Source organism: Pseudomonas sp. 22490 (assembly GCF_052044465.1).
Taxonomy (GTDB): Bacteria; Pseudomonadota; Gammaproteobacteria; order Pseudomonadales; family Pseudomonadaceae; genus Pseudomonas; species Pseudomonas aeruginosa.
The window spans coordinates 31608-73318 of record NZ_JBQENS010000034.1 but is presented as its reverse complement, the minus strand read 5'-3'; the positions used below and the strand labels follow the sequence as shown (position 1 = coordinate 73318).

39 protein-coding genes are annotated in these 41711 nt (G+C 68.6%); 10 read left to right on the top strand and 29 right to left on the bottom strand.

Annotated features, from left to right (window positions below; all coding sequences use genetic code 11):
• From oprB to ACTJJX_RS28650, 4 genes are all read left to right on the top strand, one after another.
• The coding region (gene oprB / locus ACTJJX_RS28665) for a carbohydrate porin OprB (RefSeq protein WP_019396298.1) at positions 1-1257 on the top strand (1257 nt) is incomplete at its 5' end.
• Between the two features lie 153 nt (positions 1258-1410).
• Entirely contained in the window at positions 1411-3822 is a 2412-nt protein-coding gene (locus ACTJJX_RS28660; protein ID WP_016852896.1) for a glucose/quinate/shikimate family membrane-bound PQQ-dependent dehydrogenase, read from the top strand.
• 131 nt (positions 3823-3953) lie between these two features.
• Entirely contained in the window at positions 3954-6086 is a 2133-nt protein-coding gene (locus ACTJJX_RS28655) for a TonB-dependent receptor family protein (protein WP_016852897.1), read from the top strand.
• Between the two features lie 120 nt (positions 6087-6206).
• Positions 6207-6494: a hypothetical protein gene (locus ACTJJX_RS28650; protein WP_003122735.1), complete on the top strand. Its 288-nt coding sequence runs from the start codon at positions 6207-6209 to the stop codon at positions 6492-6494.
• Positions 6495-6506: 12 nt separating this feature from the next.
• Here ACTJJX_RS28650 and ACTJJX_RS28645 read toward each other — a convergent pair whose 3' ends face one another.
• The 6 genes from ACTJJX_RS28645 to ACTJJX_RS28620 all read right to left on the bottom strand — a co-directional run bounded on the left by ACTJJX_RS28645 (position 6507) and on the right by ACTJJX_RS28620 (position 11895).
• A complete protein-coding gene (locus tag ACTJJX_RS28645) occupies positions 6507-7142 on the bottom strand; it encodes a hypothetical protein (protein ID WP_016852898.1) in 636 nt (211 codons plus the stop codon).
• Between the two features lie 48 nt (positions 7143-7190).
• On the bottom strand, positions 7191-8072 hold the full coding sequence (locus ACTJJX_RS28640; RefSeq protein ID WP_440782044.1) for a M48 family metallopeptidase: 882 nt from the start codon (positions 8070-8072) through the stop codon (positions 7191-7193).
• A 603-nt stretch (positions 8073-8675) separates the two neighbouring features.
• Positions 8676-9338 carry a hypothetical protein gene (locus ACTJJX_RS28635; RefSeq protein ID WP_003089328.1) on the bottom strand — a complete coding sequence of 221 codons (663 nt, stop codon included), beginning with the start codon at positions 9336-9338 and terminating at the stop codon, positions 8676-8678.
• A complete protein-coding gene (locus ACTJJX_RS28630) occupies positions 9335-10006 on the bottom strand; it encodes a hypothetical protein (RefSeq protein ID WP_003122739.1) in 672 nt (223 codons plus the stop codon). Before ACTJJX_RS28630 ends, ACTJJX_RS28635 begins: the two co-directional genes overlap by 4 nt.
• On the bottom strand, positions 10003-11460 hold the full coding sequence (locus tag ACTJJX_RS28625; RefSeq protein ID WP_016852900.1) for a M48 family metalloprotease: 1458 nt from the start codon (positions 11458-11460) through the stop codon (positions 10003-10005). Before ACTJJX_RS28625 ends, ACTJJX_RS28630 begins: the two co-directional genes overlap by 4 nt.
• 6 nt (positions 11461-11466) lie before the next feature.
• Positions 11467-11895, bottom strand: coding sequence for a hypothetical protein (locus ACTJJX_RS28620; protein ID WP_003089323.1), 429 nt, complete (start codon positions 11893-11895; stop codon positions 11467-11469).
• Positions 11896-12182: 287 nt separating this feature from the next.
• Here ACTJJX_RS28620 and ACTJJX_RS28615 point away from each other — a divergent pair, with 287 nt between their 5' ends.
• Positions 12183-13037, top strand: coding sequence for a helix-turn-helix transcriptional regulator (locus ACTJJX_RS28615; protein ID WP_003122741.1), 855 nt, complete (start codon positions 12183-12185; stop codon positions 13035-13037).
• A 12-nt stretch (positions 13038-13049) separates the two neighbouring features.
• On the opposite strand, the gene arsH is transcribed toward ACTJJX_RS28615, so the two are convergent.
• From arsH to ACTJJX_RS28590, 5 genes are all read right to left on the bottom strand, one after another.
• On the bottom strand, positions 13050-13742 hold the full coding sequence (arsH, locus tag ACTJJX_RS28610; RefSeq protein WP_003117819.1) for an arsenical resistance protein ArsH: 693 nt from the start codon (positions 13740-13742) through the stop codon (positions 13050-13052).
• An 11-nt stretch (positions 13743-13753) separates the two neighbouring features.
• Positions 13754-14224 (bottom strand): arsenate reductase ArsC, encoded by a 471-nt coding sequence (locus tag ACTJJX_RS28605; RefSeq protein ID WP_003112098.1) that lies wholly within the window; start codon positions 14222-14224, stop codon positions 13754-13756.
• Positions 14225-14255: 31 nt separating this feature from the next.
• Positions 14256-15539, bottom strand: coding sequence for an arsenic transporter (locus ACTJJX_RS28600; protein WP_003122742.1), 1284 nt, complete (start codon positions 15537-15539; stop codon positions 14256-14258).
• Positions 15540-15552: 13 nt separating this feature from the next.
• Positions 15553-15903, bottom strand: a complete 351-nt coding sequence (locus ACTJJX_RS28595; RefSeq protein WP_003089312.1) for a metalloregulator ArsR/SmtB family transcription factor — start codon at positions 15901-15903, stop codon at positions 15553-15555.
• Between the two features lie 78 nt (positions 15904-15981).
• Complete coding sequence (locus ACTJJX_RS28590) at positions 15982-16848, bottom strand: AraC family transcriptional regulator (protein WP_440782043.1); 867 nt, start codon at positions 16846-16848, stop codon at positions 15982-15984.
• 208 nt (positions 16849-17056) lie between these two features.
• On the opposite strand from ACTJJX_RS28590, the gene ACTJJX_RS28585 reads away from it, so the two are divergent.
• Complete coding sequence (locus tag ACTJJX_RS28585; RefSeq protein ID WP_016852901.1) at positions 17057-18118, top strand: NAD(P)-dependent alcohol dehydrogenase; 1062 nt, start codon at positions 17057-17059, stop codon at positions 18116-18118.
• Positions 18119-18142: 24 nt separating this feature from the next.
• On the opposite strand, the gene pumA is transcribed toward ACTJJX_RS28585, so the two are convergent.
• A complete protein-coding gene (pumA, locus tag ACTJJX_RS28580) occupies positions 18143-18520 on the bottom strand; it encodes a monooxygenase PumA (protein ID WP_003089304.1) in 378 nt (125 codons plus the stop codon).
• A gap of 77 nt (positions 18521-18597) precedes the next feature.
• On the opposite strand from pumA, the gene soxR reads away from it, so the two are divergent.
• On the top strand, positions 18598-19068 hold the full coding sequence (soxR, locus tag ACTJJX_RS28575; protein ID WP_003089301.1) for a redox-sensitive transcriptional activator SoxR: 471 nt from the start codon (positions 18598-18600) through the stop codon (positions 19066-19068).
• A gap of 7 nt (positions 19069-19075) precedes the next feature.
• Here soxR and ACTJJX_RS28570 read toward each other — a convergent pair whose 3' ends face one another.
• The 3 genes from ACTJJX_RS28570 to ACTJJX_RS28560 form a co-directional block, all read right to left on the bottom strand.
• Complete coding sequence (locus ACTJJX_RS28570; RefSeq protein WP_003113747.1) at positions 19076-20773, bottom strand: peptidoglycan D,D-transpeptidase FtsI family protein; 1698 nt, start codon at positions 20771-20773, stop codon at positions 19076-19078.
• Between the two features lie 121 nt (positions 20774-20894).
• A complete protein-coding gene (locus ACTJJX_RS28565; protein ID WP_003089295.1) occupies positions 20895-21410 on the bottom strand; it encodes a GNAT family N-acetyltransferase in 516 nt (171 codons plus the stop codon).
• 7 nt (positions 21411-21417) lie between these two features.
• The gene (locus ACTJJX_RS28560) at positions 21418-22008 is read right to left on the bottom strand and encodes a TetR/AcrR family transcriptional regulator (RefSeq protein WP_003113746.1); all 591 of its coding nucleotides are present in this window, start codon (positions 22006-22008) and stop codon (positions 21418-21420) included.
• Between the two features lie 146 nt (positions 22009-22154).
• On the opposite strand from ACTJJX_RS28560, the gene ACTJJX_RS28555 reads away from it, so the two are divergent.
• A complete protein-coding gene (locus ACTJJX_RS28555) occupies positions 22155-23360 on the top strand; it encodes an MFS transporter (RefSeq protein ID WP_003117816.1) in 1206 nt (401 codons plus the stop codon).
• Here ACTJJX_RS28555 and ACTJJX_RS28550 read toward each other — a convergent pair.
• Positions 23324-24394 carry a CTP synthase C-terminal region-related (seleno)protein gene (locus ACTJJX_RS28550; RefSeq protein WP_003089287.1) on the bottom strand — a complete coding sequence of 357 codons (1071 nt, stop codon included), beginning with the start codon at positions 24392-24394 and terminating at the stop codon, positions 23324-23326. The two genes, ACTJJX_RS28555 and ACTJJX_RS28550, sit on opposite strands and share 37 nt — an antisense overlap.
• Positions 24395-24480: 86 nt before the next feature.
• Here ACTJJX_RS28550 and ACTJJX_RS28545 point away from each other — a divergent pair, with 86 nt between their 5' ends.
• Complete coding sequence (locus ACTJJX_RS28545) at positions 24481-25377, top strand: LysR family transcriptional regulator (RefSeq protein ID WP_003089284.1); 897 nt, start codon at positions 24481-24483, stop codon at positions 25375-25377.
• A gap of 72 nt (positions 25378-25449) precedes the next feature.
• On the opposite strand, the gene ACTJJX_RS28540 is transcribed toward ACTJJX_RS28545, so the two are convergent.
• From ACTJJX_RS28540 to ptxS, 8 genes are all read right to left on the bottom strand, one after another.
• On the bottom strand, positions 25450-26769 hold the full coding sequence (locus ACTJJX_RS28540) for a cytochrome c (RefSeq protein ID WP_003113742.1): 1320 nt from the start codon (positions 26767-26769) through the stop codon (positions 25450-25452).
• A gap of 11 nt (positions 26770-26780) precedes the next feature.
• Positions 26781-28556, bottom strand: a complete 1776-nt coding sequence (locus ACTJJX_RS28535) for a GMC family oxidoreductase (RefSeq protein ID WP_003110747.1) — start codon at positions 28554-28556, stop codon at positions 26781-26783.
• A gap of 2 nt (positions 28557-28558) precedes the next feature.
• Complete coding sequence (locus tag ACTJJX_RS28530; protein WP_003122746.1) at positions 28559-29275, bottom strand: gluconate 2-dehydrogenase subunit 3 family protein; 717 nt, start codon at positions 29273-29275, stop codon at positions 28559-28561.
• A gap of 167 nt (positions 29276-29442) precedes the next feature.
• A complete protein-coding gene (locus ACTJJX_RS28525) occupies positions 29443-30429 on the bottom strand; it encodes a 2-hydroxyacid dehydrogenase (RefSeq protein ID WP_003122747.1) in 987 nt (328 codons plus the stop codon).
• A gap of 18 nt (positions 30430-30447) precedes the next feature.
• Positions 30448-31755, bottom strand: a complete 1308-nt coding sequence (locus ACTJJX_RS28520) for an MFS transporter (protein WP_003113740.1) — start codon at positions 31753-31755, stop codon at positions 30448-30450.
• A gap of 62 nt (positions 31756-31817) precedes the next feature.
• Positions 31818-32768 carry a sugar kinase gene (locus ACTJJX_RS28515; RefSeq protein ID WP_016852902.1) on the bottom strand — a complete coding sequence of 317 codons (951 nt, stop codon included), beginning with the start codon at positions 32766-32768 and terminating at the stop codon, positions 31818-31820.
• On the bottom strand, positions 32761-33543 hold the full coding sequence (locus tag ACTJJX_RS28510; protein WP_003113739.1) for a sugar phosphate isomerase/epimerase family protein: 783 nt from the start codon (positions 33541-33543) through the stop codon (positions 32761-32763). Before ACTJJX_RS28510 ends, ACTJJX_RS28515 begins: the two co-directional genes overlap by 8 nt.
• Positions 33544-33614: 71 nt before the next feature.
• Positions 33615-34637, bottom strand: a complete 1023-nt coding sequence (ptxS, locus tag ACTJJX_RS28505) for a transcriptional regulator PtxS (protein ID WP_003113738.1) — start codon at positions 34635-34637, stop codon at positions 33615-33617.
• Between the two features lie 562 nt (positions 34638-35199).
• Here ptxS and ptxR point away from each other — a divergent pair.
• Positions 35200-36138: an HTH-type transcriptional regulator PtxR gene (gene ptxR, locus ACTJJX_RS28500; RefSeq protein ID WP_003139449.1), complete on the top strand. Its 939-nt coding sequence runs from the start codon at positions 35200-35202 to the stop codon at positions 36136-36138.
• A gap of 236 nt (positions 36139-36374) precedes the next feature.
• Here the strand turns inward: ptxR and pvcD are convergent, their stop codons facing one another.
• The 5 genes from pvcD to ACTJJX_RS28475 form a co-directional block, all read right to left on the bottom strand.
• A complete protein-coding gene (pvcD, locus tag ACTJJX_RS28495; protein ID WP_003122751.1) occupies positions 36375-37022 on the bottom strand; it encodes a paerucumarin biosynthesis heme-binding protein PvcD in 648 nt (215 codons plus the stop codon).
• On the bottom strand, positions 37015-38517 hold the full coding sequence (gene pvcC, locus ACTJJX_RS28490) for a paerucumarin biosynthesis protein PvcC (RefSeq protein WP_016852903.1): 1503 nt from the start codon (positions 38515-38517) through the stop codon (positions 37015-37017). Before pvcC ends, pvcD begins: the two co-directional genes overlap by 8 nt.
• A 51-nt stretch (positions 38518-38568) precedes the next feature.
• Positions 38569-39444: a paerucumarin biosynthesis oxygenase PvcB gene (pvcB, locus tag ACTJJX_RS28485; protein ID WP_003122753.1), complete on the bottom strand. Its 876-nt coding sequence runs from the start codon at positions 39442-39444 to the stop codon at positions 38569-38571.
• A gap of 17 nt (positions 39445-39461) precedes the next feature.
• Positions 39462-40448, bottom strand: coding sequence for a paerucumarin biosynthesis protein PvcA (gene pvcA / locus ACTJJX_RS28480; protein ID WP_003089256.1), 987 nt, complete (start codon positions 40446-40448; stop codon positions 39462-39464).
• A gap of 214 nt (positions 40449-40662) precedes the next feature.
• A complete protein-coding gene (locus ACTJJX_RS28475; protein ID WP_003113732.1) occupies positions 40663-41649 on the bottom strand; it encodes an asparaginase in 987 nt (328 codons plus the stop codon).
• Between the last annotated feature and the right edge of the window lie 62 nt (positions 41650-41711).

Genomic DNA, 41711 nt, shown 5'->3' with positions numbered 1-41711 from the left:
CCGAACTCGAAATGGATGCTCGGCGACTGGGGCGGCAAGCGCACCGAGCTGCTGGAGAAGGGCTACGACTTCAAGCTGGAGTACGTCGGCGAGGCGGCGGCCAACCTCGACGGCGGCTATGACGACGACAAGACCGGACGCTACACCGACCAGTTCGCCCTGGGCGTGCACATGGACCTGGAGAAGATCCTCGGCTGGAAGGCTACCGAGTTCCAGTTCACCGTCACCGAGCGCAACGGCAAGAACCTTTCCAACGACCGCATCGGCGACCCGCGTGCCGGGCACATCAGCTCGGTGCAGGAGGTCTGGGGCCGCGGGCAGACCTGGCGGCTGACCCAGCTGTGGCTCAAGCAGCAGTACTTCGACGGCGCGCTGGACGTGAAATTCGGCCGTTTCGGCGAGGGCGAGGACTTCAACAGCTTCCCCTGCGATTTCCAGAACCTGGCCTTCTGCGGCTCGCAGGTGGGCAACTGGGCGGGGAGCATCTGGTACAACTGGCCGGTCAGCCAGTGGGCGTTGCGGGTGAAGTACAACTTCGCGCCGGACTGGTACGTGCAGGTCGGCGCCTACGAGCAGAACCCGTCGAACCTGGAGACCGGCAACGGCTTCAAGATGAGCGGCAGCGGGACCAAGGGCGCGTTGCTGCCGGTGGAGCTGATCTGGCAGCCGAAGGTCGGCGCCGAGCAACTGCCGGGCGAGTACCGGCTGGGTTACTACTACAGCACGGCGAAGGCCGATGACGTCTACGACGACGTCGACGGCCAGCCGCAGGGGCTGACCGGCAACGACTTCAAGTCGCGCGGCAGCAAGCATGGCTGGTGGGTGGTGGCGCAGCAGCAGGTCACTTCGCACAACGGCGATGCCTCGCGCGGGTTGAGCCTGTTCGCCAACCTGACGGTCCACGACAAGGCGACCAACGTGGTGGACAACTACCAGCAGCTCGGGGTGGTCTACAAGGGTCCGTTCGACGCGCGGCCGAAGGACGACATCGGCCTGGGCATCGCGCGCATCCATGTCAACGACGATGTGAAGAAGCGCCAGCGCCTGGTGAACCAGGTGAACGGCATCGACGACTACGACAACCCGCTGTACCAGCCGCTGCAGGACACCGAGTACAACGCCGAGCTGTACTACGGGGTGCATGTGACCGACTGGCTGACGGTGCGGCCGAACCTGCAGTACATCAAGCAGCCGGGCGGGGTCGACGAGGTCGACAACGCGCTGGTGGCGGGGATCAAGATCCAGACGGTGTTCTAGGCTGTTGCTTCGGACAACCGCGATTCGGTCATGGCCAGCGGCCATTTCTTCAGCGCCGCCCAACGCGGCGCGGCGGGCTGAACAGCCCGGCGTGCAGAACGTAATAGGAGAGTAAGCAATGCCTGTCATCAACCCCGAAGGGAGTACCGGACGATGAGCGAAGGTAACCGCAGTCGATCGCGCCTGCTGCCGAGCCTGCTCGGCCTGTTGATCCTGCTGTCCGGCCTGGCGCTGCTGGCCGGCGGCATCAAGCTGGCGAGCCTGGGCGGCTCGCTGTACTACCTGCTGGCCGGCATCGGCCTGGCCCTGAGCGGACTGTTGCTGCTGCTGGGCAAGCGTGCGGCGCTAGGCCTGTACGCTCTGGTGCTGTTCGCCAGCACCGTCTGGGCGCTGTGGGAAGTCGGCCTGGACTGGTGGCAACTGGTGCCGCGCCTGGCTCTGTGGTTCGTCTTCGGCCTGCTGCTCTGGCTACCCTGGTTCCGCCGCCCGCTGCTGGCCGACGGTCCGGCGCCGCTGGGCACCGCGGCGCTGGGCGTGGCGGTGGTCCTGGCCGGCGCCGCCGCGGTGGGCAGCCAGTTCACCAATCCGGGGCAGATCGTCGGTCGCATCGACCGCGACAGCGGCATGACCAGCACCGCCCCGGCGATGCCGGACGGCGACTGGCAGGCCTACGGGCGCACCGAGTTCGGCGACCGCTACTCGCCGTTGAAGCAGATCACCCCGGCCAACGTCGGCCAGCTCGAGGAAGCCTGGCGCATACGTACCGGCGACCTGCCGACCGCCGACGATCCGCTCGAACTGACCAACGAGAACACCCCGCTGAAGGTCAACGGCATGCTCTACGCCTGCACCGCGCACAGCAAGGTGCTGGCCCTCGACCCGGACACCGGCGCGGAAATCTGGCGCTTCGATCCGCAGATCCAGAGCCCGGTAGGCTTCAAGGGCTTCGCCCACATGACTTGCCGTGGCGTCTCCTACTACGACGAAGAGCAGTACGCCAGGAGCGACGTCGGCGCGCCGCCGGCCGCGCTCTCCGAGGCCGGCAAGGCGGTCGCCGCCAGTTGTCCGCGGCGCCTGTTCCTGCCCACCGCCGACGCCCGCCTGATCGCGATCAACGCCGACAACGGCAAGGTCTGCGAGGACTTCGGGGTCAAGGGCGCGGTCGACCTGACGGCCGGCATCGGTCCGTTCACCCCGGGCGGCTACTACTCCACCTCGCCGGCGGCGGTCACCCGCAATCTGGTGATCATCGGCGGCCACGTCACCGACAACGAGTCGACCAACGAGCCGTCCGGGGTGATCCGCGCCTTCGACGTGCACGACGGCAAGCTGGTGTGGAACTGGGACAGCGGCAACCCGGACGCGACCGAGCCCCTGGCTCCCGGCAAGTTCTATACCCGCAACTCGCCGAACATGTGGTCGCTGGCCAGCGTCGACGAGAAGCTCGGCCAGGTCTACCTGCCGCTGGGCAACCAGATGCCCGACCAGTGGGGCGGCAACCGCACCCCCGGTGCCGAGAAGTTCAGCGCCGGCCTGGTGGCCCTCGACCTGAACACCGGCAAGCTGCGCTGGAACTACCAGTTCACCCACCACGACCTGTGGGACATGGACGTCGGCAGCCAGCCGACCCTGCTCGACCTGAAGACCGCCGATGGCGTCAAGCCGGCGCTGATCGCGCCGACCAAGCAGGGCAGCCTGTACGTGCTGGACCGCCGCGACGGCACGCCGATCGTGCCGATCCGCGAAGTGCCGGCGCCGCAGGGCGCGGTGGAGGGCGACCATACCGCGCCGACCCAGGCGCGTTCCGACCTCAACCTGCTGCGCCCGCCGCTGACCGAGCGCGACATGTGGGGCAGCAGCCCGTTCGACCAGATGCTCTGCCGCATCCAGTTCCGCTCGCTGCGCTACGAGGGCCAGTACACCCCGCCGTCGGAGCAGGGCAGCCTGATCTATCCGGGCAACGTCGGAGTGTTCAACTGGGGCGGGGTGTCGGTCGACCCGGTGCGCCAGATCCTCTTCACCAGCCCCAACTACATGGCCTTCGTCTCGCAGATGGTGCCGCGCGACAAGGTGCCCAGCGGAAGCAAGCGCGAGGGCGAGACCAGCGGCGTGCAGCCGAACACCGGCGCGCCCTACGCGGTGATCATGCATCCGTTCATGTCGCCCATCGGCCTGCCGTGCCAGGCGCCGTCCTGGGGTGACGTGGCGGGTATCGACCTGACCACCGCCAAGGTCGTCTGGCAGCACAAGAACGGCACCAGCCGCGACAACACCCCGGTGCCGATCGGCCTCACCGTCGGCGTACCGAGCATGGGCGGCTCGATCACCACCGCCGGCGGCGTGGCCTTCCTCAGCGGCACGCTCGACCAGTACCTGCGCGCCTACGACGTGAAGGACGGCAAGCAGCTCTGGCAGGCGCGCCTGCCGGCCGGCGGCCAGGCCACGCCGATGAGCTACACCGGCAAGGACGGTCGCCAGTACGTGCTGATCGTCGCTGGCGGACACGGCTCCTTCGGTACCCGCATGGGCGACTACATCATCGCCTACGCCCTGCCCAGGCAATGACCCGCCCACCGGGAGCCCACAGCCGGCTCCCGGCCTTCCGGGCCTCGGCCCGGAAGGGGCTTTGCCAAGGGGAGGCGCGTTCCCGCCCTTGGCAAAGCCCCTTCGATACCTTGCGACCCGCGGAACCCTGCATGCCGTCCCGACCCCGACCCAGCTTCGTCTCCCACCTGTTGCCCGGCTCCCTGGCGCTCTGCGGCCTGGCCATCGCCTGCGCCGTCCAGGGCGAGGAGCGACGCAGCCTCGAACCCATGGTGGTGACCGGCAGCTACAACCCCAGCGACACCTTCGACCTGCCGTTCTCGGTGGATAGCATCGAGCGTCGGCAGATCGCCGACGGCCAGCTCGGCATCAACCTCTCCGAAGTCCTGCCGCGGGTACCTGGCCTGGTGGTGCAGAACCGCCAGAACTACGCTCAGGACCTGCAAATCTCCTCGCGCGGCTACGGCGCCCGCTCGGCCTTCGGTATCCGCGGGCTGAAGCTGCTCGCCGACGGCATCCCGGCCAGTACGCCGGATGGCCAGGGCCAGGCCGCGACCCTCAACCTCGACGTCGCCGAGCGCATCGAGGTACTGCGCGGGCCGGCCTCGACGATCTACGGCAGCAACGCCGGCGGGGTGATCCAGATGTTCTCCCGCGACGGCCAGGGCGCCCCGCGGGTCGGCGCGGAAACCTCCGTCGGCAGCGATGGCCTGAGCCGCAACCACCTGTACACGGAAGGCGAGGGCGACGGGGTCGGTTTCCTGGTGGATGCCTCGCGGATGGACACCGACGGCTACCGCGACCACAGCGCCGCGCGCCGCGACCAGACCTTCGCCAAGCTGAACTTCAGGCCCGACGCCGACAGCCGCGTGGCGCTGATCTACAGCAGCCTGGAACAGAACGACACTGAAGATCCGCTGGGGCAGACCTGGGACGCCTACAAGCACGACCCGCGCTCCGTCACCGCCAACGCCGAGCTGTACGACACGCGCAAGAGCATCGACCACCAGCAGGCCGGGATGAACTACGAGCGCTACTTCGGCGAGGCGACCTTGCAGGTCAACGCCTACGTGGGCAAGCGCAGTGTCGTGCAGTATCAGGCGATACCCAAGCAGATAGGATGCGAGAGTAATCCGCGTTGCCAGAGAAACGGCGCGGTGATCGACTTCGACCGCGACTTCCACGGTGGCACCGTGCGCTGGCTGCAACCGGTAAGCCAGGCGCCGGGCGAGCTGAACCTGACCGTCGGCCTCGACTACGACCAGAGCCGCGACGACCGTCGCGGCTACCAGAACTTCAACGGCGACCAGCTCGGCGTGAAGGGCGAGTTGCGCCGCGACGAGGTGGACACCGCCACCAGCCTCGATCCCTACCTGCAGGCGAGCTGGGCCATCGACGCCTGGACCCTGCAGGCCGGGGTGCGCCACAGCACCATGAAGATGGAGGTCGACGACCGCTACCTGAGCAACGGCGATGCCAGCGGCTCGCGGCGCTACCGGAAGAACACCCCGTCGTTCTCGGTGATGTACGCCTTCACCCCCGACCTGCACGGCTACCTCAGCGCCGGCAAGGGCTTCGAGACTCCGACCCAGGCGGAGATGGCCTATGCGCCGGTGGCGGCGAACGCGCCGGACGTCTTCAACTTCGGCCTCAAGCCAGCCACCAGCAGCCAGTACGAAGCCGGGCTGAAGGCGCGCCTGTGGGGCAATACGCGGGTCAACGCGGCGATCTTCCAGATCCGCACCGAGGACGAGATCGTCGTCGCCAGCTCCCTCGGCGGTCGCACCAGCTACCAGAACGCCGGCAAGACCCTGCGTCGCGGCTTCGAACTGGGCCTGGAGAGCGAACTGAGCGAGCACTGGAACGCCAACCTGGCCTATACCCGGCTATCCGCCACCTACGATTCGGATTTCAAGGCCGGCGGCAAGACCATCGGCAAGGGCAAGCACCTGCCGGGCGTGCCGGAAAGCAGCCTGTTCGGCGAACTGGTGTGGAAGCCCGCGGAGGGCATCAGCATGGGCTGGGAAGGCATGTACCGCAGCCAGGTCTACGTCGAGGACAGCAACAGCGAAAAGGCCGCGCCGAGCTATGCGGTATTCAACTGGCGCACCCGCTTCGAGCAGCGCCTGGGAGCCTGGGCCTTCCACCAGCTGGTGCGCCTGGACAACCTGTTCGACCGCCAGTACGTCGGCTCGGTCATCGTCGGCGACGGCAACCGGCGTTACTACGAAGCGGCCCCCGGGCTGTCCTGGTACGCGGGAGCCGGGGTCGAATACCAGTTCTGAAGTGCCGGATGCGCTTGTTCGCGCTACCCGGCCAGCCCTTGTCAGCGTCGTCAATTCCGATTACTGTATGAATGTACAGTAATCGGAAATCGCCTGCCTGCGCGACAAGGAGCACCGATCATGAGCCACAACCTTGCCGAACTGCCGCTGTCCCGACGCCGCGCCCTGGAGCGCGAGAAACAGGCCTGCCTGCGCCTCCACCTGTCCCGCAATCGTGCCAGCGAACGCCTGGAGCGCGCCGTGCGCGACGAAGTCGAGCGCCTGCTGGGGGCTCGCGAGCGCCAGGGAACCGGCTGGCCGGAGTGGGTCAGCGCGGAGCTCTGCGTGGCGGACGACCCGCTCTTCGTGCGCAAGGTGGTGGCGCGCCTGAAAGCCGCGGTGGACTGGCAACGCCAGCGCGCAGCCTGAGCGTTGCTCGCTTCAGGCCCCGCTGCCGTCGCTCCCGGGCGCGCGATGATGTTGCAGGGCGCGCTGGCGATGGCCGGCGAGGATGTACCGGTAGATCAGTCGTGCGAGCGGCTCCAGCTCCATTTTCTGGCCGTTCAGCGCGGCGCCGCACAGCGCCAGCTTGACCCGCTTGCCGCCGGCCACCGCGCGGGCTTCGGGGCGGGCGAAAGCCCGCGGGTCGAAACGGGCATGGCTGTCGAAGCGCGGTGCCGTGCAATCGAAGGTGGTCGCGAAGGTGAGTTCCAGCCAGCGCCCGCGCTCGATCTCCAGCGACTGGAAGGTGTACATCGGCACCTGCGGCGCGTTGGCGAAGGCGATGCTCTCCGGCGTCAGGGTGAGCGCGACCTGGCCGTGGCGCCGGTAGAGGAACACGCCCGTCAGGCAGGCGTACAGGCCGCCGCCCAGCAGCAGCGCGGCTGGCAGCCAGAACAGCCATTGGCCACTGGCCAGGCGCCAGGCGTTGGGCAGCGAAGCGAGCCAGAGACCGGTGGCGCCAGCCACCAGGCCAGCGAGCAGGGCAACGCAGGCGGTGCCCCGCGAGACCTCGCGGATCTCGTAGCGGGCTTCCAGCGGCGGCAGTTCGTCGAGGGTTTCGTCAGTTTCTTGCATGGGGATTCTCACAGGTCTTGCCGAGCAGGTCGGCGCTGAGCGCTCGGCTCAACGCCAGGGGGGCGCCGAACCAGACGCCCAGCGCCTGGCTCGGCGGTCGTGTCGGAACGGCCCGGCCGGCGGTCCCGGCCCAGGTGCGTTCGAAGCTCTCTCCCAGCGCCGTGCAGCGCAGGCCCAGCGGAGGGTGGGTATCCTGCGGATGGACCTGGAGTCCCTCCGCCCCGGGGGCCGGTGCTTCCAGGCCGGACTGGCCCAGGTAGACGTGGATGGCGTCCACCAGGTTGTCCGGCGCGCGCGCCGGAGCGAGNGCAGGCAGTGTTCGAGGAACGCCCGTATCGGCGCGCCGGCCGCCGCGCTGCGCAGCAGGGCCGAGGCCATCGCCGGCGCACCGGCCAGTTGTGCGGCGCGGCGGTCGGCGGCGAATTCGCGCAGGCGGCTCCAGTGGTTCACGGCGAGGCCGAAACGTTCGAGGAAGTACCCGGCCAACAGTCGCGCCGGTTCCAGTGCCGCACGTTCGAAGACGTTGGCTTCCTGCTCCTCGATGGCGGCCAGTTGGCTCGCGGCGCCCTGGTAGATCGGCAGGAAGCGCAGGCTGTAATGGGCGTCGCGGCCGGCGAAGTGGGCCAGTTCGTGAGCGATCACTGCACTCAGTTCGGCGCGGTCCAGCAGGCCCAGCAACGGTAGCGAGAGGTATAGGCTGCGTCCTTCCAGATGCTCGCCGGAAGGTTGCAGGCAGACGCGGTTGGCGGTCACGTAGAAGCCGTCGCAGAGACCTACCAACAGGTGCTGCGGGGCTGGCGTGTCGAGGCGCGCCGCCAGCTCGCGCAGTAGCGTCCAGAGTTCCGGTGCATCCTCTTCGCCCAGCCGGCGGCCGATGACATCCAGGGCCGGCGCCGGGCGCAGGCGCAAGCGGCTGATCTTCGCCAGCATTTGCCACGCCGACGCCAGCAGGCCGAGAAGGATCAGCGCCACGCTCAGTTGGGTGCGTCCTTCGCTGACCGGAACCTGGCCGACCCGCCACAGCCCGAGGATCTCGAACGTTCCGGCACAGGCCAGGGCCAGGGCGAGCAGGCCGATCTGGGCGAGGAGCAGGCAGGGCAGCAGGCGTCGGCCCAGCTCGAACCACAGGAGCAGGCAGCGACGCGAGCGCAGTGCGCTGCGTGCGGCGCCGGCGATGCCGGCCAGGGAGACGGCTCCCAATACGGCGACCAGCGCCGCCAGGCAGGCTCCGCTATCGGCGAGGACGGCGGCGAAGCGATTCAGGCGCTGTGCGCTTCGTGTGTCGGCGAGTCGCTCGTCGAGCCGCGCCAGGGCCAGGTCGCGCACATAGGCCCGGCCGTCCACCCGGACGCTGGCCCTCGGCGGCAGCGCCCGCGCTTCGGCGAGCGCGCGCTCGACCCGCTGCTGCGCGGCGCCCAGTCGCTCGGCCTGCTGCTCGGCGCGCCAGGACTGCCAGGCGCCGAGCCCCGCCAGCAGCGCTGGAACCAGCACCAGGCAAAGCAGCAGCCTTCGCGGATGGACCGTGCCCTTCACTCAGCCCTGGCTGCGCAGTTGTTGCAGGTAGCGCTGGGCGTGGGCGGCCTGGATGTAGGCGTCGAGGATCGCCGCCATGTCGTCGCAGTCCAGCTTCTTGCCATCGCTCTGCAGGCCGGCCGACATGATGGTGATGCGCGGGTCCTTGCCTTTGAAGGCCATGGCCTGGGAGGCGAACACCTGGCGTACGGCGCGATGGGTCGGCAGCGGCGTTTCGGGCCGCAGGTGGAGGGTCTGGGTGGTTTGCAGCATGTCGGCCTTGACGCTGAAATCGATGACGTCGGCCAGCTCGACCGGAGCCGACAGGCTGTCGGCCCAGAGCTGGGTACGGGTCAGGCGCATGAAGGGGGTCTTGCCGGAGTTGCGATGCTGGTAGCCGAGGAACAGCCCGAACAGGCCGAGCAGCAAGCCGACGACGCCGACCCCCGGCTTGCCCTGGGAGAACCACATGCCGGTCATGATGAAGGGCACGATGCTCAGCAGCGGACCCAGCACCACGTACTTGCGGGTATTGGTGAACTCGGTGGCCGGCGGTACGTTGGCGATCACCCGCTCCAGGTGGGCGATGACCTCGGCGGTCTTCGCCTGGTTCAGCTCTTCGTGTTCGGCACCGAGGGTTTCGGCGAGGTTGGAGACGAGGTCCCGGGGTTCCTGGTTGCTCATGGAAATATCCTTGGAGTTGGGAGTGAAGAGGAAGCACTGGGCGGGATCTCGCCCAGTTGGCGGAGCCGGGCCTGGGCGCGGGCGATGTCCAGGTAGAGGTCGATGACCTCCGCGGCTTCCAGTAGCGACAGGTTGCGACCGTTGAGGCGCCAGCCGGGGGACAGCAGGCGAACCCGTGGGCCGTCCCGGCATTCGCTGACGGCACGCGCGGCGAACGGATCGAGCGGGCGCGTGGATGGTGCCGGTAGCGCCTTGCCGTGCAGTTCGAGGACTATCGCGGAGAACCAGACCCCGTCCTCCAGGCGCAGGTCGGCGACCTCCAGCAGGTCCAGCGGCGCCGACAGGCTGCGGGCGCGCAGGCGCCCCTGGCCGAGGACGAGGAACGGCGCGCTCCTGGCGTTGCGCTGCAGGCAGGCCAGGCACATGAGGAGGGCGGCCGCCGCCAGCAGGCACAGCGCCGCCGCCTCATGGCCGGGACCGGGGTGGTCGCGCAAGGTCCAGGCGCCGCCGAGCAGCAGCAGGCCGAGCAGGGCGGACAGCGGCGCCGCGCCACGGGCGGCGCCGATGCTTATCCGGTTGGGGACGCTGGCGACGAAGCGCCGCAACTGCGTGGCTTCGTCGCCCCTTGTCCCGGCGGGGCAGGGCGTTTGCGCGCCCGGCGGGATCACCGGCTTTCCCCGTGGCCTGCATCGAGCAGGCGGTTGAGCCACTGCGTGTCGTCGGCGCTGACGATGCGCCTTGCCTGTCGCAGCAGATCGTCGTCGAGCGCCAGGGAAAGGTCCGCGATCCGCTGGTAGGTCGGCGGGTGACTGTCGAAGGGGTGTTCCAGGCGGCGAGCGCTGTCGTGTTCGTCCAGTTCCAGGGAGTTCCCGCGCAGATGGTCGGTCAGCGCATGCACCAGGTTGCGCGTCTGCGGGCTGGCCAGCAGGCGTTCGATCAGTCCTGCAAGGGCGCAGGTGCGTAGCAGCGCGATGGCGAAGACCCGCGCGCCGGCTACCCGCGCCCCGACCTTGTCGGCGGCCAGTTCCTGGCGGCGATTCCAGTGCAGGTAGGCGCGCTCGAAGCGATCGAGGAAGTACAGCGCGGCCCACAGGCCCGGCTTGCCGAGCAGGCCGACATGCCCATCCTCGGGGGCGGCGATGCGTTCGATGCGCAGGCGCACCTGCCGCTGCAGGAGCGACAGGGATGCACCGTGGGCGGTGTCTCCAGCGGCGAAGTGGCCCAGTTCGTGGCCGATGATCGCGGCGCTTTCGGCCTCGCTCATGACCGAGGCATAGGTCAGCGGGATGTACAGGGTACGCCCCTCCAGCGGAATGCCGCGGGGTGCCAGCAGGACCTTGGCCTGGGTGACGAAGTAGCAGTGCTCGATGCCGGTGACGACATGGTCCGGTAGCGGCGCTCCGGCGCGGTCGGCGATCTGTCCCAGCCATTGCCAGAGGCCGGGCGCGGCGACGCGGTCGAGTTCGCGGCCGAGCAGGTGGAGCACCGGTTCCTCCAGCGGCAGCAGTTCGCCGCGCAGGCGCCGCAGCATGAGCAGGCCGCCGAGGAACAGCAGCCACAGCGGCAGTGAGAAGAGCAGGGCGACGAAGCCGTGGCTGTGCCAGTGGCTGTAGCTCCACAGCGCTTCGTAGAGCAACTGGCTGGCCAGGGCGGCGACCAGCAGGCCGGCGTGCAGCGGGACCAGTCGACCGAGGCGCCGCCAGGCCGGCGCGAGGTGGCCGAGCAGGTAGGCTTGCGAGCGCATCGAGCGGCGCCCGTCGTATTCCAGTCTCGCCAGCAAGACGGCCGCGACCAGCGCCGACGCCAGCGCGCAGAGCTTGCCGATAGCGGCCAGCCAGCCGCGCAGAGCCAGCCAAGGATGGTCGCGGCGGATGGCCTCGGCGTCTTCGGCGAACTGGTGAAGATGACCTTCGACGCCATAGGCCGGACGGAACAGGTGACGGGGAATGGCGCCGGCGGTGTCCGGGTCGTTGCGCACCGAGGCGCTCCAGTCGCGCATGAACTGTTCGTCGCGCAGGGTCGAGTCGACCCGGAAGGCCTGCACGGCGGACCAGGCGTAGAGCGCCAGGGGAATCAGGAAGAGGAATGCGAGCAGCCTTACCCGCAGCGTATCGTGGCTCATCCGCGTTTATTTCTGCTCGAGGTAGTCGGTCAGGAATGCCTGGGGCTCGCCTGCGGACGACAGCGACTCGCTATAGGCGACCTGCCGCGTCTGCTGTTCGCCGGGCAGGTAGAGCTCGCCCCAGCCGTCGCGCACGATCAGGATCACATACTTGCTGCCGTTCAGTTCGGTGGAGTAGCGACTGTCCCTGGCGCTCTTTTCCACCTTTACCTTGTGGATCAGGCGGTCCCAGTCGTGGTCCAGTCCTTCGACCTGCAACAGCGCTTCGCCGGCCGCCGCCTCGCCGATACGCAGGGTCCAGACCTTGAGCCCCTGCTGGCCCTGGTAGGCCACCACCTTGTCGGCGACTGGCGGCCGCGCCTCTTCGGCCTGCGCCGTGCAGGATCCCCACGCCAGTGCGCCCATCAGCAGCGCCGCAGTCCACTTTGCTATCATTCTCGCCCCCTTTGGCAACGCGATGTAAAAGGGGCGCATCTATTAATACAGGCGCGAGCCACGAACAACCGAGGCGGCCGCCGCTCACAGGAAAAGTGTCGTCGCCCACAGGTTCGGTTCGATCAGCGCACGGAACCATCCTGGAAAGCCGCTGCCTGAACCGGTTCAGATGGTTGCGTCCCACCGATACCTACGCCATGGAAAGCTGGAATCCCTACCACGACACGGAGCTCTATTTCGACGCTCCTTCACCCCTGTGCCAGTCGCAGATCCTCGACGCGCGCGAAATGCTCGGCAGCGCCACCGGTCACTACCAGGCGCGGACGGTGCGCCCGTCGATGCAGTATTTCGATTGCGACCTGAGCTTCACCGAGCCGCTGCGAACCCACAAGGTGCTGCCGGAAGGCCTGTGCATCGTGCAGATGTTCGACGGCCAGTGGCGGCACAGCGTCGACGGCGGCGAGCCTTATCTCTACAACCTGGGCGGTCCTTCGGTGCTCGGCACCGGCGAGCCGATGGAGGCCTTCGATATCCTGCCGGCGGGCAGCCGCGTGCGCCTGGGCGGGCTGCGGATCGCCGCCAGCTATCTGGAAGAGGAACTGGAAACCGGCGATGGCGCCCTGCGGCCGCTGGCGCGGCTGAAGGGCGACGGCGCGAGCTTTACCCAGTTGTCCCGTTGCGGCGCCATCACCGCCCTGTTCGAGCGCCTCTACCAGAATCCATACCGCGGCGCCCTCGGACGCCTGCACGAAGAGAGCCTGACCCTGGGCTTGCTGGTGGAGCTGGCCGCCTACCTGGGCGGCGCGGACCTTCGTCGCGCGCGCACCCCACGCGCCCAGCGCGACCTGGCCCATGAAGCGCGCCGCCTGCTGGAGGCGAACCTCGGTGAGCCGCCGGCCAGCCTCGAACTGGCGCGCCAACTGGGGGTCGGCGAAACCACCCTGCGGCGGATTTTCAAGAACGAGTTCGGTCGCTCGATGTTGCAGTACGTCCGCGACCGGCGTCTCGAGATCGGCCGGCAGATGGTCCGCGAGGGTCGCTGGCAGATCGCGCAGATAGCCTATCGCCTGGGTTACTCCAGTCCGGAAAACTTCACCCATGCCTACCGCGCGCGCTTCGGCCATCCGCCGGGGCGCGAGTGAGGCGGACGCGGTTCAGAGCGAACGCTGGTCGACCCGCGCGGAAAGCTGCTCGGCGCTTTCCTTGCGCTCCGAATAGCGGTCCACCAGGAAGTCCGTGCGCTCGCGCAGGAGCAGGGTGAACTTGAACAACTCCTCCATCACGTCGACCACCCGGTCGTAGTAGGGCGATGGCTTCATCCGGCCCGCTTCGTCGAACTCCAGGTAGGCCTTGGGAACCGAGGACTGGTTGGGAATGGTGAACATGCGCATCCAGCGACCCAGCACGCGCAACTGGTTGACCACGTTGAACGACTGCGAGCCGCCGCAGACCTGCATCACCGCCAGGGTCTTGCCCTGGGTCGGGCGCACCGCCCCGAGTGCCAGGGGAATCCAGTCGATCTGCGCCTTGAATACCGCGGACAGCGCACCGTGGCGCTCGGGCGAGCACCAGACCTGGCCTTCCGACCACTGCACCAGGTCGCGCAACTCGCGGACCTTGGGATGCTCCACCGGTGCATCGTCGGGCAATGGCAGCCCGGATGGGTCGAAAATCCGCGTTTCGGCACCGAAGCGTTCGAGCAGGCGTGCGGCCTCCAGCACCAGCAGGCGGCTGAAGGAGCGCTCGCGGGTCGAGCCGTAGAGCAGGAGGATGCGCGGCCTGTGCCCGGAGACGGGGGGCGGGTCGCCGAGCAGCGCGGGATCGAGGTTGGGTAGTTGTTCGGACATGCTTCCTCCGGTCAGAGCGAGCCGATGCGCTCCAGCTCACGCTTGAGCTGGTCGCGATCCAGGGTAGCGAAGGGCAGGCCGAGGAAGGCTCGGCAACGCTGTTCGATGCGTGCCAGGGTGGCGTGGAACGCCGCATCCCGCAGGGCTTCGTCGCCATCCAGGGCGGAGGGATCGGCCAGGCCCCAATGGGCCTTCAGCGCTGCGCCGAGATACAGCGGGCAGGCTTCCCCCGCGGCGGCGTCGCAAACGGTGATGACGATGTCCGGCGGTGCGCCTTCGAAGGCTTCGCTGCCCTTGCTGTACAGGCCGTGGGTGGCGATGCCGGCCTGTTCGAGGGTCGCCAGGCTGCGCGGATGCACCCGCCCGCTGGGCTGGCTGCCGGCGCTGCATGCCTCGAAACCCGGCGGGGCCAGGTGGTTGAACATGGCTTCGGAAAGAATGCTGCGGCAACTGTTGGCCGTGCACATGAACAGGACTCGCATGGGATGCTCCTGCCGCCGTCGCCGGCGGCCGTCAGATGGCCAGGCGCAGGGCCAGGGCCGAAAGGGTCGCCAGCAGGACCGGCAGGGTCAGCAGGGCGCCGACCCTGAAGTAGTAGCCCCAGGTGATGCGCATGCCTTTGCGCGCCAGCACGTGCAGCCAGAGCAGCGTCGCCAGGCTGCCGATAGGGGTGATCTTCGGACCCAGGTCGCAGCCGATGACGTTGGCGTAGATCATCGCTTCGCGCACCGCGCCGGCGGTGTCGCTGGCCTGGATCGACAGGGCGCCGAGCAGCACGCTGGGCATGTTGTTCATTACCGACGAGAGGGCGGCGGAAAGCAGTCCGGTACCCAGCGCGGCCGCCCATACGCCGTGCTCGGCCAGGCGGTTCAGGAGCTGCGCCAGGAGGTCGGTGAGACCGGCGTTCTTCAGGCCGTAGACCACCAGGTACATGCCCAGCGAGAAGACCACGATCTGCCAGGGCGCTTCGCGCAGCACCCGCCGGGTCGAGATCACCCGCCCGCGCCCGGCCACCGCCAGCAGCAGCGCCGCACAGGCCGCGGCCACCGCGCTGACGGGGACGCCCAGCGGCTCCAGGGCGAACAGCCCGGCGAGCAGGACCAGCAGCATCCAGCCACCGACGACGAAGGTCGCGCGGTCGCGGATCGCCGCCCGCGGCGGCTTCAATTGCTCCAGCGCATAGACCGGCGGCAGGTCGCGGCGGAAATAGAGGAACAGCACCAGCAGGGAGGTCGCGACGCTCACCAGGTTTACCGGCAGCATGACCGCGGCGTACTCGCCGAAGCCGAGCCCGAAGTAGTCGGCCGAGACGATGTTCACCAGGTTCGAGACCACCAGCGGCAGGCTGGCGCTGTCGGCGATGAAGCCCGCCGCCATGACGAAGGCCAGGGTCGCCGCCGGGCTGAAGCGCAGGGCCAGCAGCATCGACATCACGATGGGCGTGAGGATCAGCGCCGCGCCGTCGTTGGCGAACAGCGCCGAGACCGCCGCGCCGAGCAGCACGCAGAAGGCGAACAGGCGCCGGCCGTCGCCGCCAGCCCAGCGCGCGACGTGCAGCGCGGCCCATTCGAAGAAGCCGGCCTCGTCCAGCAGCAGGCTGATGACGATCACCGCGATGAAGGTGGCGGTGGCATTCCAGACGATGTTCCAGACGGTCGGGATGTCGCCCGGCGCGACGCTGCCCAGCGCCAGGGCGAGCAGGGCGCCGATGCTGGCGCTCCAGCCGATGCCGAGGCCCCTGGGCTGCCAGATGACCAGGACCAGGGTGAACAGGAAGATGGCGAAGGCGATCAGCATGGGGCGGCTCGCGCTATTGGCAGCAGGCGGAGGCGCGCTGCGGGCGGCCGTCCATGTCGCGCAGGCGCGCGGCGTCGGCTTGCAGCCAGTCGCCGTTGGCCCGCAGGGTCACTTGCAGGACTTCGTGGATCCAGGCCGGCAGCGCAGGGTTCAGGCGGTAATACACCCACTGGCCCTGGCGACGGTCGAGGAGCAGCCCGGCACTGCGCAACTGGGCCAGGTGGCGGCTGATCTTCGGCTGGCTGTCGGCGAGGGCGCACATCAGTTCGCAGACGCACAGTTCGCCCTGGTCGACGATCAGCAGGGTGGCGCGAACACGCGTCTCGTCGGCCAGGCACTTGAACACTTCGGCGGGGCTGGGCATCGCTGGGCCTTCCTGGATATATGGAAAGCTGAATATACGGATATCCGTATGTATTGCAAGCGCCCCCGCTCCCGCCGGCTAGCGGCGGGCGGCCTGGACTTCCTCGCTCGGCGTGCGCCCGAAGTAGCGCTTGAACTCGCGGCTGAACTGCGAGGGACTCTCGTAGCCGACCTGGTTGGCGGCGGTACTGGCGTTCAGCCCGTCCTGCACCATCAGGCTCCAGGCCTTGTACAGGCGCACGCTCTTCAGGTACTGGAGGGGCGAGGTGAAGGTCATCGCCTTGAAGTTGTGGTGGAAGGTCGACACGCTCATGTTCGCCTCGCGAGCCAGGGTGTCGATGTCCAGCGCACTGGCGTAGTCGGTGTGGATGCGCCGCAGGGCCCTGGCCATGCGCCCGTAGCCGCTGTGCCGGCCGGCCACCGCACGCAGGGCGCGGAAGATGATCTCGCGGACCAGTTGCGGGCCGAGGATATGGCTGTCCAGCGGGCTCTGCAGGCAGCCCAGCAGGCGCATCACCGCATCGGCCATCCCCGCGTCCAGCGGTACCGAAGCCATCGGCGCGCTGGGTGCCAGCTCATTGTCGTCGTCGCTGCCGGGAGCCTCTTCCATCTGTAGCAGCAGTTCCTTCAAGGTGCCGATATCCACGTCGACGCTCACTCCCAGCAAGGGTTCGGCGGCGGAGGCGTGGGTTTCGCATTCGAACGGCAGGGGCACCGACATCACCAGGTAGCGTTCGGCGTCGTAGCGGTAGGTTTCGCCGCCGAGGAAACCGATCTTCTGGCCCTGGGCGAGGATGCAGATGCGCGGCTCATAGAACACCGGGCTGCGCGGATAGGCCTGTTCGGCGCGCATCAGGCGAACCCCGGGGATGCGGGTGGCGTCGAAACCCGGTTCGTCTTGCAGGGTGGCGATCAGCGACGCCATGTCGGTGGAAGTAGTGCTCATGCCTTGGCTGTTTCTCCAGGAGGGGAGGCAAACGTAGCAACCCCGTGCGCGCCTGGGCAGTGGCGGCACGCAACATCGGCACGAATGGGCAAGGCTTCGACAGGAATGGACATTCTGCGGCGGCGCCCATCCGGCGAACAATTGCCCCCCGAACGGACCGCCGCCAGCAAGCCGTCGCGGCCCGCCATCCTGCGAAGAGGACACACCGATGACCCTACAGATCCGCGGCTACGCCGCCCAGTCCGCCAGCACCCCGCTGACCGCCCATCGCTTCGAACGCCGCGCGCCGCGCGCCGACGACCTGGTGATCGACATCCTCTACTGCGGCGTCTGCCACTCGGACCTCCATCAGGCGCGCAACGAATGGCACAACAGCCTGTACCCGCTGGTGCCGGGCCACGAGATCATCGGCCGGGTCGCCAGCGTCGGCGAGGCGGTGAGCGGTTTCGCGGTCGGCGAACTGGTCGGCGTCGGCTGCATGGTCGACTCCTGCCGGCACTGCGCCGCCTGCTCCGAGGGCCTGGAGCAGTATTGCGCGGAATACCCGACCCTGACCTACAACGGCCGCGACCGCCACGACGGCCTGCCGACCTTCGGCGGCTACTCGGAGCGCATCGTGGTCTCGGCCAGGTTCGTCCTGCGCATTCCCCAGGGGCTCGATCCGAAGGCGGCGGCGCCGCTGCTGTGCGCCGGGATCACGTCCTACTCGCCACTGCGTCACTGGAAGGTCGGTCCCGGCAGCCGGGTGGCGGTGGTCGGCCTGGGCGGCCTCGGTCACATGGGCCTGAAGTTCGCCAGGGCGCTCGGTGCCGAGGTGGCCCTGTTCACCCGCTCGCCGGGCAAGGAAGAGGAAGCGCGGCGGCTCGGCGCCGACCAGGTGATCCTTTCCACCGACCCACAGCGGATGGCCGCCGTCGCCGGACGCTTCGACCTGATCCTGGACACCGTGCCGCACCAGCATGACCTCAATCCTTATCTGGCGACCCTCAAGCGCGACGGCACCCTCGTACTGGTCGGCCTGCTCGAGCCGCTGGAGCCGGCGGTGCACGGTGCGCAACTGGTGATGGGACGCCGCTCGATCGCCGGCTCGGCCATCGGCGGCATCGCCGAGACCCAGGAAATGCTGGATTTCTGCGCGACCCACGGGATCGCCTGCGACATCGAGATGATCGAGATCCAGCAGATCAACCAGGCCTACGAGCGGATGCTGGCCAGCGACGTGAAGTATCGCTTCGTGATCGACATGGCCTCCCTGCAGAAGTCCTTCTGAGACGGGCCGTCGGCGCCGGCGGGCTCAGCAGCCCTCGGCGTCGACCAGGAAGGTCTCGAAACGCACGCTTTTCGCCCCCAGCCGCCAGACGCCCGCGCTCAGCGGGCCTTGCGCGTCCTCCCGGGCCTGCCAGGCGCGTTCGCAGTCCTCGCGTGAACGCCAGCAGGTGTAGTTCAGCACGTGCTGGCCGTCCTCGCTGGGGTGCAGGCTGGCGGACAGGTAGCCCGGGCAGTTCCTGAAGCAGCGTTCCAGGCGTTGCAGGTGCGCGTTCTGTTCCAGCGCCAGCGACAACTGGCTGGCGGGTTCCACCTCGATATCGATGAGTTGCGCGTAGCACGGCGACCGCTCGCTAGCGGCCGGGCACTGATCGTCGGTGCAGCAGTAGGAGGAGGGGATGAGCATGGCGGGTTACTCCGGGTGACTTGTGTCGAGGGCCGGCCCAGGGTAAAACCTCAAGCAAACTTGAGGTCAAGCCAATCATGAAGAATTCCTGCGCATCTCGTGAACTGAGCGTCGGCGAACTGGCCAGGCGTGCCGGCGTGGCGGTCTCCGCCCTGCATTTCTACGAAACCAAGGGGCTGATCAGCAGCCAGCGCAACGCCGGCAACCAGCGGCGCTTCAGTCGCGAGACGCTACGCCGGGTGGTGGTGATCAAGGTCGCCCAGCGGGTCGGCATTCCCCTCGCGGAGATCGCTCGCGCCCTGCAGACCCTGCCGGCGGGGCGCAGCCCTAGCGCGGCGGACTGGGCGCGCCTGTCGGCGCAGTGGAAGGAGGATCTCACCGAGCGCATCGACAAGCTGCTGCTGTTGCGCGACCAACTGGACGGCTGCATCGGTTGCGGCTGCCTGTCGCTCCAGGCCTGCCCGTTGCGCAACCCCGGCGACCAGCTTTCCGCCGAGGGGCCGGGAGCGCACTGGCTGGACGCCGAGGGCCGCGAGCACGACGGCTAGGCAGCGGTCAGCCGTGGTGCTGGCGGTCGGCGACGGCCGGGCTGTCCTGCAGGTTGTCCGGCGGGATCGCCAGGGCGCGTAGCGATCCGGCCATGATGTCGCTGAAGGTGGGCGCCGAGACCAGGCCGCCGAAGTAGCCGATCCTGGTCGGCGAATCGATCATCACCGCCAGCACCAGTTGCGGGTCGGACGCCGGCGCCATGCCGACGAACAGCGAACGGTAGGACTTGTCCGCGTAGCCCCGGCCCGAGGCCTTGCGCGCGGTGCCGCTCTTGCCCGCCACGTGGTAGCCCGGCACGCGGGCGCGGACCACGCCCTTCGGGTCTTCCACCACGGTTTGCAGCATCGCCCGGATGCGCCGTGCGATCTGCGGGTCCATCGCCTGGCGCACCTGGTTCTGCGGGTTGTCGCGGAGCAGGCTGAGCGGCACCAGCTTGCCGTCGTTGGCGAACACCGAGTAGGCCTGGGCCAGCTCGGCGGTGTTCACCGCCAGGCTGTAGCCGAACGACATGCTGGCGGTGGCGATGTTCGACCATTTCTCGTGGAACGGCAGGTAGCCCGGGTTCTCGCCGGGGAAGCCCAGCGACAGCGGCGCGCCGAAACCGACCCGGCCGAGCTGTTCGAGGATCGGCTTGGGTCCGATCTGCAGGGCGACCTTGCTCATGCCGATGTTCGAGGAGTTGATCAGCACTCCGGTCATGGTCAGTACGTCGCGCCGGGCGACGTCGTGGATGGTGTGCCCGTCGATGGTCATCCAGCCCGGTGCCACGCTGACTTGACTGTTCTCGTCGAACTTGCCGGAGGCCAGCGCCGCCGACATGCTGAACGGCTTGATCACCGAGCCCGGCTCGAAGGTATCGGTGAGGGTGCGGTTGCGCATGAAGGCCGGGGCGAAGCTGGCGCGGTTGTTCGGGTTGTAGGAGGGGAAGTTGGCCATCGCCAGGATCTGCCCGCTCTTCGGGTTCACCAGGACCGCCGAGCCGGAGTGCGCGCCGAACTTGAGCACGGCCTTTTCCAGCGCCTTGTAGGCGATGAACTGTAGTCGCAGGTCGATGCTGAGGGCCACGTCCTGGCTGGCCTTGGGCGTCTTCAGCACCTTGATGCTGTTGACCAGCGAGCCGCGCGGGTTGATCGCCACCTCGCGTACCCCGTCCTTGCCGCTCAGCCAGTCGTTGAAGCCCAGTTCGGTGCCTTCCTGGCCGCGGCCGTCGATGTTGACCAGGCCGATCAACTGCGCGGTCAGCTCGGAACTGGGGTAGAAACGCTTGTATTCCTTGATCTGGTGTACCCCCGTTATGCCCAGGGCCATCACCTCGCTGGCCTCGATCGGCGACAGGCCGCGCTCGAGGTAGAGGAAGCGCTTGTTCGGGTTGGCCTGGAGCTGGGCCAGCAGCGCCGCCGCGGGGCGGTGCAGGGCGCCGGCCAGGCGCGGCACCTCGTCGAGGTGGGCGGCCATTTCCCTGGGGTTGCACCAGATCGACGCGACTTCGGTGGATACCGCCAGCGGCTCGCCGTTGCGGTCGGTGATCATGCCGCGGGTGACCGGGATCGGCAGGTCGCGGATCGAGCGGAGGTCGCCCTGGTCGGCGAGGAATTCGTGGTCGTGGACCTGGAGATAGACCAACCGTCCGGAGACGGCCAGGGAGGCGAGGACGAACAGGGTGACGACAAGGATGAAGCGGTAGTTTCGGCGTTGACTGCTCATGCAAGGGCACACTGGGGAAGAGGGAGAGCGGAAGCCCGTCCGGGGCAGTGCTGAAACATCCTGTTGCAGTTGGCAACTGTACCGTCACCCGCCACCCGCCGGTCAAGCCCTTTGCCGCCGTCTAGAGCACCAGGCGCATCGCGCAGCGGCTGTCGGCGGCGAAGCCGATCTCCTGCTCGTGGCCGAGGATCGCGCGCAAGCGCTCGCCGGCTTCCTGCCAGGTCAGCCGCTGGAAGCCCAGGCGTGCGTAGAACGGCGCGTTCCAGGGCACGTCGCAGAAGGTCGTCAGGGTCAGCGCCCGGCAGTGGCTGGCGTGGGCGTAGGTCACCGCGCGCTCCAGCAGGCGGCGGCCCAGGCCCTGTTGCTGGTGGGCCTGGGCGATGGACAACTCGGCGATGTGCAACTCGTCGGCGCAGCGTTCGGCGGCGAGGAAACCGACCGGCTGGCCATCGGCGTCTTCCGCCAGCCAGTGGCTGCCGCGCTCGATCAGGCGGCGATGGAAGTCCACCCCGGCGACCCCGGCGTCGGCGATCCAGGCCAGCTCGGGCAGCAGGCGGAAGCTTTCCCCGGCTGAGCGCTCGATGGCCGGGAGCAGCGCGGCGTCCTCGTCGCGGCTGGTTCTGATGCGGTAGTCCATTGGCTTTTCACTCCATGAGCAGGCCGTCGAGCAGCACGTCCAGGGCCTGGCAGGCCCTGGCCAGGCTCTCCGGCGGGTGTTCGGCGTTGGCGATACGCAGGGCGGCGTCCACCAGCGCGCCGTTGAGCAGCCAGGCCAGGGCCTCGGCGTCGGTGCGGCGGACGCGCCCGCTGTCCATCAGTTCGCGCAGTTGCCCGGTCATCGAGCTTAGGCAGCGCAGTTGGCTGGCCTCGCTGCTGGGGCTGCCGAGGATGGCCGGGGCATCGCGCAGGACGATGCGCTGGATTTCCGCTTCCAGGGCCATTTCCAGGTAGGCCCGGTTGTAGGCACGGAAGCCGCTCCAGAGGTCCTCGCCGGCAGCCAGGATGGCGCCGAGGCGAAGATTCATCTCGTCGTCGATCTGCTGCACCACCGCGGCCAGCAGGCCTTTCTTGTCGCCGAAGTGGTGATACAGCGCGCCGCGGGTGAGGCCGGCGCTGGCGGTCAGTTCGTCCATCGAGGCGCCGGCGTAGCCGTTGTCGGCGAACGCTCGGCGCGCGGCGTCGATCAGCTTGGCGCGGGTTTCCTCGATCATCTCGGCGCGAGGCTTGCGGGCCATGCGAGGTCTCCGGGTGGCGAAGGGGCTTCAGGATAATTGACATACGCTGCGTATGTCTCCATGATTTTTGACATACGCAGCGTATGTGAATTTCGTCTTCTCCCGTCGTCGCCGGTTCCGCTGGAGCCGGCCAGCCGAGGCTTTCCATGAGCAACCCCTATCTCGAACTGTTCGCCGCGCCCGGCGCCAAGGGCTTTTCAGCCGCCGGCCTGCTGGCGCGGATGCCCCTGTCGATGACCGGCCTGGGCATCGTCACCATGCTTTCCCAGGTGCATGCCGACTACTGGCTGGCCGGTACCGTGGCGGCCACCTTCGTGTTCTGCAATGCCTTGCTCGCGCCGCAGGTATCGCGCCTGGTGGACCGCTTCGGCCAGGGCCGGGTGCTGCTCCCGGCCGCGCTGGCCAGCGCCCTGGCGATGAGCGCGCTGTTGCTGTGTACGCACTATCGAGCGCCGAATGCCTGGCTCTACCTGTTCGCCTTGCTCGCCGGGGCGATGCCGAGCATGCCGGCCATGGTACGGGCGCGCTGGACCGAGCTGTACCGGGGCTCGCCGAAGCTGCACACGGCGTTTTCCTTCGAATCGGTGATGGACGAGGTGTGCTACATCATCGGGCCGGTGCTGGCGGTGAGCCTCAGCGTCGGCTGGTTCGCCGAGGCGGGGCCGCTGCTGGCGACGCTGTTCCTGGTCGCCGGGGTGAGCCTGTTCAGCCTGCAACGCGGCACCGAACCGCCGCTGCATGCCCATCCGCGGCGCCGCGCCGGTAGCGCGCTGGCCTATCCGGCGGTACGCGTGCTGGCGCTGGTGCTGGCCGCCATCGGGGTGATCTTCGGCGCGGTGGAAGTGGTCAGCGTGGCCTTCGCCGAGGCGCACGGCAACAAGGCTGCGGCAAGCCTGGTGTTGTCGGTCTATGCCGTCGGCTCATGTCTCGCGGGATTGCTGTTCGGGCTGCTGCGCTGGCGTCTGGCGCTTTCCCGGCAACTGCTCTGCATGGTTACGCTGATGGCCCTGAGCCTGATGCCGCTGCTAGGGGTGGAGAGCATCCTTGCGCTTGCCCTGACCGTGCTGGTGGCCGGCTTCAGCGTGGCGCCGACGATGATCCTGGCCATGGGCCTGGTCGAGCGCGCGGTGGACCCGGCGCGCCTCACCGAAGGCCTGACCTGGGCCATCACCGGGCTGGGCATCGGCATGGCCTTGGGCTCGGCGCTGGCCGGTTGGGTGGTGGAGGGCTACGGCGCCGCCAGCGGTTTCCTCGTCGCGGTCGGCGCCGGCTGGCTGGCCTGGCTGCTGGCCCTGGCCTGCTTCCGGGTGCTGGCTCAGGACGAGGCCGGAGACTGCGCGGTGTCCGGCTGAGCCGGGAAGGCGTATTCGCGTTCGACCCGGGCGATCCGCGCGCTGAAACCGGCGTACCAGTCGCGCCGGCCGCGCGCCTGGGCGTCGCGGTGCTCCGCGTGGCGGCTCCAGGCACGGATCGCCGCCTCGCTGTCCCAGTAGGAGACGGTGATGCCGAAACCGTCGGCGCCGCGGACCGACTCCACGCCGAGATAGCCCGGCTGGCGGCTGGCCAGTTCCAGCATGCGCTCGGCCGCTTCGGCGTAGCCGTCGTCGACGGCGCTGCGATGGGAGCTGAAGATCACTGCGTAATAAGGTGTCGGGCCGCGCCGGGGGCGGTCGCGGCGCTGCGTCCGGCACGCCTCGACGAATGCCTTCGGCAGTGGCGGCAGGACGCCGGCCAGGGCTGCCCGCTCGGGTTGGAACAGGGTGGCGACGAAGAACGGATGCTGTTCCAGCTCCACCGCGCGGATCGCTCCGTCGGCGCTCCAGGCGCTGGCCCGCAGTGCGCCGCCGGTAAGTTCCGCGGCGAAGCGCGGGGCGATTGCGTAGCGGCAATGGTAGTCCGCCTCGATCCAGTCGGCGGCATACGCCAGGGCCAGGCGCGAGCCGCGCAGCAGGCGGACTTCCTCGCGGGCTTCGAGCAGAGCGCAGGGCAGGGCGGCGATCACCGCCTGGTCGCTGTGCGGATGCTCCTCACCATGGGTCGCCGCCTGCCAGCCGAGGGCGTTGCGGGCGAACTCGAGGATCGTGTGCTGGAAGCCGGCGCAGGTACCGAGGAACGGCCGGCGCCGGCCCCGGGCATGGGCGATCAGGCGCAGCACCGCGTCGGCGTCGCGATAGGGGCTGCCCGGCACGCACCAGAACCCGTCATAGCGCTCCAGCGCCGGCTCGGCGGGCAGGCGGTCGCTGGCCAGCCAGTCGAATGCGATCTCCAGGCCGAGTGCCTCGCCGGCCAGGCGCAGGGCCAGGGGAATCGCCCGGTGGGCGGTGATGTGCGGGTCGTGGTCGCCGACCAGGGCAATGCGCAGCGGCGCCGCGGGAGGGGTGGACATCCGTTTTCGCTCCAGTTTCGCCACGCCGGTTGGCGGGCCCTGGCGCTCACTCTATAGTTGCGTTTCCGCACTCGATATCGGCGCCAATGCAAAAGATGAATGCACCGCTGCAATATCGCCTGGACCATGCCGATCTTGCCCTGGTCCTCGCCCTGGTTCGCGGCGGCAGCCTGGCGCGGGCCGCAGAGTTGCTCAGGGTCGATGTGTCGACGGTCTTCCGGGCCATCCGCCGGCTGGAGAAGAACCTCGGCAAGGCATTGTTCGACAAGAGCCGCAGCGGCTACCTGGCGAACCAGACCGCCCGCCGTCTGGCGCAGCAGGCGGAACTGGCGGAGCAGGCGCTGGAGGCGGCGCGCATCGGCCTCGAACTGGAGCGCGAGGTGCTCAGCGGTACCGTGCGCCTGACCTGCTCCGACGCCGTCCTGCATGGCCTGCTGCTGCCGGCGCTGGCGCGCTTCATGCCTGGCTATCCGGCCCTGCAACTGGAGCTGGCGACCTCCAACGACTTTGCCAACCTCAGCCGGCGCGACGCCGACATCGCCCTGCGCATGACCCGCACGCCGCCGGAACACCTGGTCGGGCGCAACCTCGGCGAGGTGCGCTACGTGCTCTGCGCCAGCGAACGCTACCTGGAGGGCCGCGACGCGACGGAGCCCGCCATGCTGCACTGGATCGCCCCGGACGATTTTCTTCCCGACCACCCGAGCGTGGTCTGGCGTCGTCGACACTATCCCGGGGTGCTGCCGGCCTACCGCTGCAACGGCGTGCTGGCGGTCGCCGAGATGGCCCGCGCCGGCCTCGGCCTGGCGGCGATCCCTGCCTACCTGCTACGCGACGGCGACGGTCTGCGGGTACTGGACGCCGACCTCGAGGGCTGCGCCAGCGCCCTGTGGCTGCTGACCCGTCCGGACTGCCGGGCGTTGCGCTCGGTGGTCGCGTTGTTCGACGAGCTGGGGCGGCATGTGCGATTGGGAGATGAGTGAAGGGGTGGCCGTGCCTGGTATGGCAACCCTCTCCCGCGAGCGGGAGAGGGGCTGGAATGGCAGGCCTGGCGCTCAGCCGCGATCCGCCGCGGCCGATCCCGGCGGCGGAATGTCGCCCACCGCCGCCGCGCCGGTGTCCTTGCGCAGGCGCCTGACCTCGTCGACGCTGACGCTTGGCGCCTGGTTGCCCCAGCTGGTGCGGATGAAGTTGACCACGTCGGCGATCTCCTGGTCGTTCATCCGCCAGCCGAACGGCGGCATGGTGAAGCTCGACGGTGCCTGGTGGGTGGCCGGCAGGGTGCCGCCCTTGAGCACGATGTGCACCAGGGAGGTCGGGTCGCTGCCGGTCACTACCGGGTTGCCGGCCAGGGCCGGGAAGACCCGCGCATAGCCCTTGCCGTCGGTGCGGTGGCAGGCCCCGCAGTTGTCGACGTAGAGCGCCGCGCCGGTCTTGCTGTCGTCGCCGTGGAACAGTGCCTGGGCTACGCTCTCGTCGTAGACGTGCGGCTGGTCGGCGGGGTCCGCCGGCGGCAGCGACTTGAGGTAGCGGGCGATGGCGGTGAGGTCGGCGTCGGTCATGTACTGCATGCTGTGCACCACCACGTCGGACATGCCGCCGAACACCGCGCTGCGCTCGCTGCGGCCGGTACGCAGGAAGCTGACCAGGTCGGCTTCGCTCCAGCTGCCCAGTCCGGTCCGGTGGTCGCCGCGCAGGCTCTTGGCGATCCAGTTCTCCAGCGGCGCGCTGCCGGACAGGTAGGCCGCGCCATCGCTCGCCGCCAGGGCCTTCTCCTGCATGCCCAGCCCACGCGGGGTATGGCAGGCGCCACAGTGGCCAAGGCCTTCGACCAGGTAGGCGCCGCGCGCCAGCACCGGGTCCTGCCCGGCGGCGGCCTGGAAGTCCTTCACCTCGGGAGCGAAGGTCCAGCGCCAGAATGCCAGCGGCCAGCGCATCGACAGCGGCCAAGGGATGTCGCTGGCCTTGTTGGGCTGCTCCACCGGCTCCACGCCATGCATGAAGTAGGCGTAGAGGGCGCGCATGTCCGCTTCGCTGACTCGCGCGTAGGACGGGTAGGGCATCGCCGGGTAGAGCGTGTCGCCGGACCTGGCCACGCCGTGGCGCACGGCACGGTCGAAGTCCTCGAAGCTGTAGTCGCCGATGCCGGTCTTGCGGTCCGGGGTGATGTTGGTCGAGTACACCGCGCCGATCGGCGTTTCCATCGGCAGGCCCCCGGCGAACGGCTTGCCGTCCCTGGCGGTGTGGCAGGCCACGCAATCGCCGGCGCGGGCCAGGTATTCACCCTGCCTGACCAGGGCCGGGTCCGGCGCTGCGGCGGCCTGGGCGATGCCGCAGGCGAGGGCGGAGAGGGCGAGGAAGGCTGTCGGTTTCATCGTTGCGCTCCTCATGCCTGCACCAGCGGACCGGGGTTCTTCAGGTATTGCTCGCGGATCGCCTTGGCCGACCAGTAGGCCAGCGCCGCCACCAGCCCAGTGGGGTTGTAGCCGGTGCCCTGGGGGAAGGCCGAGGCGCCCATGACGAAGACGTTGTGCACGTCCCAGCTCTGCAGGTAGCGGTTGAGCACGCTGGTCTTCGGATCGCTGCCCATGATCGCCCCGCCGAGCAGGTGGGTGGTCTGGTAGACCCGTGTATTGAAGTGGTCGCCGAAGTTCTTGACGCTCACCGAGATGGCCTTCGGGTTCATCGCTTCGGCGATCTTGCGCATGTGCTCGGTGACGTAGCGGCTCATGCGGATCTCGTTGTCCTTCCAGTCGAAGGTCATGCGCAGCAGTGGCTGGCCGTAGGCGTCCTTGTAGGTCGGGTCGAGGTCGAGGTAGTTGTCGCGGTAGGTCATGTTGCTGCCGTGGGCGTCCATCGACACGGTGTGCGTGTAGGCGTCCTTGACCGCCTGTTTCCAGCCGCTGCCCCAGCTCGGCGTGCCGGGCGGCACGGCGAGGCCGCCGATCGGCTTGGAGCCGGCCTGGTTGACCCACATCGGCGAGCCGCCGACGAAGCCCAGCGGTCCGTGGTCGAAGTTGTCGGCGTTGAAGTCGTCCACCGCCACGCCGCCACCGCCGGTGCCGACGAAGGGGTTGGTATGCACGTCCTTGTCGAAGAACGCCTTGATGGTGGCCATGTTCTGGTAGGCGAAGTTCTTTCCCACCACGCCCTCGCCGGTGCGCGGGTCGTAGGGCTTGCCGATGCCGGAGAGCAGCAGCAGGCGCACGTTGTGGAACTGGAAGGCGCTGATGATCACCAGCTTCGCCGGCTGCACGATCTCGCGCCCCTGGGCGTCGACGTAGGTCACGCCGGTGGCCTGCCTGCCGTCGCTGTCGAGGTTGACCTTGAGCACGTTGCAGTTGGCGCGCAGTTCGAACAGCGGGGTCTGGCGCAGCGCCGGCAGGATGTTCAGGTTCGGCGAGGCCTTGGAATACATGTAGCAGGCGTAGCCGCTGCAGAAGCCGCAGAAGTTGCACGGCCCCATCTGCACCCCGTAGGGGTTGGTCCAGGGCCCCGAAGCGTTGGCCGCCGGCAGGTCGTAGGGGTGCAGGCCGAGTTCCTCGGCGGCCTTGCGGAACAGTTGCGCGGAGTACACCTGGCGCAGCGCCGGCAGCGGGAAGTCGTCCGAGCGGTCGGCGGCGAACGGATTGCCCTTGCCGACCACCTGGCCCTTGACCGTATGCGCGGTGCCGGAGGTGCCGAAGACCTTCTCGGCGAAATCGAAGTGCGGCTCCAGCTCTTCGTAGCTGACCCCGTAGTCCTGGATGGTCATGCCTTCGGGGATGAATTTCTTGCCGTAGCGTTCCTCGTAATGGCTGCGCAGGCGCAGTTCCTCGGGCATGATCCGGAAATGCACGCCGGACCAGTGCAGGCCGGCGCCACCGACGCCGTCGCCGGGAAGGAAGGCGGAGAGCTGACGGTAGGGCAGCGCGGTGTCGTTGATCCCGTGGCGGATGCTCACGGTGCTCTTGGAGAGATTCTGGAACAGCTTGCCGCGTGTGTTGTAGGTCAGCTCGTCGAGGGTGTTCGGGTAGGCGCCGTCGGGATAGGTATCGCGGTTCTCGCCGCGCTCCAGCGCCACCACGTTGAGCCCGGCCTCGGTCAGCTCCTTGGCCAGGATCGCTCCGGTCCAGCCGAAGCCGACCACCACCGCGTCCACCGGTTTGAGTGTCGTCGCCATGTTCAACCCCTCTCGCCGGAAATCGCCACCGGCGGGAAGGGATACTTCTCGCCGCGGTCGGCCCAGTCCATGAAGTCGGCGCGGGCGCCGGGGAAACCGACCAGCTTCCAGCCCACCAGGCCGCGATTGCCGCCGTGCTGCGGATCGGAGAAGAAGCCTTCGTGGGTGTTTTGCAGCAACTGGCCGAAGAGCAGCTTGGCCGGCAGGTCCTGCAGGTCGATCTGGCCGGCTTCCAGGCGTTGCAGGATGTCGTCCTGCGCCGACGGCTCCAGCTCGGCGAACGGCTTGCCCTGGTTGGCCTTGCTCCAGCGTTCCAGGGCGGCGATGCCGACCCGGTAGATGTCGCGTGGCACCAGCTTCAACTGATGGCCGAACTCCGGCGCGGCGTCGGTGACGAACGGCCCCTGCATGTACCAGAGTGCGCCGTGCCCGTAGGGGGTTTCCATCTGTCGGTCGATGAACTCCGGCACCCCGGCCTCGATGGCGCCGGGGCCGTTGTCGTCGCTGGGGATCAGTCGCGCCACCGCGGTGTTGACGAAAGCCCATTCGGTGTTGGTGAAGAAGCGAGGCTGGTAGCGTTCGCGGGGTTTGTCCTGCTCGGCGGCGGGCGTCTGCATGGCATGGCCGACGCCATAGCCGGCCAGGGTCACCGCCGGGATCACGGTCAGGGTCTTGCGCAGGAAGTCGCGGCGGCCGTTGACGGCCTTGTCATCGGGCATGGTGGGGTCCTCTCTGGATCATCACGGTTTCGTCTTTCTGATAATGATTAGCAGGCTAATTATAAGTTCATGTGTCACGTTGAAAAAACGTTTCAGCAAGGATTCAGGCAGGCCAATACCGGCAAGTGAAGCAGAACGGCGCGCCGGGCGTCGGCCCGGCGCGGCCTTCAGGCGCCTCGCCGTCGCGCCCAGGCCGAAGGATTGACCAGGTTCAGCGGCCGCTCGCCGGCGAGGGCGGCCAGCAGGTTGTCTACCGCGCAGCGGGCCATGGCTTCGCGGGTTTCCTCGGTGGCCGAGCCGATGTGCGGAGTGGCCACCACGTTCGGCAGGCGCAGCAGCGGCGAGTCGGGAGACAGCGGCTCGCGCTCGAACACGTCGAGGCCGGCGGCGCGGATCCGCCGCTGGGCCAGGGCCTCGATCAGGGCCGCCTCGTCGACCACCCGGCCACGGGAGATGTTGATGAAGATCGCCTGCGGGCGCATCCGGGCGAACTGCTCGGCACCGATCAGGCCTTCGGTGGCGGCGGTCAGCGGCAGGGTCAGGCAGACGAAGTCGGATTCCTCGAGCAGCGCGTCGAGGGGGCGGTAGCTCGCTGCGTAGCGTTCTTCGACGTGGGGCTTCGGGCTATGGCTGTGGTACAGCACGCGCATGCCGAAGCCGTGGTGCCCGCGCCGGGCCAGGGCCTCGCCGATGCGGCCCATGCCGACGATACCGAGGGTCTTGCCATGCACGTCGGTACCGAACTGGGCGGCGCCGACGCTCTTCTTCCATTCCCCGGCGCGCACCCAGCCGGCCAGTTCCACTACCCGCCGGGCTGTCGCCAGGATCAGCGCGAAGCCGGTGTCGGCGGTGGTCTCGGTGAGCACGTCGGGGGTATTGCTGAGGAGGATGCCGCGGCGGTCGAGGTAGTCGATGTCATAGTTGTCGACGCCCACCGAGACGCTGGCGATGGCTTCCAGTCGCGGTGCCAGGTCGAGCAGTCCGGCGTCCAGGCGCAGGCTGGCGCCGAGCAGGCCGTGGGCCTCGGGCAGGGCGTCGCGCAGGCGGGCCAGGCCGTCGCGGCCGGGCTCCTCGACCAGGAGCACCTCGACCCGTTCGCGCAGGCGTTCCATCAGGGGCGCGGAGAGACGTTTGTAGAGAACCACTTTCTTCATCGGATGCTCCGGAGTCGGTCAGGGGTGGGCCGGCGCCGCCCGCCGCGAGGCGTGCGCGCGAGCGGCATCGGGCTCGCGCTTGTCGGCGTGCGGGTTGAGGAACACGGTGAGCAGCACCGACAGCAGCAGCGCTCCGCTCATGAACAGATAGGAAGCCCCGGGCCCGCCGGTGATGCCGTTCAGGTAGCCGACCAGCCAGGAGCCGGAGAACGAGCCCAGCGCGCCCATGCTGTTGATCAGCGCCATGGCGCCGCCGGCGACGTTGGCCGGGAGGACTTCCGGGACGATGGCGAAGAACGGTCCGTAGGGCGCGTACATGCAGGCCCCGGCCAGCACCAGCAGGGCGTAGGACAGCCAGAAGTGCTCGCTGCCGAGGGCGTAGGAACCGTAGAAGGCGATGGACGCGATGAGCAGCGGCGGCCAGACGAAACGCTTGCGTTTCTGCAACCGGTCCGAGGCCCAGGACACCCCGAGCATGGCGATCACCGCCGCCAGGTAGGGCAGCGCCGACAGCCAGCCGGCTTCTATGATGTCGATGTTGGCGCCGTGCTTGAGGATCGACGGCAGCCAGAGGACGAAGCCATAGACACCGATGCTCCAGCAGAAATACTGCAGCGAGAGGACGATGACCTTTGGCGAACGGAACGCCTCGCGGTAGTTCTTCACTGGCTTGATGCCCTGCTGCTCGGCGGCCAGGGCGTCTTCCAGGTCGCGTTTTTCCGAGCCGCTCAGCCAGGCGGCCTGGCGCGGGCGGTCATCCACCAGGCGCCACCAGATGAAGGCCCAGATCACCGCCGGCAGGCCTTCGATGATGAACATCCAGCGCCAGCTGAAATGCTCCACCAGGTAGCCGGAGACCACCGACATCCAGAGGATGGTCACCGGGTTGCCGAGGATCAGGAAGGTGTTCGCCCGCGAGCGCTCGGCGCGGGTGAACCAGTGGCAGAGGTAGACCAGCATCGCTGGCATCACCGCCGCCTCGACCACGCCGAGGAGGAAGCGGATGCCGATCAGCAGATAGACGTTGGCGACCATCCCGGTCAGGGTGGCCAGTCCGCCCCAGAGGATCAGGCTGACGAAGATCAGCTTCTTGACGCTGCGCTTTTCCGCGTAGATCGCTCCCGGCACCTGGAAGAAGAAGTAACCGAGGAAGAACAGCGCGCCCAGCAGCGAGGACAGCCCGGGAGTGATCCGCAGGTCGTCGGCCATCCCGGAGGCGGCGGCGAAGCCGTAGTTGGCGCGGTCCAGGTAGGCCAGGCTGTAGGTGACGAAAACGATCGGCATGATGTACCACCAGCGGCTGCTGGCGAGGCGAGGCATGGTCATGGTCGGGTATCTCCTGAGCTTGTCTTGTTCTTGTCGCAACAGGTGCCGCGTGGGCGGCGGGTTCAGGCGCTCCTGCGGCGCTCGCGGTCGAGCAGTTGGCTGCGTTTCGGCAGCCCCTCCATGTCGCCGCGGACCTGTACCGCGCGGCTGCCGATCCAGTTGCCGCGCGCCACCGCGTCGGGCAGCGGCAGGCCTTCCAGCAGCGCGCTGACCACCCCGACCGCGAAGCCGTCGCCGGCGCCCACGGTGTCCACCACGGTCGCCACCGGCACGCCGGGGACCAGCCCTTCGCCGTGGGCATCGCGATAGTAGGCGCCGCTCGGGCCGAGCTTGATCGCCACCGCGTCGACGCCCATGTTCAGGTAGAACGCGGCGATATCCGCGGGTTCCTGCCAGCCGCTGAGCAGGCGGCCTTCCTCCAGGCCCGGCAGGACCCAGTGGGCATGCGCGGCGAGGGCGTTGATCTCGGCGATCATGCGGCGCTCGCTGGGCCACAGCGAGGGCCGCAGGTTGGGGTCGAAGGACAGGCTGGCGCCCTTGCCGCGCATGCGCCGCATCAGTTCGTGGGACAGTTCGCAGGCACTCGCCGAGAGTGCCGGCGGAATGCCGGTGGCGTGCAGGTGGCGGGCGCCGAGCATTTCTTCGCGGATATGGGCGAGGCCCAGCCGGCTGGCCGCCGAGCCGCGGCGGAAGTACTCGACCCGCGGGTCGGCACCATCGACCTCGCGGGACTTCATCTGGAACCCGGTGGGCGCTTGCGCGTCGACCTCGACGAAGCGGCAGTCGAGGCCCTCGCGGGTCAGGCTGTCGAGTACGAAGCGGCCGAGCGAGTCGTCGCCGACCCGGCTCAGCCAGGCCACCGTGAAGCCGAGGCGGGCGAGGCCGATGGCGACGTTGCTGTCGGCGCCGGCGATGCGCTTGCCGAACTGCTCGACCCGGTCCAGTTCGCCGGGCTGTTCGGCGACGAACATGGCCATGGTCTCGCCGAAGCAGAGGATCTCGAAGTCAGCCATGCTGGCGTTCCTCCTGGGGCTGGCCGAGGCGGGCGAGGGCGGCGATGTGCCGGCGGCTGAGACTGAGCAGGTCGTCGCCCTGCAGCGGGTATTCGATGGCCCGCGCCACGCCTTCCGGGAAATGCTGCAGCAGGCGCTGCCAGTACTGCAGGTCGGCGGCCGACGGCGGCACCGCGACCAGCTTGCCGTCGCGGTTGCGGATCACCGCCTTGCAGTGCACGTAGCCGACATAGCGGCCAAGGCGCAGGGCGGCTTCGTCGGCCGCCTGCTCCTGCCAGCGCCAGTTGCCGATGTCGAAGGTCATCGCCAGGTCCAGCTGCTGGCGTTCGGCGAGGCGGAAGAAGCGTTCCAGCACCTCGATCCGGCCGCCCTGGGGCGTCTGGTCGTTCTCCACCAGCAGTTGCAAGCCGTGGCGCGCCAGGCGCCGGCCGAGGGCGGCGAGATCGGGCTGTTCCGGCAGAAGGCCGAGCGAGACCTTGAGCCATCCGGCTCCGCAAGCTTCGGCGCGGCGCAGGGTCGGCTCCAGCTCGGGGTTCAACTGGCCGTCTTCGCGCCACAGCTCGAGGGGTGAGGAGAATACGCACTCCAGCCCCTGCAACTGGATGGCGGCGGTCAGCGCCTCGGTATCCGGCGGGCCGGCGAAGAGTTCCTCGCGCAGTTCCACGCGCTGCGCGCCGGCCATCGCCAGCAAGGGCAGGAAGCTGGCCTGGCCGCGACTGCGAACGAGGTCCGCGCCATAGCTGGAAAGACTGATGGAGACGGGGTGAAGGGACATTGGCGATCCTCTGAAACCGGTTTCATTTCAAGCCGTGCGAAAGCCGCCGGCAACGCGCCGGCGGCGGGCCGCTAGCCGCGTGGATGGGTCGAGCCGCGAACGATCAGTTGCGCCGGGAAGGTCACCCGGCGCGCCGGCTCGCGGTCGCCTTCGAGTCGCGCCAGGAGGCGCTCGAAGGCGGTGCGGCCGATTTCGTCGGTGGGTTGGGCGAGGGCGGTGATGCCGCTGCCCACCAGTGGGTACCAGTCGAGTTCGTCCAGGGCCAGCAGGCCGACCTCATCGAACAGCCGGCAGCCGAGGTCGCGCAGTTGGCGGGTGGCGCAGAGGGTGGCGACGCCGTTGCAGGTGAACAGCGCCTTCGGCCCGGGGCCGCTGGCCGAAAGGAAGGCGCGCAGGCCGTCGCGGAAGAAGTCGTCGGTTTGCAGGACCTGGCCCTTGAGCGCCGGTCGCCGGCCGATGGAGGCATTGAAGGCCTGGACCCGCTCGATCCGCGAGCTGGTGCCGTCGAGCGGTTCGGTGACCAGCAGGATGTCGCGGAAGCCGCGGTGCTGCAGGTGGTCGAGGGCCTGTTCGACGGCGTCGGCGTTGTCCAGGCCGACCAGGTCGGTATCCAGCTCGGCCAACTGGCGGTCCACCAGCACCATCGGCAGTTCGCGGTGCAGGGCGCGCAATTCGCCGGGATGGTGGCCGAGGGTGTTCACGATCAGTCCTTCGACGTTGTAGGACTGCAGGGCGGCCAGGTGATGACGCTCCTGCTCGTCGTCGCGGTCGGTATTGCACACCACCAGGCTGTAGCCGTGTTCGCGGCAGGCGGTTTCCACGCCATGCATGACGGCCACGGAGTAGGGGTTGAGGATGTCCGCCACCAGCATTCCGATCAGCCGTGTGCGCCCGCGCTTGAGGCCTCGGGCCATCTGGTTGGGGCGGTAGTCGAGCTGGTCGATGGCGCGCTCGATGCGCCGGGCGGTGGCATCGGCGAGCAACTGGCGGTCGCCGCCGATATAGCGCGACACGCTGGCCTTGGAGACGCCGGCGGCCTCGGCCACCTGGTTGATGGTGACGCGGCCACGGCTGGGCAGTACTGAACCATTCACGGACCTGGTACCTCTTGGTGCTGTTCTTATTGGTGTGTCCGGCTGGTCTTCGCCAGCGGATGCCAGGAGTTGAAACCGGTTTCAGAAAATACCAGAAGGCCGATGCCCGTCAACGGGAAAAAAACGCCTACCGGGGCCGAGCCAGGCATGAGGCCAGGACGTTGTTCATGAAAACCGAATAATCGTTTCGAATGATGGTTTGCAATTATTAATGTCGAATGGAATGAATGTGCCATATCTCCATAAATAAAAAGGAAGTTTGTCCAATACTTGAGAAACTACTTTAAGAAGGTTTTGTCGGTAGAAAGCGATCAATCAGGCGAGCTTCGCTGACATGAAAAGCACCCGGCCGACCGTCTGAAGCAGTTCTCATTTATCGGAAAACGAAGGTGGCGCGCTGAAACTTATGCGCGCCTGGCGGTCTTTATCGACGACCTGACCGCCCGGTCGCGTCATCACGCTCACCGATCGTTGCGGGTCCTGTCGAATGCCGCCGTTCCGTCGCAGCAGGATTTTTCGACAAGACCCGTCCGGACCCACTTCCCGGCTAAGGAATGACAGGATGAGCGCCGCCCTGGAGCGATTGAATCATCTGAACCTGAATCACTTGTATGCCTTCGTCGCCGTCGCCGAACACAACAGCTTCACCGCCGCGGCGGAGGCCCTGGGCTTGTCGAAATCGCTACTCAGCGAGCAGTTGCGACGCCTGGAGGCCGACCTCGGGATCCAGTTGCTGACCCGTACCACCCGTCGCATGACCCTTACCGATCGCGGCGAACTGCTGTTCGGCGTGGCCCAGCGCATGCTCGGCGAGCTGGACGGCGCGCTCTCCGATGTGCGCGACCTGCAGGGCGAGCCCAGTGGCCGGTTGCGCATCACCGCGCCGCAGGACTTCGTCAAATGGCACATCAGCAGCGTTTCCGCGGCGTTCATCCGGCAGTTTCCCAAGGTCCAGGTGGAAATGCTGGCCGATGACCAGTTCAGCGATCTGGTCGGCCAGCGCATCGATCTCGCGGTACGTATCGGCTGGCCGCGCGACTCCGGCCTGCATGCCAGCAAGCTGTGCGACTTCCAGCAGGTTGCCGTGGCGACGCCGGGATACCTCGCCGGCCTGCCGCCGGTGCTCCAGCCGCACGACCTGGCGCGTTGCGAATGGATCGGCCATACCCGCCTGAGCACGCCCTGGACCTGGACCTTCGAACGCCAGCGCGAGCGTGCCACGGTACAGACCCGAGGGCGCCTGCTGGCGAACAACACCCTGGCGGTGTACCGCCTGGTGCTCGACGGTGCCGGCGTCAGCGTGCTGCCAAGCTTCCTGGTAGCCCGCGAGATCGCCCGCGGACGGCTGGTCCGGCTGCTGCCCGGTTGGCGCCTGCCGCAGGGCGGCATCTATGCCCTGTACCCCTCGGCGCGCTACATGCCGGTGCGGGTCAGGGCGTTCATCGAGTCGCTGCGCGAGCATCTCGGTCGCGAGCCGTTCCGCCTGGCGCAGGGCGAATGAGGCCGGGCATCCGTGCTGGGGGGGCTGTAGGGCGAATAACGCCACAGGCGTTATCCGCCGCCGACGTCACGGATAGGCGGCGGATAACCGCGAGCGGTTATTCGCCCTACGGATCGGGCTTCGGCAGCATCTCGGTCGCAAGCCATTTCAACTGGCGTAGGGCGAATAACGCCACAGGCGTTATCCGCCGCCGACGTCATGGATAGGCGGCGGATAACCGCGAGCGGTTATTCGCCCTACGGCCCCAGGCTGCCCAGGTAGCCGGCGAGCGCCTGGATGTCGCTATCCTCCAGGCCGCCGGCGACCGCGCGCATGGTCGCGCTGTTGCCGCGCTTGCCGTCGCGGAAGCCGTGCAACTGGGTTGCCAGGTATTCCGCCCATTGCCCGGCCAGGCGCGGCGCCTTCAGCGCCGCCAGGCCCTGGGCGGCGGGCCCGTGGCAGGTGACGCAGGGCGGTACGCCGCGCTGCGCCAGGCCGTTCTCGAAGAGCTGGCGGCCGCGTTCGCGTTGCCTCGGGTCGGCCAGGGTCTGCTCGCCGGCACTCATGCGCTGGGCGGCGAACCAGGCGGAGACGTTGACCACGTCCGCCGCGCTCAGCTCCTCGCCGCGGCCGTTGGTGGCCGGGTTGCGCCGGCGCTGGGTCTTGAGGTCGTAGATCTGCTTGTACAGGTATTCCCGGTCGAGCCCGGCGAGCTTCGGGTAGCTGCGGTTCGGCCGCGGCCCGCCGTTGCCGTCGTCGTCGTGGCAGCGCGAGCACATTTTCTGCGCCATCGCCTTGCCGCGCGCCAGGTCGGCGGGCGCGTCCGGGCCCGGCACGGCGGCGGCCAGCGGCAGGGAAAGCAGGGCCGAGAGGCAGCCGGCCAGCCAGCGTTTGCGCTCAGTCATGCCGCCAGGGCCCCCGCAGCCAGCCGTGGATGTCGTAGTCGGCCATGCAGCGCTGGACCATCGCCTCGCAGTAGGCCAGGTGCCCGCGACGGCTGGCCCAGGCCAGCGAGTCGAGGCGGATCTGCTCGGCATTGCCGGAATAATGGCTCTCATAGACCGCGTGGCGCGCGCCGAACTCGCTGCCGGTGGCGTCCCAGATCAGCTTGAACAGCTTCAGGCGCTGCTCCGGCTCCAGCTCGGCACCGCGGTAGTAGCTGTCCACCAGCCGCCGCGCCTCGCCGTCGCGCAGGTCGGCGGCGCCCGAGACGGTGACCAGCGGGGCGCCGCCGAGGGCGCTTTCCAGCAGCTCGCGGACCCGCTTCCAGATCTGCGGCACCTGGATGCGCAGGGCATTGGCGTACTCCAGGCGCGGCACCGCCGACCCGGCGGCGTTGCGCTCCGGGTCGCGGGCCATGGCGGTGGTCAGCGCCTGCAGCAGGTGCTGCAGGGCGATCAGCTCGCCGAGGGCAGCCTGTATCCCGCGGAAGCCCTGGGTGCCATTGGCGCGCACGCCGAGGGAAAGCAGGCCGATCATCAGCTCCAGCTTCACCCCGAGGCGGATGCCGGACTGGAAGTTGTACAGGTTGGCGAAGCCCGACTCGGCATAGAAGCCGGTGGCGCGGCGCAGGTCGCGGTAGACCAGGACGTCCTCCCAGGGAATCAGCGCCTTGTCGAACAGCAGCACGCTGTCGTTCTCGTCGAAGCGGCTGGACAGCGGATAGTCGAAGGGACTGCTCGCGCGCTCCTCGTAGGATGGCCGGCACATCAGGCGCAGGCCGGGGTTGTCCATGCGGGCGAAGAACACCAGGGCGAAGTCCTCGGCCTTGCCGGCTTCCATCTGCGCCGAGGCGACCGGGGCGACGAAGGTGGCGTTGGTGATGGCGCTGCCGGTGGCGAGCATCTTCGCCCCGCTGACGACGATACCCTGGTCGGTCTCGCGTTCGACGTGGACGAACACGTCGCGCATCTCGTGGATCGCCTTGCTGCGGTCCAGCGGCGGATTGATGATCGCGTGGTTGAGGAACAGCCCGCGGTCGGCGAAGGCGCGGTGCCAGGCGCAGGCGTTCTGCCGGTAGTCGCCGTAGAAGCCGGCGCCGGCCTCCAGCCCGGACATGAACGCCGCCTTGTAGTCCGGGGTACGCCCCATGAAGCCGTAGGTCATGCGCGACCAGCAGCCGATCGCCTCGCGCGCGCCGAGCAGGTCCTCGGCGTTCTGCGCGGGGGTGAAGAAGCGGTGGCTGCGGCGGCCCTGGGCATCGACCCGGGTGAGGACGTCGCGCTGCTCGCCGTGGAGGCCGTCGTAGAGCCCGGCGATGCTGCGGCAGGCGTTGCGGAACGCCCTGTGCCGGGTGACGTCGGCGACCCGTTCGCCGTTGAGGTAGACCTGGCGACCGTCGCGCAGGCTGTCGAGATAGTCGGCGCCGGTCATCAGCGCGTTGGGGACGGAATGGCTCATGCTGGTTCCTTGTCGGGACGCCGGCCGTGGCGCGCACGGCCGGCGGGGCGGTCAGTCGCGCTGCAGGTGCGGGTTGCGCAGCGCCGGCTCGGCGTGGATATGCACCCGCCGCAGGTGGCGCGGCGCGCGGTGGGCGAAGGCCTCGCGACCGTGCAACAGGGTCAGGTTGTCGGCGATCACCAGGTCGTCGCTGCGCCAGCGGTGGGCGTAGTGCGCCTGTGGGTGGTACAGGCAGCGGCGCAGGCTGTCGAGCAGTTCGCCGCGCTGTTCCGGGGCGATGCCGTCGTAGTGGAACTCGGAGGGGTTGATGAAGCTGGCGTCGCCCTCGACCGGCGGTTCGCAGAAACGCAGGATGGGGAATTCGCGGCGCGGGTGGCGCTCGACTATCGGCGCCGCCGAGCGGCTGCTGTAGTGCGCCGCGCTGCGCTGGTACCGGCCGCTGGCGCGGCGCCAGAGTTCCAGCTCGCTACTGTCGGCCAGTTGCAGCGCCGCCGGGGTCGAGCTGAAGGTGGTGCGGCCGCCGTCGCTGTCGCCGGGCGCGTCGACACAGTGGAACACCTGGAATTCCGGGACCGTCTCCAGGTACATGCCGTCCCAGTGCAGCGGCACGTAGTTGTTGGCGAAGATGTGGTCCTCGGCGCCTTCCTGTTCCACCAGCTCGAGCACCGCGCCGAACGGCCACAGCATGACTTCGCCGAAGTCGTGGCAGTAGCGGGTCAGGCTCTCGGCGTCGGCGAAGGCGGCGAAGCCGCGCAGGAGCAGCAGGTGGTGGCTGCGAGCCAGGCCCTTGAGCCACTGCGCCGGCAGCTCGCCGACGTGCATGCCGGGGCGGCCGGGCTCCAGCAGCAGGCCGAAGCGCGGCTGGTTGCCCTGTTCGTCGCGCAGCGGCGAGAGACGTACCGGTTGATCGCTGAGATAGGCGTTCATCGTCTGGCTCCTCGGGCTCAGGCCACGGCGGCGCGCCGGGCGGCCCTGGCCGGCAGGCGGTAGTGACTGGGCTGGCCGTTGATCTGCACCAGCTCGCCGCCGAGTTCCAGCACCTCGCTGCGCTTCATCAGCACGAAGCGGTCCTCGGTGTTCACCGCCACGCCGTGCCAGGGCGTCAGCCAGTCGTCGCGGGTCGGCATCATGTGGATGCCGAACTTCAGACTGTCCGCCGGCTGCGGATGGATGGACAGGCGGATCGCGCGGGGGAACTGGTCGGCCAGCAGCGCGCCCCAGGCCCAGCTGCGCTGGATCACCCCGTAGGCGCGCTCCTTGGCGTCGCGTTGCAGGGCAGTCTTCGAACCCTGGTAGTCGGGGGTCAGGCCGTCCTCGTAGAGGAAACGGGTGATGGCGCGGTACAGCAGCAGGCCTTCTTCGCTGGCCAGCAGGGTCTCGCGGATGCTTTCCAGCGGCTCGGCGTAGCCGTCGATCAGCAACTGGCGGAGCTGCTCGTGGTTGTCACGCTGGGCCTCGAAGGCGCGTACGTCCTCCAGGTTGAACACGCCGATATGGGTGGCGCCGATCTCCTCGATCATCAGGCGCAAGGCATCCTGGTAGGCGCTGATGTGCGCATCGCCGATCCTCACCAGGTCGCCGAACACCCGGCCGTCGGAGCAGACGGTGATCTTCGCGCCCGGTGCATAGAACAGCTGGATGCGCTGGCACAGGTGGTTGAGGAACGACAGCGACAGGCGCTCGGCCATGTCCGGACGGCTGTCGAGGACCTTGCCGGGGTTCGGCGACTTGGCCGGAAACGCCGGCAGGACGAATTCGATGGGCTCGCCGGCTTCGATGAAGGCGGCGATGCGCGGCAACTGGACCTGTTCGATGCGGCGGATCTCGTCCGCTTCGCTGGCGCTCTGGCGATGCTCGGGGTAACGGCGGCGATAGAGCAACAGTTCTTTCAATACGCGTGCGGGAAGGGTGTCTTCGGCGATGGCGTACATGCAGGTGTTTCCTCCTTGTGGGCGGATGCCGGCGGGGCCGGCAGCGGAAGGCGACATCCTGTGGACTCGCCGCCGGGGGATAAACCGGGGAAGGCCGGAAACACTGTTCGCTGAAGCTTGACGATGGGCGCCGGGCACGGGCGGGCCGCCGGCGTTGTCGCGTATCGCGGGGAGGGCTGAAGGAAGCGGCCGCCGGCGGGCGGCCGCAGGGCGGTCAGTCGGCGTTCTCGCCGCACAGGTCGAGGGCGAACCAGCGTTGCGCTTCGTCGCGTCCGAGGCCGGCGCCGAGCAGGCCGAAGAGCTTGCCCAGGGCCGCCTCGCGGGTCATTCCGCCAGCCGAGAGCAGGCCGGCGTCGCGCAGGCGGCTGCCGGCGGCGTAGACGCCGAACTCGACCTGGCCGTAGGCGCACTGGCTGACCGCGGCGAGCAGCACGCCGCGGGCGTGGGCTTCGCGCAGCAGCGCCAGCAGCTCCTCGTCGTCGGACGGGCCGGTGCCGCTGCCATAGCATTCCAGCAGCAGCGCTTCCACGCCGCTGTCGAGCAGCCCGCGCAGGTGCGCGGCGCGCAGCCCTGGATAGAGCGGCAGCACGGCGAGGTTCACTTCCCGGCGCGGCTGGCGGTAGCCGAGCGCCGCAGGCACCGGCGCATGCTCGGCGTGGCGCGGTCGCGGCAGTTCGGCGAAGGCGTCGAACGCGTCGCTGCGCAGCTTGCTGACTCGCGCGCCGTGCAGCAGGGCATCGTTGAAATAGACCTGTACGCCGCGCGCGTGGCCCTCCTGGAGGACGCGCAGGGCGCCGACCAGGTTGTCCCAGGCATCGCTGCCCGGCGCGCCGGCCGGCAGCATGGAGCCGGTCAGCAGCACCGGGATCGGCAGGTCGAGGAGCAGGAAGGACAGCGCCGCGGCGCTGTAGGCCAGGGTGTCGGTGCCGTGCAGGAGCAGCACGCCGTCGTGGCCGGCGTCGAGCGCGGCGACGATGGCGTCGCGCATCGCCAGCCAGTTGCCCTGGGTCATGTTGGCGCTGTCCAGCGGCGGTTGCAGTTCGGCGAAGCGCCAGCGCAGGTCCGGGGCGTCGCCGAGGCTTTGCAGGTGGTCGCGCATGCGCGCTTCGAAGCCACCGGCCGGAGCCAGTCCCTGAGGGGTCTGCAGCATGCCGATGGTGCCGCCGGTGTAGAGCACGAAGAGGTTCTTGACTGGGAGCATCCGTAATCCTTGTGTCGGGCCTTTTCGCGCCGGACGTGCGAAGAGGGGACACCATTGTGGCG

What these genes read in the sequence shown, in the direction of transcription:
- soxR (WP_003089301.1), top strand. Translation starts at nt 18,598, where the DNA reads ATGAAGAATTCCTGCGCATCTCGTGAACTGAGCGTCGGCGAACTGGCC.
- pvcA (WP_003089256.1), bottom strand. Translation starts at nt 40,448, where the DNA reads ATGTACGCCATCGCCGAAGACACCCTTCCCGCACGCGTATTGAAAGAA.
- pvcB (WP_003122753.1), bottom strand. Translation starts at nt 39,444, where the DNA reads ATGAACGCCTATCTCAGCGATCAACCGGTACGTCTCTCGCCGCTGCGC.
- ACTJJX_RS28540 (WP_003113742.1), bottom strand. Translation starts at nt 26,769, where the DNA reads ATGAAACCGACAGCCTTCCTCGCCCTCTCCGCCCTCGCCTGCGGCATC.
- ACTJJX_RS28530 (WP_003122746.1), bottom strand. Translation starts at nt 29,275, where the DNA reads ATGCCCGATGACAAGGCCGTCAACGGCCGCCGCGACTTCCTGCGCAAG.
- ACTJJX_RS28525 (WP_003122747.1), bottom strand. Translation starts at nt 30,429, where the DNA reads ATGAAGAAAGTGGTTCTCTACAAACGTCTCTCCGCGCCCCTGATGGAA.
- ACTJJX_RS28600 (WP_003122742.1), bottom strand. Translation starts at nt 15,539, where the DNA reads ATGCTGATCGCCTTCGCCATCTTCCTGTTCACCCTGGTCCTGGTCATC.
- ACTJJX_RS28635 (WP_003089328.1), bottom strand. Translation starts at nt 9,338, where the DNA reads ATGAGCAACCAGGAACCCCGGGACCTCGTCTCCAACCTCGCCGAAACC.
- ACTJJX_RS28655 (WP_016852897.1), top strand. Translation starts at nt 3,954, where the DNA reads ATGCCGTCCCGACCCCGACCCAGCTTCGTCTCCCACCTGTTGCCCGGC.
- ACTJJX_RS28615 (WP_003122741.1), top strand. Translation starts at nt 12,183, where the DNA reads ATGCTCGGCAGCGCCACCGGTCACTACCAGGCGCGGACGGTGCGCCCG.
- ACTJJX_RS28620 (WP_003089323.1), bottom strand. Translation starts at nt 11,895, where the DNA reads ATGATAGCAAAGTGGACTGCGGCGCTGCTGATGGGCGCACTGGCGTGG.
- ACTJJX_RS28560 (WP_003113746.1), bottom strand. Translation starts at nt 22,008, where the DNA reads ATGGCCCGCAAGCCTCGCGCCGAGATGATCGAGGAAACCCGCGCCAAG.
- ACTJJX_RS28650 (WP_003122735.1), top strand. Translation starts at nt 6,207, where the DNA reads ATGAGCCACAACCTTGCCGAACTGCCGCTGTCCCGACGCCGCGCCCTG.
- ACTJJX_RS28550 (WP_003089287.1), bottom strand. Translation starts at nt 24,394, where the DNA reads ATGTCCACCCCTCCCGCGGCGCCGCTGCGCATTGCCCTGGTCGGCGAC.
- ACTJJX_RS28565 (WP_003089295.1), bottom strand. Translation starts at nt 21,410, where the DNA reads ATGGACTACCGCATCAGAACCAGCCGCGACGAGGACGCCGCGCTGCTC.
- ACTJJX_RS28515 (WP_016852902.1), bottom strand. Translation starts at nt 32,768, where the DNA reads ATGGCTGACTTCGAGATCCTCTGCTTCGGCGAGACCATGGCCATGTTC.
- ACTJJX_RS28545 (WP_003089284.1), top strand. Translation starts at nt 24,481, where the DNA reads ATGCAAAAGATGAATGCACCGCTGCAATATCGCCTGGACCATGCCGAT.
- ACTJJX_RS28555 (WP_003117816.1), top strand. Translation starts at nt 22,155, where the DNA reads ATGAGCAACCCCTATCTCGAACTGTTCGCCGCGCCCGGCGCCAAGGGC.
- arsH (WP_003117819.1), bottom strand. Translation starts at nt 13,742, where the DNA reads ATGTCCGAACAACTACCCAACCTCGATCCCGCGCTGCTCGGCGACCCG.
- ACTJJX_RS28595 (WP_003089312.1), bottom strand. Translation starts at nt 15,903, where the DNA reads ATGCCCAGCCCCGCCGAAGTGTTCAAGTGCCTGGCCGACGAGACGCGT.
- ACTJJX_RS28535 (WP_003110747.1), bottom strand. Translation starts at nt 28,556, where the DNA reads ATGGCGACGACACTCAAACCGGTGGACGCGGTGGTGGTCGGCTTCGGC.
- pvcC (WP_016852903.1), bottom strand. Translation starts at nt 38,517, where the DNA reads ATGAGCCATTCCGTCCCCAACGCGCTGATGACCGGCGCCGACTATCTC.
- ACTJJX_RS28585 (WP_016852901.1), top strand. Translation starts at nt 17,057, where the DNA reads ATGACCCTACAGATCCGCGGCTACGCCGCCCAGTCCGCCAGCACCCCG.
- ACTJJX_RS28625 (WP_016852900.1), bottom strand. Translation starts at nt 11,460, where the DNA reads ATGAGCCACGATACGCTGCGGGTAAGGCTGCTCGCATTCCTCTTCCTG.
- pvcD (WP_003122751.1), bottom strand. Translation starts at nt 37,022, where the DNA reads ATGACTGAGCGCAAACGCTGGCTGGCCGGCTGCCTCTCGGCCCTGCTT.
- ACTJJX_RS28660 (WP_016852896.1), top strand. Translation starts at nt 1,411, where the DNA reads ATGAGCGAAGGTAACCGCAGTCGATCGCGCCTGCTGCCGAGCCTGCTC.
- ptxR (WP_003139449.1), top strand. Translation starts at nt 35,200, where the DNA reads ATGAGCGCCGCCCTGGAGCGATTGAATCATCTGAACCTGAATCACTTG.
- pumA (WP_003089304.1), bottom strand. Translation starts at nt 18,520, where the DNA reads ATGCTCATCCCCTCCTCCTACTGCTGCACCGACGATCAGTGCCCGGCC.
- ACTJJX_RS28570 (WP_003113747.1), bottom strand. Translation starts at nt 20,773, where the DNA reads ATGAGCAGTCAACGCCGAAACTACCGCTTCATCCTTGTCGTCACCCTG.
- ACTJJX_RS28520 (WP_003113740.1), bottom strand. Translation starts at nt 31,755, where the DNA reads ATGACCATGCCTCGCCTCGCCAGCAGCCGCTGGTGGTACATCATGCCG.
- ACTJJX_RS28590 (WP_440782043.1), bottom strand. Translation starts at nt 16,848, where the DNA reads ATGAGCACTACTTCCACCGACATGGCGTCGCTGATCGCCACCCTGCAA.
- ACTJJX_RS28605 (WP_003112098.1), bottom strand. Translation starts at nt 14,224, where the DNA reads ATGCGAGTCCTGTTCATGTGCACGGCCAACAGTTGCCGCAGCATTCTT.
- ACTJJX_RS28475 (WP_003113732.1), bottom strand. Translation starts at nt 41,649, where the DNA reads ATGCTCCCAGTCAAGAACCTCTTCGTGCTCTACACCGGCGGCACCATC.
- ACTJJX_RS28510 (WP_003113739.1), bottom strand. Translation starts at nt 33,543, where the DNA reads ATGTCCCTTCACCCCGTCTCCATCAGTCTTTCCAGCTATGGCGCGGAC.
- ACTJJX_RS28645 (WP_016852898.1), bottom strand. Translation starts at nt 7,142, where the DNA reads ATGCAAGAAACTGACGAAACCCTCGACGAACTGCCGCCGCTGGAAGCC.